Genomic DNA, 56032 nt, shown 5'->3' on the forward strand with positions numbered 1-56032 from the left:
TTTCTCCTCAAGTGGGGTAATAAGTCCCTGGCTGAAGATTCAAAACAAAAAGTCAAAACAGCCCGTGTCCTGGCGAAAGCTGGGCAAAATTTGGGCGGTACTGATATTGATAATTGGTTAGTAGATTACTTTGCCAAAACTCAAGAATTGGCGATAAGTCCGTTGACAACAAGATTGGCAGAACGGGTAAAAATTCAGCTATCAACTCAAAACCAAGCTAGTGAAGTTTATTTTGACGACGAGACATTTGAAAGTTATGAACTGGAACTAAACCGCGACACTTTTGAAAATATCCTCAAAGAACATGCATTTTTTGAGTTACTAGATGAGTCGATGACGACACTGTTGCAGCAAGCAAGACGCCAAGGAATAGAACTTCCAGATATTAATGCAGTTTTGTTAGTTGGTGGGACAGTGCAATTACCAGCAGTGCAGACATGGATAAAACAGTATTTTGAGCCAGGAAAAATCCGTTGCGAACGTCCCTTTGAAGCGATCGCTCAAGGAGCATTACAGTTAGCACAAGGCGTACAAATCAAAGACTTTCTCTACCATAGTTATGGTATCCGCTACTGGGATCGCCGCAATCACCGTCACAAATGGCATTCTCTGATTAAAGCTGGACAGGCATATCCAATGAGTCAACCAGTGGAATTAGTCTTAGGCGCTTCAGTGGAAAATCAGCCCAGCATTGAACTAATTATGGGAGAATTGGGAGCAGATACGGGTAGTACTGAAGTTTATTTTGATGGCGATCGCTTAATTACTCGCCGGATGGATAATAGTGAAACCAGTGTCAAACCCCTCAACGATCAAGAAGGCGCAAGGACAATTGCCCAACTGACACCAGCCGGATATCCTGGAAGCGATCGCATAAAAATTCTCTTTCAAGTTGATGAACAACGCTTTTTGCGAATCACCGTTGAAGACTTGTTGACAAATGATACGCTGTTGGAAAATCAACTTGTGGCACAGTTGAGTTAATTAACTAAAAGGATTCAAAAGTGGGATACCGCAGCCGTCAAAATCCCGGATGTTGCGCGTTACTAAGGTCAATTGATGAATTTGAGCAGTAGCAGCAATCATCATATCTGCTTGGGTGTGTGTTTTCCCACTTAATCTTAGTTGACCTCGCAATTCACCGGAGCGCTTGGCAATTTCAATGGTGATGGGCAATACTTGACAGTTATTTTCCAAAAAGCTCTCAAACCATATTTGAATTCTGGGGTTAGGCTTGGATGTCAGTCCGTAAAATATTTCTTCAACGGTGATTGCACTCAGAACTATTGAGGAAACTTTTTCTGCCCATTTCAGTACACCAGAGTTAGGTTGCAGTCTTACTAATTCGCTGATAATGTTAGTGTCACAGAGAAAAGTCATCGATGGCATCAGCAAAAGGGTTAGGACGGTCTTGGCGGGAGGGTACTTCGAGAATATAATCTTCTTCAGCAGCTATCTGACGTAGTTCTTTGAAGGCATCAGCTAAAGAAAACTTTTCGCGTTGCTTGCGCCATGTCAAGAATTCCTCAAACATTTCAGCTTCAACAACAACAGCCACCAGTTCATTTCGGTTGTAGATGAGTTGCGGTTCTTTAGTTACGGCATGAATTAGTTCGGAGAACCTCTGTTTCGCTTCTGCAATTCTCCAGTGCATTCTCCTACCTCTTTGATTCATAATCATGTCTATTATAGACATGATTTATATCTATAATTTTGTTTTTCCCAGAGAGCGATGTCTACGATGGCCTATGACGCTCGTTCGCCCTTGGCGTCTCCCCGAATCCCAAAGGGAGAGGCTAGCGTCAAGGGAGAAGACTCGCTAATGCTTCTCTAGGGACTTCCAAGAAATAAATTACCCAAATAGGGCTTGCTGAAAAAGTCGAGCCTAGCGAATCTAGAAGCCACACAGCTTGCAAAATGGTAGTTTCGTCCTTTAGTTTCTAAAATTACCCAGCGCTCGCCCACGAAACTGCAAGGTTTTTCAGACTCTAGACGTTATCATCTTGCACTTGTTTAGCAAGCCCCAAATAAACGAACCACAGAGACACAGAGAACACAGAGGAATGAGGAGGATAGAGCTTTTTCGCTAATTTTGGGGTATTTTTTATTTGGAAGTCCCCTACAAGACGCTACGCGTAGCAAGATCCCCGTAGGGGTACGCTATCGGCGTCGCACCTTATCATTCCAGGCTAGTTATTTCTAGCCTCCCATCTTTAACCATCCAAAAACTTGATTGACGGTTAGTGCAAGTTGAATTTCTGGTAATACAGGCAAAAAATCTTCTCCCTGGAGTAGCACTGGCTGTTGCTCTGGTAGAAATACCAAAATACTGAGGTCATCAGGGTCAAGAAACCATCCAAGGCGGCTACTATACTTTAGACAGTGGAGAATGTTCCCAATTACTTTGTTGGGCTTTTGTTCTGGCGAAAGAATCTCAATCGTCCAGTCTGGTGGAAGTTCAAAATTATCAGGTACTTCATTATCAACGGTGAACGGTATGCGTCCCCACTGAAATACAGCTACATCAGGTATAATTGAGCGATCGCCAAAAGTACACCGTAATTCGGGAAATGCATAGGCAATTTTCTGATTCTCCGTGACTTCATTAACAACAGCACCGAGTTTGCCTTGCAAGCGGCTGTGTCTCCCTTTTGGCATTGGCTTAGGAATAATCTCACCGTTAATATATTCACTCGCAGGCTTTGTTTCTGGAAGCTTCAGAAACTCCTCCAGGGTAAGTAGTTGAGTAGTTGAGTAGCTCATAGCTCCTAAATCCCTCGAAGATGTGTTTTTAGTCTAGCAATATGTATAGACAGGTGCTTAACTCCGTGAACGCACCCGTCCATACATTAAAGCCAGAATTGCAACTCTTAATTACGAATTACGAATTATTTCCGCACGACTACTAAAGTTCCATTCCTAGCCCAGTTGTAAAGATTGCGAGCTTGCTTAACAGGTAAATTCACGCAACCGTGGCTGACTGGAGTTCCAAAACGGTTATGCCAGTAAGCACCGTGGATGGCATAGCCTCTGTAGAAATACATTGTGTAGGGAACATCAGGAATATTGTAGCCTCTGCCTCGCATCCGGTGAGTGCGATACTTAGAATTAATCCGAAATCTACCTATGGGTGTGGGGGTCGATCGCTTGCCTCCAGAAATGCGGTATGAATAAACAAGCCTTTTACCTTCCCATGCACGTAAGCGTTGCTCTGACAAGTCAATTTCAATCCAGCGAGGTTGGGATGTTTGCCTGATATTAGATGCAGTGATGCTGTTTTCATCCACTGACGCGGCTGTTGCTGTAGTAAAGTTGGGTGTACCAGCTAAAGGTGATGACCAAGAAAATAGAGTTGCCACCATCAGCGCCATACCTGTACAAAAAGTTCCTGAAGAACGAATCCTACCACTGCGAATCCAAGATTGCATTATGCCTCACCTTCTAAACTACGCAAAAATTATGAAGTGAAGTAATTTTCTAGAGAACTACAAATTTCCAGTTCGACTACTCGCTTCCTGTTGAGGATTTACGCAATTCATCCGCTAATGCTTTTCAAAACAAGTCCTAAGCTAATCTGCATCCAATTTGCACATTTGTCATTTGTCCTTAATTAAATGATGAGTTCTAATTAATGACCGATGACTAATGACTAACCACAAAGGACACCTTAAAAAAAATCTGTCATTTAAATGCCTAAATACAAACTTTCCCCAAATTTATATTTGCATTTTTAATTTCACACAGCAATTGTCAGGATTTACGCTTATTTTCTTGGGCAAATCGTTAAATGCCCTCTTCTATATTTTATTTCAAATTCAGTAATTCCGACTCCGAAGATTCCCAGCATAAAATATTGCTGGGAATCACTCAATTGTCTTGATTTGTTGTTATTAATGATTTTCTCTAAATTGCCTTTTGGTTGCTTCACCTACTATTTCTGGATAACTACTGGTGTCCCTACCGATGCCCACTCAAATAGCCATTTAGCATGTTTAGGTGCGAGATTCACACAGCCGTGGCTGACTGGAGTCCCAAACCTTTTATGCCAGTAAGCTCCGTGAATACCGTAATTACCTTGGTAAAACATCGCATGAGGAACGTTGGGAACATTGTAGTTTTCTCCCCGCATCCGTGTAGTTTTGAACTTGGATTGAATATTAAAAGTACCAATAAGAGTGGGAGTGGATTTTTTGCCAGAGGAAATAGCACTTCCATAAACCACTCTGTCACCTTCCCAAGCTATTAACCGTTGCTTTGAAAGATCAATTTGAATCCAGCGCTTATTCGATTTTTGTAATGTCTGGATTCTTTGTGCAATCACTTTATTTTTGGAATTCGCCCAAACTTCACTCGTTCCAGTAGTAGTAAAAACACTTACGGACAGTGCTGTACCAGTGAGGAGTATTTGTAAGCGACGCACCCAGTCAGGATTAATCAGTTTTTTCATTTTAGATACACTCACACTTAAATCATGGGATCTTGAGAAACTTATCAGTTTTCACCTTTATTTCCCTATCTATTACTTTAATAGACGTGAACTTTTAATGATTTGATTCTAAGTTAACTTAACTGTTCTATCAGCTTTCTTGCCCCAGATGCGATCGCTTCCCAATTCCCCTCTGTGACAAGCTTTTTGGGAAATAATTCACCGCTCAAACCTACAGCGATCGCTCCGGCTTGCAAAAATTCTTTGGCATTTTCTAAAGTGACGCCGCCAGTAGGAATTAAGGGAATCTGACCTAGTGGCCCTTGCAAACTTTTAATATAATCAGCCCCTCCCACTGCTTGCACGGGAAACACTTTTACACAACTAGCACCCTGACTCCAGGCGGTAACAATTTCTGTAGGAGTCATAGCTCCTGGGATGATGGGTACATCTTCTTCTTGTGCTGCTTGAATCATTGCTGGGTCAACGTGGGGTGTGAAGAGGAATTGCGCCCCAGATGCGATCGCTTCTTCTAGCTGTTGCACATTGAATAGCGTACCAGTGCCAATAGTACAGGCTGGTAATTCCGCACGTAGTTGAGTGATTAATTCCCCAGCCTGCGAGCTATTCCAGGTAATCTCAATTAACTGCATTCCCCCAGATGCTACAGCCATTGCCATTTGCTGTCCCACTTCGATTTTAGGAGCGCGGATGACTGCGATCGCACGATGTTTTTGCAATTGTGATAACCAAATTTGATTAGGCATTTTCACTGGGAATTAGGGATGGGGGACTTGTACTGAGCGTATCGCTAACGCGTAGCGTCTCGTAGAGAAGCCGTTGGCGTAGCCTCTCGTAGAGAAGTATTAGGGATTATGGATTGGGCTAATACAAGCAAATTTTCCCACTCACAAGTCCCCATTCCCTAATACAAGCCTGACATAATAACAGCGATCGGCTCTCAAACTTGCTTCTTGTATCAAGTTATGAGATCTTATAAACATCATTAAATCTATAGATTTACAGTAGTTTAAATTAAATACCTCAGCTTTTGGGACTAAAGGAGTAATTAAAATGACAATTGCACGACAAAACACAGCAGGATATTTACCAATTACCATTCATGATTCCAAAAGCATGGATATAGGCAGACTGCGGAAGCTTGTCCGACTAGGTGCAGTACAAATAAACGGATTTTGGTGGCGTACTAAGACATACGGAACGATTTTAGGGGTTATGTTGCTAACCTTGGTGAGTCTGATTTTCCTAAGTATGCATTGGTCTTATCGCAGACTGTTCCCATTTCTCAGCCATCCAGTCATTGACAGTAATTGGGATAAGCAATTAAAAATTAAAAACTAGAAATGTTCGCCTCCTGTCTCGTAGAGAAGAAATGCATCGTGGCAGTTATCCTGGCGATACCCAAGCGTGAAATGTTAGTAATAAAGTTGCAGCAACTACGCCCGTGGTAGATATCGCCTAATTTTGCTTGCTTTACATTACTTTAGAGACAGTCATTAAAAACTCAGCTTAATTCTTCTAGTAGAGGAGAGAGCTACTTAAAAATGCATATACTGCAATTACCAAGCAATAGTTTGATAAGCCCCTAGTTAAAGACCAACTAGGAGCTTTTTTTTAAGTGATTATCTAGCTCAATGGGGCACACATGAAAAAACCTAGTTGCAATTAAACTCTTCCTTATGGTTATTAATGATTAATTCTGATGGTAGATGGAGCAAAAGATTAAGATTGATAATATGTATTTGTGAGTAAAAAACGTTTACCAAATTAATAACAATGAATATTCTTGCTTGGATTGTTTTAGGTCTAATTGCTGGTGCGATCGCTAAGGCTATCTACCCCGGTCATCAAGGTGGCGGAATTCTGGGAACAATCTTACTAGGAATTATCGGTGCTTTTGTAGGCGGTAGCTTAGGCGTATTCTTCAGTACAGGAACGTTGACTTTAGCAGCTCCTACTCTTAGCATCCCTGGTATTGCGCTAGCAGTTCTTGGTGCAATTGTTGCGGTTTTCTTGTGGAACTTAATAACCCGTCGCAGTGCTGTATAAAAGCAAAAATGCAGACAAGGAGTAAGGGGAATTTAGAAAATTCATTTAACTATTGTGAATTAAATCCGAAAAATAGCGCCAGCCTATCATTCAGGTGGCGCTATTTTTTGATTATTAATAAATAAAATAATTGTTTATGGTAATCTAAAGGCGTGCGATCGCTGTTAAGGCAATACGCTTGGGTTAAGCATTTTTTCTCTTCTCTCTGTTTCCTCTGCGCCTCTGCGGTTCGTTAAAAATTTGACTTTGATAAAGATAGGACTTACGCAAAATATCTCTCAAACTCTGATTTATCTGTGCCCTCTGTGCCTCTGCGGTTCGTTATTCCGTAATTCCTGCGTAAGTCCTAAAAGAGTTTTAGCCTTAACCCAAGCGTATTGGCTGTTAAGAAACTTCTTACCATTCTTGCGAATATGAGTTGATGCACATCTTGGACATCGCTATGCAATGTCCAAGATGTGTACACCTAAGCACTAATTTATATTTCTATTCTGGAACGCCTGGCTTTGTGAAAGACCCGAAACGCGGAGATATTCAAGATTACCCCTAGTGTAATCTTGAGTAGCGATGCTGGAAAAATGCCGACAAGCATTCCTCCAATGATGGCTCCAATCACCGAACCAACTCCCATAGGCGCTATGGTATTGCTCAAGGCTGTACGATCTACAAATCCACCTCGACTAGCATATTTGATAACCCCTACAAGTACAGTTGGTAAGCTAACTAGAAGACTCGCTGTACCTGCTGTCTTAATATCTGCACCAAAAGCGAAAACAAGTGTTGGGATAATCACTTCACCTCCAGCAACCCCAAGTAGACTGCTTACCAGCCCGATTGCTAGTCCAAATAAGATACCTGCCGAAATGCGCCAACTTAAAGCAGGGGGTAGAAGGGCTGGTATTTGTTGAGGTAGAAAACCCTCGACTATCAAGGCAATGCCAATGACTACCAATAGTACTAAAATGATTCTCTCAAGCTGTTCGTTTGAGAGCTTTCCCGCCATTGCTGCCCCAAAAAAAGCAGTGATAACCGCTCCGGCAATCAAGGAGAAAATTACAGGCAGCAATGGAATAACGGGGCTGAAGGAAAGCGTACTGCCCCGGATTACTAAGGATGCAGCAATCGTAATCAAGCTGATAGCCAAGTTCAGAGGCACAGCCTGCCGCACTGAATAGCCCAATTTTCCAGCAAGGACTGGCAGCCGAAACTCTGCACCTCCCAAGCCAATCAGCCCTCCTAACAGCCCAATTGGCACGGCATAAACAAAGGATAATCGGAAACGGCGTACTTCCAAGCTTGTAGTTGTAGACTCCGGTGCAGACAAGTTATTCTTCTTCATCAATTTTCTTATGGAGTATCCTTATTCCATTCCCCAAGTTCTTGATGATGAGTTTTTACCGGATGCGATTGATTTGTAATTATACAGGTTTATCCGGTAATTAACTCACCTCGCATAACAGTTACGGCTTGTCCACTGAGAAAGACGCGATCGCCTCCGTCATAATACACCTTCACCACCCCACCACGGCTGGATGCCTGATAAGCCAATAACTCATTTTTGTGCAAGCGATCGCGCCAGAAGGGAGCGAGACAGCAATGAGCCGCCCCAGTTACAGGGTCTTCATCAATCCCTAAACCTGGTGCAAAAAAGCGAGAGACAAAATCATATTTAGAATCAGGGTGGGTGAGGCTGGTGACAATGATCTCAGAAGTAGGCAATGTTTTCAATATTTGGAAATTTGGCTGTATTTGCCGTACCAAATCTTCAGATTCCAATTCCACTAAATAGCCCAAGGAATTTAAGAAAACAGATTTGTACGGTACACCCAAAGCAGCCTTGAGTTCTCGCGGGGCAACTGTTTCTTGTGAGTGATTCACAGGAAAATCTAACTCAATCCACTCACCTTGCAACTTAGCAATCAGCACTCCGCTTTTGGTGTAGAAACGCGCAACTTCATTAGGTGACAAATGCCCCTCTGACCAAAGTACATGGGCACTAGCTAAAGTTGCATGACCACAAAGCGGTACTTCCACCTTGGGCGTAAACCAACGCAGATTGAAGCCATCATCCTGTCTAGCTAGAAAAGCCGTCTCAGATAAATTCATCTCCTGCGCCACATTCTGCATCCAGCGTTCGTCTTGAAGAGTAGGCAGAACACAGACAGCAGCAGGATTACCTGCAAACGCTATATTAGTGAAAGCATCAACCTGAGTAATGGTTTGTCCCATTAGAGTCACCTTGAAAATTAGACAGGATTATATTTATCAGCAGTGCGTTAAGGATTTATGTTGACCATTGCCATTATTCTGAGGCGGGTATCATTTGTAAGGGTAGCACAGCCGTGATACTAAAGCGCGTGTTACATCCAAACTAGAACCGCCATATACAGCAATACAGTTCAGTTAAGCATTTCTTTCTTCTCTTCCTTTGCGTTCTTTGCGTCCTTTGCGGTTCGTTAAATAATTCGTAATTCGTAATTCGTAATGGGCAACTCTTAGAGACGCTAAACGCGAACGCCCCGCAACGCTTTCGTAAATTTTGTTTTGTAATGGGGATTTAACCCCAACACAAAACAAAATTTTTATTGAACCGGGGGACTTAAACCCACGGAATTGAGTTAAAAAAATTGACTTTGACAAAGAATTAAGCCTTAACTGAACCGTATTGCCATATACAGTACCTGATAAATTAGAAATACAATCTTCAAAAAATTGAGTCAATGTCAAAGCGAAACGGAAACATGACGATAAAAATCTTTAGAAGCATCTTTGCTGCTGTCAACTTAGCGCTAATTTCTGGAGGATTAGTTAGTTGTGTTGAAGTACCGCAGCCACTTGCTCCAACTGAGCAACAAAAACCAGTCCTACAACCTAACCAACAGCCTAACCAGACAAACCAGAACGACGAAGATGATGACCACAAAGATGGCGATCGCAAAAATGATAAAGACGATGACGATTAAATAATTCGTAATTCGTAATTCGTAATTCGTAATTCGTAATGGGCTTCGCCCCGCTGCGCTAACGTAAATTTTGTTTTGCATTAGCGAACGCGAGTGCGTCTCCAAGAGTTGCGTTAGCGAGTCCGCGTACTCTTACAGAGAAGCAAGCTACGCGCAGCGTCTCGTAGAGAGCGTCTGGGGATTTGAACCCCACCGCATACTGCCTGTCTTGTTGGGGAATTAAACCCGCAAACTTTGTTAAATAAAGGCAAAACTATAACGTTTATCCTTCTCTTTGAGTTTCCATTTATGCTGATCCAACAAACTTCTACTTCCTTAATCGATACTTTACGCCACCGACGGCAACGACTAGCCAACCTCATTGATTTTCCCGTAATTCTGTGGTCAGGTAGTAACAGTCCGCGCAACTTTCCAGCAAATCCCTTTCCGTTTCGCGCTAGCAGTCATTTCCTCTATTTTGCTGGACTGCCATTATCAAATGCAGCAATTCGTTTAGAAGGCGGCAAACTAGAACTATTTATAGACGATCCATCACCCAGTAGCGCTCTTTGGCATGGAGAAATGCCAATGCGCCAGGAAATAGCTCAGAAGATTGGGGCGGATGTGGCTCGACCAATGGCAGAATTAGAGTCTTGGGTAGAAGATGCTGCCACACTTGCTGTACAAGATGCAGCTACTTGGACGCAACAATCGCAGCTATTAAATAGATGGGTTTTACCACAAAGTCCTCCCCAAGGAATTGACTTGGAGTTAGCTAAGGCGATCGTTTCTCTCCGCCTCACTCATGATGAAGGTGCATTAACCCAGTTGCGAAAAGCTGCGGCACTCACTGTTGAGGCGCACAAAGCTGGTATGGCAGCAACACCTAAAGCCAAGCTGGAAGCAGAAGTTCGTGCAGCGATGGAAGGGGTAATTATTGCCCACAATATGACAACTTCCTACAACAGTATTGTCACCGTTCACGGTGAAGTTTTGCATAACGAACAGTATCACCATCCCCTACAACCAGGTGACTTATTACTTGCCGATGTTGGTGCTGAAACTGAGATGGGTTGGGCAGGTGATGTAACTCGCACATGGCCAGTTTCTGGTAAGTTTTCATCTACCCAGAGAGATATTTATAATGTCGTATTGGCAGCCCATGATGCTTGCATTGCCAAAATAGACCCTGGTACAGAATATGGGGATATTCATCTGTTAGCTGCTACGGTTATAGCTGAAGGTTTAGTAGAGTTAGGCATTTTACAAGGAAACCCTCAAGACTTAGTAGAAATGGATGCCCACGCGCTGTTTTTCCCTCATGGTATCGGTCATCTACTGGGTTTAGATGTTCATGATATGGAAGATTTGGGTGATTTAGCTGGGTATGAAGAGGGACGTTCTAGGAGCGATCGCTTTGGCTTAGGCTACCTCCGTTTAAATCGTCCTTTGCGTCCAGGAATGTTAGTCACAATTGAACCTGGTTTTTATCAAGTACCAGCAATTTTAAATGATGCGAATGTTCGCTCAAAATATCAAAATGTAGTGAATTGGCAGCGTTTATCTGAATTTGCCGATGTGCGCGGAATCCGCATCGAAGATGATGTTTTAGTTACCACAGTAGGTAGCGAAGTTTTAACAGCCGCATTACCAAATGATGCCGATACTATAGAAAATTTAGTAGGTTGTTAATCTGTGCATCATGCCTTGCTAATTGATAGCGTAAAAGCATAGGATGTTAACTTATGATCATAAAACCTATAAAATTACTACTCAACGGAGTTATTGTCAGCTTAGGACTATTACCATTATTAGCTCAAGCACAGCAGCCAGTTTCTGATACCCAAGTTGCGGCGATGGTAGAGGCATTGCGACAAGCTGCACCGCAGACAAAAAATCCCAGCGATGGACTTTACAGCGAATGGCAAGTTAAACCAGAAACCCTCAAAGGCTGGTCAAGAACTTGTCTCAAACGAGAACTAACACCGACGCAGTTTGAAAACAGCCCTGCGATCGCTCGCCAAGTTGTATCCTGTATCACGCGCCGTGAGTTAACCAATCAGTTCCGCACCACCAATAATAATGAAATTGCATCTGTGCGTGGTGCAGCTTGTTGGTGGATGACTGGTAGCTATACAGGTTGTAACAAAGGCTTCACTGCTGAGTATGTGCAAAAAGTTGTGCGCTTTTATCAACAACAGCTCTCAAAACCAGCAGCAAATCAACCATAAAAGGGCAATTACAGCAGTTTTCAAATGAATAAAGCACGTGCAAACCTCTCTCCTTCTGGCTACCGTGTACACACAAGTCGGAAAACCTCATCCACATTGGTTTGAATCTGGTAGGGTACGTTATGAACATTAGTCTTAACACACCAAAAATCTGGGATGGTGCGTAAGAGAGTGGCATAACATTAATTTAAGTAGAGATACTTGAACCTTTTACAGGGTAATGTAAGCTTTTATAACTAAGTATGTAATTCCTGGAGCTAGGACTGAAGATGCTAATACAAGTTCACAAGCTTCAGCTTGGCAATAGAACAAAAGTTCCAGATGCTCCTCCAGGAGTCTACTTATGAACTTGAACCTGAGGCACTAAAAGCTACAGGAGAAAGGCTTTGGAGAGATGTGAGAATCAATCCCGCAGTTCTCTAGGGAAGTCTCAGGAATATTTCTCATGAACTTAACCAAGATACTGAGAATAAATAGTATGAATGGAAAATTCTTTCGTGCGCGTAAACCACTTGTATTTTCGATCTTAGCGATCGCAATGGGTGTTATATCATGTCCGCTTGATTGCTTATTAAACCCGAAGAACCCCACCCCGCCAAAGCGTAGCTTTGTCTCCCCTCCCCGCTCTTCGGGAGGGGCTGGGGGTGGGGTGTAATGGCTATGGTTAGCATAACTATTTATGCGGACATGATATTACTCAATCTGCATGGTCGGCTGACCCAATTAGAACAGCTCCAGGGGCGATAACCACCTTGGAGGCTGGCTGGGGGGCAGATACTCTAGCCGTTAGAACCACAGCATCCGTTATTGTTAATCCGGCGGGCTGCCCAGTTTTGGATGCCGGTTATGTAACGAGTACAACTGACCCAGGACGTACACTGTATCACGATATTTTACGAGATGCTCTCTGGCGCAACTGGCCAGTTCAGCTCTTAATCAGTGGGCAGACAGGTGATTGTCCCTTTGGCAAGCCAAGAATAATTTCGGTTTTGATACTCAAACCGCAGTAGGTATTGCTTGCGGGGTGACAAAATAGGCTATGCAGACAAAATAAGCCTGGGCATTGGGCAAGTGACAAAATAGGCTAGGATGCAGACAAAACAAGCCTCATAGCCCACATATTAACATTGAGTAGGGGTGTACATCTGTGCGCCCCTACCTTATTTAAATGAAAACTGATCCAGTCCCCATGCCCTATGCCCAATAAAGGTAGGTATCTGATTACTACAGTCGGGGTGAAAAATACTAAGCTGGTAGATAGCACGTTTAAAATTTAGCGGAAATTCGGAATCGCATTCATCGGCGGTTCAAAATTCCCCATTGGCGAACTACCTGTAATTACATTATGTTTGATGCTCTATCTGACCGTTTAGAATCCGCCTGGAAAAAACTGCGGGGACAGGACAAAATTTCTCAATCCAACATTCAAGATGCATTGCGCGAAGTGCGTCGCGCCTTGTTGGAAGCAGATGTCAATCTCCAGGTAGTCAAAGATTTTATTAGCGAAGTCGAAGCCAAGGCACAGGGAGCCGAGGTGATTACCGGCGTGCGACCTGATCAACAGTTCATCAAAATTGTTCACGATGAATTGGTGCAGGTGATGGGAGAAGAAAATGTTCCCATCGCAGAAGCCCAGGAACAGCCTACCATTGTTCTAATGGCTGGGTTGCAAGGTACTGGTAAAACCACAGCTACTGCTAAGTTAGCCTTACATCTGAGAAAATTAGATCGTAGCTGTTTGTTGGTGGCGACAGACGTATATCGCCCAGCAGCGATCGACCAGCTGGTGACGTTGGGTAAGCAAATTGACGTACCAGTATTTGAACTAGGAAGCGACGCAGATCCCGTAGAAATTGCTCGACAGGGTGTAGAACGCGCTAGGGCAGAAGGTGTAAACACAGTAATTATTGATACTGCTGGTCGTCTGCAAATTGACGAAGACATGATGGCGGAATTAGCCCGCATCAAAGCAACTGTCCAACCCCATGAAACTCTGTTGGTGGTGGACGCGATGACTGGTCAAGAGGCAGCCAATCTTACCCGCAGCTTCCATGAGCAGATTGGAATTACTGGGGCGATTCTCACCAAGATGGATGGTGATAGCCGTGGTGGTGCAGCGCTGTCAGTGCGAAAGATTTCGGGAGCGCCGATTAAATTTGTGGGCGTGGGTGAGAAAGTCGAGGCACTGCAACCCTTTTATCCCGATCGCATGGCATCGCGGATTTTGGGAATGGGCGATGTGCTAACCCTGGTAGAAAAAGCCCAGGAAGAGTTTGACTTAGCAGATGCTGAGAAAATGCAGGAGAAAATTTTGTCAGCAAAGTTTGACTTTACTGACTTTCTCAAGCAGTTGCGGATGCTGAAGAACATGGGTTCTCTGGGAGGATTCATCAAGATGATTCCAGGGATGAACAAAATATCAGATGATCAACTCAAGCAGGGAGAAACCCAGCTGAAACGCTGTGAAGCAATGATTAACTCCATGACTCGCCAAGAACGCCACGACCCTGATTTATTAGCCAGTTCTCCCAGTCGGCGGCGGCGGATTGCTGCTGGCTCCGGCTATAGAGAGTCAGATGTGACTAAACTGGTAGGTGATTTCCAAAAAATGCGATCGCTCATGCAGCAAATGAGTCAAGGTGGCTTCCCTGGAATGCCCGGAATGTTCGGCGGTGGCGGCATGGGCAACGCCTTCGCAGGCGCAGGCAATCGTCCCCCAGCCCCCGGATGGCGGGGTTATGGTGGTGACGCCACAGGCACGAAAAAGAAAAAAACCAAAGATAAAAAGAAAAAAGGCTTCGGCAATCTTTAGTCATTGGGCATTGGGCATTGGGCATGGGGCATTGATAATTTGCTAATGACAAATGACAAATGACTAATGACTAATGACTAATAGCACCAAATGCTAGACGAGTGCTAAAATTAGCATTTCGGCATACTTACCAATTAGGAGAATGATTCTTCAACCATGATCAAACTGCGCTTGAAGCGATTCGGTAAAAAGCGGGAAGCAAGTTACCGCATTGTCGCCATTAACAACCTCGCTCGCCGCGATGGCCGTCCCCTAGAAGAATTGGGATTCTATAACCCCAGAACCGATGAAGTGCGACTAGACATTCCCGGTATCGTCAAGCGACTACAACAAGGCGCTCAACCCACTGACACCGTCCGTCGCATTTTAGTAAAAGCCAATGTTTTTGAACAGGTCAGTGCCACAGCTACAGCCGCATCATAATTCCGGAACAATATCCCCAACAGCTAGTCCCAACTATGTTGGGCTGGTTCAGTTTTTAGTGCAGCCGTTTTTGGAATCTCCAGAGACTTTAAGCGTCGATTGTGAAATTTCTCAGGCCCTCAACCGGGCTTGGATTCGCATCGCCTTTGAAAGCACGGATAAAGGGAAAGTGTTTGGTCGAGGGGGACGCAATATTCAGGCGATTCGTACAGTAATTGCCGCCGCCGCCGCTGCTGCTGGGCAATCAGTATACCTGGATATCTACGGCAGCACTACGCCGGGCCGCGAGGGTATGTCTTTTGATGAAGAGACAGAAGAGCGATCGCCACCGCCGACTAGAAGAGAACCGCGTGGAAATGATGGGACTAAACCCATTGTTAAACCCCGCCTCCGCTAGGTTGAAACTAGAGAGCAAGTCTGAGCGGTTGTAGTTACCTCCGCTCAGAATTTTTGTAAAGATGGAAAGTAGCAAAAAGATTTTTGAATATTTTTTTGAACTCTTCACCAGTAGGGGCATACAGTTGTACGCCCCTACAGCCAATTCATTTGTTGCAAAGATTTTTCCAAAATGTAAGTAATAAAAGCGTAATTTCGCCAAGAGCGAAAAAACATTAACCTTTGTCAAACACAGATCCTCACCAATTAAGAAATACTATGGCAGGTGCCTTAACAATTCAGCTGCCCAATATTCCCAGTGCGATCGCTCTTGGGGGAGATGGAGAAGAAAATCTCAAAATCCTATCTCGGCAAACAGGAGCCACTTTAGTGCTACGCGGACAGGAATTAGTGATTTCTGGTACCGTTGGGCAAATTGATCTGGCTTCTCGATTAGTGCGATCGCTTGAAGACCTCTGGATTAAAGGCAATACTATTTCCAGTGCCGATATTTTAACAGCTCGTCAAGCCATAGATAGCGATCGGCAAGGGGAACTGCAAGATTTACAGCGAAATGTTCTCGCCAAAAGTCGCCGGGGTGAAGAAGTCCGTGCCAAAACCTTCCGCCAGCGTCAATATATCGACGCACTCCGTAGACGCGATCTTACCTTTGGTATTGGGCCTGCTGGTACTGGTAAGACTTATCTCGCTGTTGTTGTCGCCGTGCAAGCACTCCTTGCTAACCAGTTTGAAAAGCTAATTTTAACTCGCCCTGCCGTCGAAGCTGGTGAAAAACTTGGTTTTTTGCCTGGAGACTTACAGCAGAAAGTTAACCCCTATCTTCGCCCACTTTACGATGCTATTTATGAATTTATCGACCCCGAAAAAGTACCCAGCTTAATGGAACGCGGTGTAATTGAAGTCGCACCACTCGCCTATATGCGGGGACGCACCCTCAATAACGCCTTTGTAATTGTGGATGAAGCGCAAAATACTACACCCGCTCAGATGAAAATGGTTTTGACTCGTTTGGGCTTCCGTTCTCGGATGGTGATTACAGGCGACATGACACAAACTGATTTGCCACTTCACCAACAATCTGGTTTAGGAGTGGCCTTACAAATTTTAAAACACGTTGAAGGTATTGCCTTTTGCGAATTTTCCCAAAAAGATGTTGTGCGCCATCCTCTAGTTCAGCGCATTGTTGCTGCTTATGAACAATACGAAAAATAGTCATTGGTCAAAAAACTGAGAAAGGATAGCAATTTATGAGTACTACTTTGAAAGAATTTTTAGCAGCTTGTGAGACTTTGGGAACTTTGCGTTTAATTGTTACTAGCAGCGCTGCTGTATTAGAAGCACGAGGCAAAATAGAAAAGTTATTTTATGCAGAATTGCCTAAAGGGAAGTACGCAAATATGCATACCGAAGGCTTTGAGTTTCACTTGAATATGGACAAAATTACTCAGGTGAAATTTGAAACAGGTGAAGCGAAGAGGGGTAATTTTACAACCTATGCTATTCGGTTTTTAGATGATAAACAAGAACCTGCCTTAAGCCTGTTTTTGCAATGGGGTAAACCTGGCGAATATGAACCCGGTCAAGTCGAGGCTTGGCAAACTTTAAGGGATCAGTATGGGGATATTTGGCAACCTTTACCAGCAGAAATTTAATACAGCTAAACTGATAGGGGTGGAGGAAATCGGATATCTGCACTGAACTGCTCCACATTAACGCTGCGATGAATCGGTAAAACATATTCTAAATTTTTGTGGGGGCGAGGAATAATATGAGAAGAAAGCACCTCACCACCGTTAACTCGCAGCGCCGCCTTTAGTCCTGCTGCCACCGCCACATTTACCTCGCCCACAACCCCCCGAATTAACACGGTAATTCGTCCCAAATCAGTATTTTCATAACCAACAAGGGTTACACGGGCAGCTTTACACATAGCATCTCCCACTTCCACTGCTGTGGGAACGCCATAAACTTCAATCATGCCTAGTGCCAATGTCATGCTATTGTCGTACCACTTCGTGGATCTTGCTACGCACAGCGTCTCGTAGAGAAGTGCGGGCTATTCGGCGTCGCTATTCTGGATAGTAGGGATTGATAGGTAAATGTATCCTTTATAAACTAGCTTCATCCAGAACTGTGCCTCTAAGATTGGCAAGTTATTCTTACAACTTTTACATTCCCAAAAATGAATAGTCAACAGCCAATATTGATTTTGACTATTGACTTTGACTGTTGCTTTCCCTCTGCTTCAAAATTCAACTTATGCAAAATCTAAAAACAGAAAAGTTTGCAATCCTCTAAAGTTTTGATAGTCAGAAGTCTGACAAGAAACTTCTCTTTAAATTCATTTATGGGAATTTTTTGTTTTGAATTCCCCCGCAGGAGTTTGAATCTATCGACTGTTTGATCTAACAATGGGATTTTCTACAGATTCTCGATATCCTTGGACTTGTTCTGTGTAAGCAATTGGTAGAACAGCTTCAACGTTTTCATGGGGACGAGGAATAATCACCCAGGATTCTAATGTACCGCCATAAACATTTTCTGCGGCTTCAACACCAGCAGCCATAGCGGCTTTTACTTCAGAAACATCGCCACGAATATTAACTGTAAAGCGAGCGCTACCTACTCTGATATAACCAACGAGGGTGACTCGACCAGCTTTTACCATAGCATCTGCTGCTGCTAGCACCGCAGGGAAACCTTTCGTTTCAAGTGCTCCAACTGCCTGTAATGACATTATTAATCTCCTGTATGAATAAACGATATGGGGGCTACAAATTAATTGTACGAAGCTTCGCTACAGATGTTGATAGCAAAATTGCTTAGAACATGCGGAAAGGTTCTGATTTTTCAGTGAAATGGATTGGTAATATGGTTTCCACATTTTCCGGGGGATTGGGAACGATGTAGTGAGTGATTACTGTACCAACCTTTACTTGCTCTCCAGCAGCGATTCCGGCTTCAACAGCTCTATTTACTTCAGAAACGTGTCCCCGGACAGCAACTAGCAAGCGAGCGCTTTCGGCTTGACCATAATACACAAGTGTGACTGCGGCAGCTTTGACCATTGCATCTGCTGCTGCTAAGACACTAGGAAAACCTAAAGTTTCAATTACGCCAACGGCCATTGGCATGGCATTAGCTCCTGGATTAAGGGATAGGCGATATTAATTGTACGTGGCTTTAGTCCCAATTTTGACATTTTGCTAAACTTTCTTTGATGTCATAATTTTTCGGGGAGTGGGGAGAGACGCGATTAATCGCGTCTGTACTAGGGAGTTAGAAGTTGGGAGTTAGAATTTTTTGAGAGTCTCTAGACTATGTTTTATGTATTAAAATTAATATTTCAGCATGTTAGTTTGTGTAATTTTGTTGTTTAACAAAATCAGCGATACGTGGAAGCAAGCTAGTACGATAAACTTAAATTTATGTTTCCGAATTTTCTTCCTAAAGCAGTTGGGCAACTGACAGAATCTGCCTCGATCGCACTAGCTCAAAGTATTCAAAGTTCTGCGATCCCTACTCCTTTAATTAATCAATCAGTTACCACAACATTTGTCAAGCAAGGAAGTGGTAGAACTCCTATTTTATTAATTCATGGCTTTGATAGTTCTGTATTAGAATTTCGGCGGCTTTTGCCACTACTTTCTGGAGATAATGAAACTTGGGCTGTAGATTTGTTGGGTTTTGGGTTTACAGATAGACTCTCAGGAATTGCTTATAGCCCAACTGCGATTAAAACCCATCTTTATTATTTCTGGAAAAGCCTGATTAACCAACCTGTAATTTTGGTAGGCGCTTCGATGGGGGGTGCAACTGCAATTGATTTTACGTTGACTTACCCGGAAGTTGTAAAAAAACTGGTGTTAATTGATAGTGCTGGGCTGGCGAGTGGTTCCCCATTAAGTAAATTAATGTTTCCCCCGTTTGATTATTTAGCAACTCAGTTTTTGAGTAATCTGAAAGTGCGCGATGTCTGACGACAAGCCGCTCCGCGTCTACGCGTTTCCCGCATTGGATATAAAAATCAAAGTCTTGCCTCTATCGATGCACTATCTTGTGGTGCATTACATCTACAAATGCCGAGTTGGCATCAAGTGTTGATCGCTTTCACTAAAAGGTTTATTTTATTTTGAAGCGTGTTGCTTACTAAATTTGAGTATTCCTTATTATTGGCTAATAAATTTTGTTATTTATATTCCCATAGCTTTTTACTTAACTAATTTTCCTGATAAATTATTAAATTTCAAATTTTCTTACCTAATTGCATTTATATTGTTTTCATTCCATGACATTTATTTGCGTACATCTGGCTATGACTTAAGCATTTATGGAAGAATTGCCATTATTTGTGGAGCCATAACTATTTTCTGTTATGTTTATTCCCGAAAATAAATAAAAGAAAATTTCCTAGTACAAAAATTATCTCAATACTCTCTTGGTTTATTTTCATTACATAAATATTGGCAATACTTATTCTTATTGCTCATTAAACCTTATCAAGTCGGTATAAATATAGGAGTTTTTGGAACTCCTTTGAGTAGAATATTTATAATTGAAGGATTTTTTGTTGTAGTTTTTACTATTTTATCAATTTATTTATTGAGGTTAACTTCTTTAAAGCAGTTTATTACTTAGTAAGTAGGCTTTATCTGATTGAATGATTATAGTACACTCTGGCGGAATTTTGCCTACCTCCGACAAGGGGATTTTGCCCCTTGTCTGGTTAATTGTAGCTGGATTTGCGTCAAGCTGTACTAGTCAAGTAACCACATCTCATTAGAACTCTCAGGATACTCATTTGGTTGATTTTGTGGTTGATTTTGAGCTAGTTTTTCTGATGACCGATGTGATTTTTTGTAGTTAAGTGGATTGTAGTGTTCTTTTACGGGTTTTATAGCACTAGTTTCTTTTACAGCTACAGCAAGTTTAGAATTATCTTCTGCTGTTTGTTTTAAAGCATTAATTTCTTCTATAAGCTTGGAATTTGCTTCTGCTAGTTGCAGCGCTGTTTTTTTGGTTTCGTCAAGTTCTTTTGTTACCTGTTCTACTAATGATTTTTGTTCTGATGCTAATGTTTTTTGTTTAGATAATTTTGATTGCAAATCAGCAATTTCTTGCTCTAAAGATACTTCATTTTTATGGCTTTTTTCCAGATTAGCTGTCAACTCTTTGACAGTTGCTTCTAAATCAGCCTTAGTTGGGCTTGTACGCTTAGTAGAATTTGCCTCAGATGTTTGGGCTGAGGATTCTTCATCTGATGAAGCCTGTTCTTCGGCAATTTCTTGTGCTGTAACTTCGATCGCAGATTCGCCTTCTGGGGGTGTAAATTTTTGCGCCTCTTCTTGTAGTAAGTCAGAGAGACTTTGTTTCCTAGCCATTATTATTTTCTCCAATCACGCTGTAATTCATCAGCTGCACGGCGGTAGTCTAACTCCGCCTCCCGTGCATTACTTCCTCGCCATTGACTAATCGCTACACCCTCAAGTGCCGCTCGTTCATGAGCTTTATAAGCACGGATAAAGGTATTACAAGCAGGAATACCTAATCGAGTGAGAGTGTTTTTTGCTTCTAGTGCTTCTCCCATACTGCGCGTATCAACTTTGGTAAGCAGTACCCGATGGGGAGTTCCCACGGGGATGACGGCTTGCTTGACTGTTTCCACTAGGATAGCTAAATCCATTGCGGCTGGGGGTGTAGGCAAAACTAGATAATCTGCGATCGCAACTACCGCCACTAATGCTTCAGAGCGCAGCGCGGGAGGCGTATCCACTACTACTAAATCGTAACCTGTTATCTTTTGTAAATCACCTAAAAGTGTGGGATCTGTTTCTTGAGATAAATCAAATCCCATTCCCTGCTGACTGCGCCCAAACCACCAACTGGCAGAACCTTGAATATCTGCGTCAATCAGCAGTACCTTTTTTTTCTTCGCAAAGTTTGCAGCCAGATTGACTGCGGTGGTCGTTTTACCGACTCCTCCTTTACCGTTGAGAATAGCGATGATTTTTGGCACTGCTTGCTTCCGATGCGGCCTTATACCATTTTAGATTTTGGATTTTGGATTATGAAAGAGCTAGTGGTAATCGGTTTGGGCGCTCCATTTGTCGAAATCATTTTTTAAATTGCTATTACAAGAATATACCGCTTTATGTAGGCCTTAAGAACATGAAAACTCGTAACAATAAAATTCAGAAGCCATCAATTCCACAAACTCCGATGACAGCAACTTACAATTTGCCTGATGGGCCTCAAATGCCGCGCTGGTTGCAGATGATCAAGTTTATTGGTCAGCCTGTAAAATATGTGGATGATTTTGCCAAAATCTATGGTGACACTTTTACCATTAGGAGTAGTCGCTCTGATAACCATCTTGTGTACTTTAGTCAACCCCAAGCTCTTGAGCAGATTTTTACTGCTGATTCCAACCATTTTGAGGTTGGGAGGGGGAACATAGGACTAAGATTTTTACTTGGCGATCGCTCCTTTATGTTAGCGGATGGCGATCGCCACCAGCGCCAACGGCAACTACTAGCTCCTCCTTTTCATGGCGAAAGGATGCGGGGTTATGGTCAGGATATCCAGGAAATAACTCGACAAGTGAGTAATCAATGGCAAATTGGCAAGCCTTTTAATATCCGAGAGTCGATGCAAGAAATCACCTTGCGTGTTATGCTGCGGGTTGTATTTGGTTTAAATGAGGGAGAGCTTTTTGAGTCACTGAGGCGATCGCTAAGTGATTTACTAGACTTCATCAGTTCACCCGTAATGTCTAGCGCCTTCTTTCTCAGGTTCGTGCAAAAAGATTTCGGTGCGTGGAGTCCGTGGGGTTGGATTTTGCAACAACGGCAAAAAATTGATCAACTTATTTATGCTTTGCTTCGAGAACGTCGGGCTGAATCCGATCAAAATCGCCAAGATATCCTGAGTTTGATGATGGCTGCTCGTTATCAGGATGGTCAAAATAATTCGTAATTTATAATTCGTAATACTTCGGCTACGCTCAGTACAAGTTCGTAATTATTACCCCACAACTGAAGTCGTTTGCTCTGAAATAAGGAATAAATTTATTTGTCTCCATAAACTTTAGTTAGTTGCTCTGTACCTTTAATTACGAATTACGAATTACGAATTAGTAATTATTTGGTCAAGGGATGTCAGATGAAGAATTACACGATGAGTTAATGACACTGCTAGTTGCAGGACATGAAACTACCGCTTCTGCATTGACATGGGCTTTTTACTGGATTGACCATTTACCAGAGGTGCGTGAAAAGTTGCTACAGGAACTCAACACCATTGGAGTTAACCCCGATTTGAATACTGTGGCTAAATTCCCTTATTTGACAGCAGTGTGCCAAGAAACATTGCGAATTTACCCAATTGCCATGACTGCTTTCGTGCGGATTGTGAAGACCCCAATTGAAATTATGGGCTACGAACTGCCAGAGGGAACGGCAATCGTCCCCAGCATTTATTTGGCGCATCATCGGGAAGAAGTCTACCCACAATCAAAGCAGTTCAAACCAGAACGCTTTTTAGAAAGACAATATTCACCTTATGAATATTTACCCTTTGGTGGCGGTAATCGTCGCTGTATTGGAATGGCATTTGCCCAGTATGAAATGAAATCGTCTTGGCAACTATTTTGTCAGAATTTCAAGTATCGCTAGAGAACAAACGTCCTGTGCGTCCTGTGCGCCGTGGGTTAACTATAGCCACACCGGCCGGAATGCGGATGGTTGCAACACCTCAAAGTAAGCGTGGAAATACACCAGCGATCGTTTAGGCAAGTAAGGTGGACATTAATGTGCCCACCCTACTTGCCATAGGATAAGAATTATTAATTATTAATTATTAATTATTAATTATTAATTATTAATTATTAATTATGAATTATGAATTATGAATTATCCCGATTTTCTTGCTTGTTCGCAAGTTGTTCATAATGTTCTTTGTCGCGGTATTTAATTGTTCTCATAGGTTGATTTCCAACAATTGCTAAAGGTTCAACATTCGCAGTTACAACTGTACCAGCCGCCACAATTGCACCATCTCCAATGGAAACTCCTGGAATAATTAGGACATTTCCGCCAATCCAAACATTGCGACCGATAACAACAGGTTTATGAATGTAGACATTATGTTGATATGGCAAATCATTACTTTGATAGTCGTGGTTTGCTGAAAGGATAACAACGTTAAATCCAAGTGTGGTGTTGTCGCCAATTGTGATTCCACCACGTCCATCTAATAAGACATCGGGGCCGATGTAGACTTTATTCCCCAGAGATACATTTTGCGGATGGTCAATTCTAATATCTCGCTTAAATCTTAGACCTGATCCACAAAATTTTAATTGACTCTTTAGCTCTTGATGCTTATAGCGCCTGATTTTGGTTTCTAGGTATTCTCCCCACCGTACCAAACGAGGCACTAACCGTTGTTCAAATAGTCGCTCTAATTTATTTGTAATTTTATCTTTGATCTGTTTCATAAAACCTCACGGGACTGGCTTTCAACCGGAGAGGAAAAAGGACGCGGTACTTTAGCACCCTCCACATTTGTTAGGTTTCCCTGACTAGAGTATTTTCTCCCGTATGAATACCGTTTCTCTACTAGTAGGCTGAGAGTCTAAGATTTCGGAATTAGAGATGCACAGAGTTGAGAATCATCAGACTGAGCCATGAAAACTTGTACAAAAAATTAATGAGAGACCGTTCTTGACGGCGACAAGTTTGTACTATACTCAGTAAAGCAGATTCCGGTTGATTACGGTGTCTTTGTAATCAAGGATTCCAAAACAGATCAGCCGTTGTATTTAGTCGAATTTGCTGCGATCGCAAACGCGCTGAAGCTGCACTTTGCAACTCCCAAAAACGCTTATCATTGCTGATCCAACAAACGTCGATAGCGGTAATTCAATGGAGTACTGAGTTTCTGGTTCGAGCTTGGAACCCAGCCGCCGAAAAGATTTTTGGTTACACGGTGGTAAAAGTGATGGGGCGTTCACTCGATTTTCTGATTGCGAGTAGATGAACTCCTCCTGATAAAAATTGTAGAGACGCTTTTACAATTGGCATCTCTACAAAAATTTTTATTGGGGTACTAATCAAAATCTCTGTACGAATAGATGGCAGGCTAATTAATAAGGAATGGCTCTCAGAAAGCCACCAGCTAAGTTGAGCGCGAAGAAAGCTAAGATCGGAGAAAAATCCATACCGCCCAATGGGGGAATAATGGAACGGAATAGATTCAAATAAGGGTCGGTTATCTGGGCTAAAGCAGCAAATGGCTGGTTATACCAGTTGATTGTCGGGAACCAGGTCAACAAAACCCGGATAAGTAGCAAATAGCTATAAAAGGTGACAAAGGTAACTAGTGTCGTAATCAGTAAACTCATGGATAGCTTTGTTTCCTACTAAGTGTCAAACGCGGTCTTATCTTTTAATTTTAATTTAGTCTATGTCATGATGTTTGGGGATTTAGCACTTACCACACTTGACATTTTCACCACGCCTGAACAAACCTCAGGAGTCTTTAGTGAGGGAGCGGTCATTAGTTGCTTGAGGTGAACCGCTATTAACATTTCCCAGTTGCTTCCGCACATCATCAATTGTGGCATTTAGCTGGGCAATTTTATCTTCTAGCGATCGCCTAGCCGTTTCTATACCGATGTTCTCGCTTTCTGAGGCTTTCATCTGACGCCGCTTTGCTGCTATTTTCTTCGCTTCGACTTGGCTATCCGTCAGTTCTGTCTCCTCCTCTGCTAGCAATTCTGGATTGCGTCGAGAAGCAATCAGTGCCCCGATAACACCGCCAAATACGCCACCGACAAACGCCCCTGCTACAAAACCACTGCCAAAACCATCTCGTTGACTCATATCTTTACCGCCTTCAACAAACCTTGCAACTTTTACAGTAGTTATGCTATTTTCCTGCCCTAGCTGCATAGTAGCTTAAGTCCCAAAGATGCGATCGCCTGCATCTCCCAATCCCGGTACAATATACCCCTTGCTGTTAAGTTTTTCGTCAATAGTCGCCGTGTAAATTATTAAACCTGGATAAGCTGCACTCAGTTTTTGCAAAGCTGGTGCAGCCGCCACTACGCAAACAATCCGGGTCAAGGTCGGATCAGCACCCCGTTGTGTCAATTCTGCCATTGCCGCCATCATCGACCCTCCTGTTGCCAACATTGGATCGGTAATTAACACTCGTGTTTGGGGGTCAAATTTTTCTGGTAACTTGTTCAGATAACAATGAGGTTGCAGTGTTTCTTCGTCTCGCGCCAAACCAAGATGGTAAATCGATGCTAAAGGCAGTAAAGTCTGCGCTCCCTCAAGTAATCCTAGTCCAGCCCGCAGAATCGGTACTACTGCTACTGGTATCTGCGGATCAATCACGGTTGCCAAACAGGTATCCAAGGGACTCTGCACCGTCGTTTCTTGGGTTGGCAACCAGTCTCGCGCAGCTTCATAAGTCAGCCATCTTCCCAACTCAGTCATCGCACTGCGAAATAATACTGAAGGTGTGCCTGCATCACGGGCAACTGCCAGCCAGTGTTTTATCAGAGGATGGGGTGGAACATAAACGCGCAATTGTAGCGTCATAGGCAGAAATAGCGGCTTTTTTATTGTATAAGAACTGAAAACACCATAATACTCTTTCCTGCATCCGGCTGACAGCTGATAATTAACAGCCTCAAATTTATTGATAAAATTTTTCATTAGTAGTTGACATTAATTCTCAATCAAGGCTATATTCTTATACAGTGTTCTCCTCTCTTTTAAGGATCGGCAGACGGGATTAGCCAGCAGTAGCAGGCTCGTCCCTCTTTTTTTTGTTGGGCATTGGGCATTGGGCATTGGGCAGAGGGGATGGGGGAGAATAACTAATGACTAATGACTAATGACTAAAATGGAAGATATTGATGCGATCGTGATTGGGTCTGGTATTGGCGGATTAGTAACAGCGACCCAGTTAGCAGCGAAGGGAGCGAAAGTGCTGGTACTGGAACGTTATTTGATTCCAGGAGGTAGCGCTGGTTATTTTGAACGCCAAGGCTATCGATTTGATGTTGGCGCATCGATGATTTTTGGGCTGGGACAGAACGGCACTACTAATTTACTCACTCGCGCCTTGTCAGCCGTGAATGTTAGCCAAGAAGCGATCGCAGATCCGGTGCAGATTCACTATCATCTACCCCAAGGTTTAAACTTGAAGGTTGACCGGGTTTATGAAAAATTTTTGCAAAATCTTATTGCTCATTTTCCCCATGAAGAACAAGGGATTCGTCGCTTTTATGACGAATGCCAAAAAGTATTCAAGTGTCTCAACAGCATGGATTTGCTGTCGCTGGAAGAACCTCGGTATCTACTGCGGGTATTTTTCCAGCATCCTTTGGCGTGTCTCGGTTTAGCTAAGTATCTACCCCAAAATGCCGGGGATGTGGCGCGGCGCTACATTAAAGACCCGCAATTATTGAGATTTATCGATATGGAGTGTTATTGCTGGTCAGTGGTTCCATCAGACATGACACCAATGATTAATGCTGGGATGGTCTTTTCTGACAGGCATTATGGCGGAGTGAACTATCCCAAAGGCGGGGTGGGACAAATTGCCCAAAAACTGGCGGAAGGTCTAGAGAAGGCTGGAGGTAAGATTCAGTATCAAGCTAGAGTCACGCAAATTCTCACAGAACAGGGAAAAGCGGTAGGTGTGCAACTGGCTAATGGTAAAGTATATCGGGGTAAACGCATAGTTTCTAACGCCACACGCTGGGATACATTTGAACAATTATTACCAGCAGGAAAAATGCCATATAATGAGAAAAAGTGGCAACAAAATTATCAAAAGTCTCCAAGCTTCTTGAGTTTGCACATGGGGGTAAAGGAGTCAGTTTTACCTACGGGGACAGAGTGCCACCATATTTTGCTGGAAGATTGGGAAAAGATGACAGCAGTGGAAGGCACAGTTTTTGTTTCGATTCCCACATTGCTTGACCCAGATTTAGCACCAAGTGGATATCACATTATTCATGCCTTTACGCCTCACTGGATTGATGATTGGCAAAAACTTTCTCCGAGTGAGTACGAAGCAAAGAAAGAAGAGGCGGCTTGGCGAATTATTGATCGCCTAGAAAAGATTTTTCCCGGATTAGATGCTGGATTGGATTATCTGGAAGTGGGGACACCCCGCACCCATCGCCGCTTTTTGGGTCGTCAGGATGGTACTTATGGGCCAATTCCCCGGCGCAAGTTGCAGGGGTTATTAAGTATGCCCTTTAATCGCACAGCTATTCCAGGACTTTATTGTGTAGGCGATAGTACCTTTCCGGGTCAAGGGTTGAATGCAGTAGCTTTTTCTGGGTTTGCTTGCGCCCACCGTATTGCCGTAGATTTAGGATTTTAACGTATATCAATCAAACGGTAGATGATCAAGTTGATAGATTTTCTTCACCGATGTAATAGCATCAGCCGCGCGATCGCAAAAATTTTCATAATTGTGCTTTAATGGTGAGCGGTTTTTGTTTTCCAAAAATCTTCCTCTCCCGCCTCGGAATAAATTCCAAGGCTAATAGCTAAAGTCCTCTCAAGAGGACTAAATACAAGATTTTCAGCCATGTAGAAGACTATCTTATGTAAAAGGGAAAATTTCAGTCCACTTGAGTGGACTTTAGCTATCAGCCGAGAACTTAAGTTCTCGGCGGGATATTGGGTAAGCGCGACACTTTGACTATTACAAAAATGTGGGTAACGACAAGCTTTTTAAGGGGGGTTTATCAAGTTCGGGTGATTACTTGTAATAAAATCTATGAATTAATTGTGATTTTACTTGCAGCTCTAGTAGCCTTTTCCCTAGCCTCTTGGACATTTACACCCTTCGCCAAAGCTACGCCCATTCGCCGATATGGATGAGCATTAGGTTTACCAAATAATCTAATATCTACATCTTTTTCTGACAAAGCATCGGCTACACCACCAAAACTAATAGAATCAGATTTTTCTGAAGCTAAAATTACCGCACTGGCTGATGCTCCTAGCTGTTCTATATGAGGAATTGGCAAGTCTAAAATTGCTCTTAGATGTAATTCAAATTCATTGAGATTTTGTGAGATTAATGTCACCATTCCCGTATCGTGAGGTCTGGGAGAAAGTTCAGAAAAAATAACTTCGTCTTTGGTAATGAAAAACTCAACACCAAAAATTCCGGCTCCTCCTAACGCATCAGTGACTTTTATGGCCATTTCTTGAGCTTTTAATATCTTGTCTTCAGAAATTAGTGCGGGTTGCCACGATTCTTGATAATCTCCTCGTTCTTGGCGATGGCCAATAGGAAAACAGAAAATAGTGGGTGCATTCCACTGTTTAATTGTCAGTAAAGTTATCTCAATTTCAAAGTTAATAAATTCTTCTACGATGACCTTTTGACTGTCTCCTCTAGAATTAGCGATGGCTACGCCCGCCGCAGGCATCGCATAATTCCAAGCTTTCTCAACCTCAGTCTTATCCTGCACTACAGACTGACCTTTACCAGAGGATGACATCACAGGTTTAACAACATTACTAAACCCAATTTCATTAGAAACTGTAATCAATTCTTCTAGAGTTGTTGCATATCCATATTTAGCCGTTCTGATGCCTAATTGTTGATGTGCCAGTTCCCGAATTCTATCGCGGTTCATTGTATAGTTAGTAGCAGTCGCAGTCGGTATAACTGTAATTCCTCGCTGTTCAAATTCGATCAGTTTTTCTGTTCTGATTGCTTCAATTTCTGGTATAATAATATTTGGCTGATGTTTTGTCACTACAGCTTCTAAATCATCAGCACTGAGCATAGAAATAACTTCATAAGCATCAGCAACTTGCATAGCTGGAGCATTAGCGTAGCGGTCAACGGCGATCACATAATTACCAAGACGTTGAGCAGCGATCGCAAATTCTTTGCCTAGTTCTCCTGAACCCAGCAACATCAATTTTTGGGGCAATTTAATACTCATTAACTTATCCAGGTCAATCTCAATTTAATAATCTTATAATTTTGTGTGTTTTAATTACCATTTTTTCAAGAATTGAATCTAGCACCGCGTAATTGTAAATCTTGACGTTGCAGATGATTTAAACCAGTACCTACGCCAAGCTGACACTTATCTACTAGAGCTTCTAACCAAATAGTCTCATTAAGAGTTGCACCTTGTAAATTTGCATTTCTCAAATCAGCTTTCGTAAAATTAGCAAATAATAGGTCTGCATTTACTAAACTGGTATTTTGCAGATTCGCTCCAGATAAATTTCCTCGGATGAAGTTTACTCTATCTAAAATTAAACCAGATAAATCTGCTCCTATTAGATTCGGAAATTTTAGCTGACTTGGATATTTAAAAAAGCCCATCATACAGATTATATTTGCTTCATTTAGACGTATCTTAGTTAAAAAATCATAACGAGCTATGCCCAGTTGCTTAAGAGTTTGTAGACGCTGTGGGGGACTTTGTTCTAAAAACTGGATAGCTGTATGGCGTAGGTCTTGAGTCGGCAGATTTAGCATTATTGTTAGATTGTCATGATACTTAGTGCTAATTAAAAGTTTAACCTTAATGCAAGAACCCCGACTTCTCAAAAAAATCGGGGTTTTAATGGATAACTACTTTGTCACGGAGTAAGCGATCGCCATTAATATAAATCTCACCCGTAGTTGGTTCTTCAGCAGTCGCGAACATGCGGATGAGAGTTGTTTTACCCGCGCCATTCGGCCCAATCAATCCATATACTTCACCCGCCTGGATTTCTAAATCAATGCGGATATTCAGTGATTGCCTTCATCAAGGTTTGGAACAGGTCATAAAGCAAGGCGGCATTTGTAGCGATTGTCTAAATTATCAAGTTTAGGCGATCGCTACCACATAAAACTTTTCTACTTTTCGCCCTTCTCCTGCTGTTTTCGTCGCTCCTCAATGCGAGCAAAGATTTCATCGATAGTGGGATTTCCTAAGATTTGATCCCTGTCTCGTGTGTAATCTCCACTACCTATTTCAAATTGCTGCATAAATCTTGCCATTCCAGCAGGGCCCAGAGCCTTTGTTAAGGCTTCTACTCCCAGTTGTCTAATCTCACGTTGAGTAAGTTTAGTTACATCTAGCATTTTCATATTTGTAACTTTGGGCAGAACATCTGAACTTTCAACCTGTGAGATTCGCCTTTCTTTGATTCGGGCAACTATTTCCTCAATAGTAGGGTTTCCCAATATTTCATCCCTATCTCGCGTGTAATCACCACTGCCTAGATCAAATTGATGCATAAATAGCCCCATTCCTGCTGGGCCAAGAGCTAAACTCAGCGTATCTATTCCTAATTGCTGAATTTGAGTTTGAGTTAACTTACTAACATCTATCATTTGCAATTTCTCTGAGCCACTGAAGCGGGTTCTCTACTCTCACTTGTAGCAAGTCTTTGTGCCTTGCAGCCAAACGTAACATTCTGTCATCAGTTGTGAGCAAAACATCGGCATTGCTAACTTCTGCACAAGCAATATGCAACGCATCGTAGTCTTTAAAGCCCATTTGGGCAAGTTCCCCACCACGAAATGCGATTTGTTGAGTTATATTCACTTTACTAATTGCTAAAGCAGCCCAAATCTGCATCTGCCGTTTTCTTGCTCCTTCAGGAGTGTTCCGAAGCTCATCATCAAAGGTTTCGCTTCCTTGCAGCCGCCAATCACCCATTTGAATAATAGCTAAAATGCGAAGCACTGCCTCGGCTTCTAAAAAAATCCGTTCTTGTGTCTGGTCATCAAAAGGGCGATTCAGACAACAAACATCGAAATAAATTAAAAACTCCATCGGTACATTTTGCTAGGTATGATATTTGATCTGCAAGCATTTACCTAGTAATAACCAGCTATGACCCAGAACTACCGCATTACTCTACTCCCCGGCGATGGCATTGGCCCTGAAATTATGGCAGTGGCGGTAGACGTGCTGAAAGTCGTAGGGAAGCAATTTGATCTGAAGTTTCAATTCCAAGAAGCCCTCATCGGTGGTGCAGCAATTGATGCCACAGGCGAACCCCTACCATCTGCCACTCTAGATACCTGCCGTAACAGTGATGCTGTGTTACTCGCAGCCATTGGAGGCTATAAGTGGGATTCTCTGCCATCCAATTTACGCCCAGAAGCAGGTTTGTTAGGATTACGTGCAGGTTTGGGATTATTTGCCAATTTGCGCCCAGCGAAAATCTTGCCCCAGCTAATCGACGCCTCGACTTTAAAACGCGAAATTGTGGAAGGCGTGGATATTATGGTAGTGCGTGAACTCACTGGTGGGATTTACTTCGGTAAACCCAAAGGGATTTTTGCCACAGAAACTGGTGAGAAACGCGGTGTAAATACAATGGTTTACACCGAATCGGAAATTGAACGCATTGGACGGGTAGCTTTTGAGGCGGCGCAAAAACGTGGCGGAAAACTTTGTTCAGTGGATAAGGCGAACGTATTAGAAGTATCTCAGTTGTGGCGCGATCGCATCACCCAACTTTCTAAAGAATATCCAGATATCGAACTCTCTCATTTATATGTAGATAATGCTGCTATGCAGTTAGTACGCTCTCCCAAGCAGTTCGATACTATTGTCACAGGTAATTTGTTTGGTGATATTCTCTCTGATGCTGCTGCCATGCTCACAGGTAGTATTGGGATGTTACCCTCAGCTAGTTTGGGTGCTTCTGGGCCTGGTGTTTTTGAACCAGTCCACGGTTCCGCCCCAGATATTGCCGGACTTGATAAAGCTAACCCTCTGGCACAGGTTTTGAGTGCGGCGATGATGTTACGCTACGGTTTAGACCAACCAAAAGCGGCAGATCACATCGAACAAGCCGTATTGCAAGTTTTAGAACAAGGCGATCGCACCGGGGATATAATTTCTCCAGGAAAAAACCTTTTAGGTTGCCGCGCTATGGGCGATGCACTGATTTTAGCTCTTGAAGGAAAATAATAAATAATGCCACTTGGGCAATTTGGCAACCTTTGCTATAAGTTTCGGGTAGACTAAAGGGAAATCTAGCAATCAAATAACAGTCGATAGTGTACGCATTACGACAAGGTCAAGTAAATTTTACCGCCCCAAAGAACCAATCGCCTTTGATTGATCCCGCCCTAATCAGAGCCGCCGGGCAGATATACTATACTCACTGTGAAGTACATCCCGAAATAGCTGGGCAACCTTCCGGTGTAGCAATTAATCGTGTGACTCATCGAGGTAAGGTTATTTTCACTAACCAACCAGTTCTTTTACCTCAAGAATGTTTTGTGCCCTTGAGTCAAATAGAATCGCACATGTATTAGTCATTAGTCATTAGTCATTGGTCATTGGTCATTGGTCATTAGTCATTGGTCACTTGTACTGAGCGAACGCGAGTGCGTCTGGTAGAGTTGCCGAAGTATTAGTTCTCGACAAAGGACAAAAGATAAACGACAAATGACACAGGACAAATGACAAAGGACAAATGATTGTATGGACATTTTGTTCGCCATTCCGGCGAGTGTAATGGTCTTTGCTTTGGGTGCATCTATTGGCAGTTTTATCAACGTTATTGTTTATCGGCTACCTGCTGGGTTGTCAATTCTTTGGCCGCCCTCTCGTTGTCCCCACTGCTTAAACCAGCTAAAAGCTTACGACAATGTACCAGTATTTGGTTGGATTTCGTTAAAAGGGCGGTGCCGATATTGCAAAAGCAAAATTTCTGTCCGTTATCCTGTGGTAGAAGGGGTAACGGGCATAATTTTTTTACTAGTTTTTTTGGTATTCCAAGTTTCGACTTTAACAATAGGCTATTGGGCTTTTTGTAGTTGGTTATTGGCGCTATCACTTATCGACCTAGATACAATGACTTTACCCAATCCACTTACTCAGTCGGGTTTGGTGGTGGGGATTTTGTTTCAAATGGTGGTTGGTTTTTTACCAGAGGCTAGTTCCGTGGCATTGGTAAATCACCTGATGATGGCGATAGTCGGTGCAGTATTGGGCTTATGGTTATTTGATGCGATCGCCCTATTGGGTTCAATTGCCTTTGGTAAAGCTGCAATGGGTGCAGGTGACGCCAAGTTAGCAGCCATGATGGGAGCCTGGTTAGGCTGGAAATATTTGCTCTTAGCTAGTTTTATTGCTTGTGTGCTAGGAGCGTTAATTGGTAGCGCTGTCATTATGCGTAGAGGCAAAGCCGCGAGTCAAAAGACATCACTACCAAGGTTAGGACAAAAGATGCCTTTTGGCCCTTTTCTGGCTTTAGGATCTGTGATTACTCTATTTAGCGGCGAAGCCATTTTATCTAGCTACCTGCGGTTATTTTTTCCAGCGTCTTGAACTGGAGTGGAGAGTGGGGAATAAGGGAGCAGGAGAAGCAGGGGGAGCAGGGGAAGCAGGGGAAGCAGGGGAAGCAGGGGAAGAAAGAATAACTAAATGCCCCATGCCCCATGCCCCATGCCCAATGCCCAATGCCCAATGCCCATTCATAATAAATATTTATAATTTGTGACTGTAACCAGCATTACCCCATCTACCCTTGATATTTTGATAATATTCAGCTTGTGACTTGTATTACCCTTATGAACTACGCCGCCGTCTAGACGGATGTAGCTCTCCCAATTCATCGGGAATATCCAAGAGAACTCCGTAGTTCTATTGGTCTGACATCCCTCCAAGGGCAGAAGTCCTGGTTCCCAAGACCCAAATCTTTTACCCATAGCTCTGCCCTACTCCTTCGGAGAAGCAAGCTACGCGTAGCGTCCCGTAGGGAAGGGTTTTCTTGCAACATATACCTATAAGCTTGGTTTTCGCTTGTGGCATTGATGGTGAAAAACGTGGTCTTGAGGGTTTCCCTCAAAAAGCGATTTTGAACCCGGAGGGTCAAGACACTAACTATAATATCCGAGAAATCGGTGATTCCTTATATATTCTGGATGCAATCGTCATCAGCCGCTCACAATCCCCACCTTATGAATACATTGAAGGTGGGAACTTCCGTAATCCGTTAACGACGATTAACCGTTGGCAAGCACAACTAGTGCAACAGATGCTGATTGCTCATAACCTAGCAATACAAATCATTGATTTGGGTAGGAGGGAGAAAGCATCTTATTTGGAGGTTGGTATTCTCATGGCTTTGTCAGTATGTCCATATAATTAAGTCTGCTGAAAAAAGAGCAAGAGACTTGTATTGGCATAAGTATTTTCGTTAAGCTGGCAACCAAAGATGAAAATTAAGGTCTGAATTGCTTAAAAGCGTAGTTTGACGATGTAGCTATTAGTCATTAATAAAGACAAATGACCAAAGGCTAAAGACAACCCGATACGGCTTGACATGTTTTCGACCTCATACCCACTTAAAATAAAATAAAAAATGGCTAACAACGAAGAATCACGCGGTTTAAAGTCTCTATTTGATTGGTTTGCAAATCGACGGAAGTCAGGATCTACCAGCCTCGAACGCCAAGAACGTGAAATTGCTGATGGGCTGTGGCATAAATGTTCTAAGTGCAGTGTTTTGGCATATACAAAAGACCTGAAAGCCAACCAGATGGTTTGTACCGAATGTGGTCATCACAATCGGGTAGACAGCGATGAGCGCATCCGTCAACTGATAGATCACAATACCTGGAAACCGCTAGACGAGCATTTGCGTCCAAGCGATCCGTTGGAATTTCGCGATCGCAAACCCTACAGCGATCGCTTGCGGGAGATGCAGGAGAAAATTGGCTTAATAGACGCAGTTAAAACTGGTTTAGGTCAAATCAATGGTTTGCCCATTGCCCTTGGGGTTATGGACTTCCGCTTCATGGGTGGTAGCATGGGTTCAGTCGTGGGAGAAAGACTCACCCGCATGATTGAGCAAGCCACTCAACGGCGGTATCCTGTAGTTATCGTCTGCACCTCCGGTGGCGCGAGAATGCAAGAAGGAATGCTCTCCCTGATGCAGATGGCGAAAATCTCCGCAGCCCTACAGCGCCATAAAGACGCCCGATTATTATATATTCCTGTTTTAACCAATCCCACAACGGGCGGCGTTACCGCTAGCTTTGCGATGTTGGGCGATATCATTTTGGCAGAACCCAAGGCAACCATTGGTTTTGCCGGTCGGCGAGTGATTGAGCAAACCCTGCGGGAAAAACTACCCGAGAATTTCCAGACTGCTGAAGATTTACTCCTGCACGGTTTTGTTGATGATATCGTACCCCGTACCCAATTAAAGAACACCCTAGCCCAGTTGATTGCCCTACATCAGCCTGTACTAACAACACCTCAGATGGTGTTGTGGGAAACAATGTCCTTGACTTCTACCGCCGCAGAATAGTCAAAAGTCAAAAGTGATGAGTTAGGAGTGAAAAGTTATGAGTGTAAAATTCATAACTCCTCACTCCTAACTTCTAACTCCTCACTTTTGGCTCCCTTATGCTCTCTCCGGCTCTTTGACAAAAAGTAGTGGGATAAGCGCTGCTAGTCGAAATAGACTAGAGACGGCGAACAACCCCAGTAAGCCTCCAAACTGAGCAAATTGGACGATGAAGCTGCCTATAGTTGTGCCTAAAGCACCACTCGCTCCAGCAACGGCAGCTGCGATCGCAAAATAGATAGACTGATTTTTAGTTGGTGCGATCGCCAATTGTATATTGTTGTTACACAAGTCAATCGCCGCCCAAGTACCTCCAGCCAAGATGTGTAACAGGGGTAACCACAACCAGATGTCAAGGCGATTAACACCAATCCCCAGCCAAAGCAGTGGTGTGGCTGCAACCAAAATCCCAATACAGATCAGGATAGGACGATTGCCTATCTTGTCTGCTAATTTGCCCCACACGATGAGCATCAGCAAAGTCGCTCCCGCCTGAAGGCTGTTGTAGATAGTCACGTAGCTCACCTCTAAATCGAGCGTGTCCAGCATGTAGAGGTTAAAAAAAGGACTGCTGAGGTTAACAGCAAGCGCCCAGAAGCTGAAATACAGCAAAAATCTCAAAAAGTTAGAGTTTTTCCAGATGCTGGAAGCTGGCGCAACAGGTGGCGTTGAATCCCCATTTGAACTATCCCCCTTGCTCCCAGCTAAGAGCTCCCTTGCCTCTTGTTGAATCTCATTTGTTTGAGGTAACTTGCCATAATAAGTGTTTTGCGATTGCGGATTCATATCCACCTGGAAATATTGACATCCCAATCCCACAATCCCAAACACTATACCTACCAGCAGAACCACCCCATAGCCTTGGATACTTCCACCATACCAATGTGATACAACTAGACCGGCTATTGGTACGCAAACCAAATTGGTAAGGCTAGCAGCACTATTGCGTATCCCAAAATACCTGCCTCGCAATTGGGGGGGAACTATCATTGCTACCCAACTTAGCCACGATGCCGCTCCTAGTCCTCCCAAAAGATTGCTGAATAGAACAATCAAGAGTGTCAATATCACTAACTGGTGATTATTAATCACCCCCAAGCTTACGCCTACAATACCGATTACTAGAACTAGCCATAGCAGCCGACCAATTCCGTGTGTCCGAAGAGAATATTGAAAGCGGCTGGTGCTACGTTCAGACAAGTAAGCGCCCAATGGCTGAATAAGATTGACCAACATGGGGATAGAGCACAGCATCCCAAATACCACTGGACTAGCACCCAATTCCACCAAAAAATTGCTGAGTAAAATCCCGCCAGTTCCAAGGGAGTAAACCGCTGTTAAGACAGAATCTGTAGTGGAGGCTTTTAAACTAGTGCGAATCGCATCCTTGGGAATTCGAGAGGTTAGAGAAAGTGCTGTGGGCGGTAAGGCAATCTGGGGAATTTCTAGAGTCCGTGGTGCAGTTGTTTCAACCTGAACAAAATCCATAATGTATGTTTATGAGTAAAACATCCTGACATAAATCCGGTTGTTGAGAAACTCAGTATGCTTCCATCAGCATTCTTGATAAGTTTTCGTTATTTTAGCTTGCAATTTTTAACCAAAATTTCAAATAAGTAAAATATCACTCCTTAATAACACAAGGTATAAGTAAGAAGAAAGACTTTTATTTGTCTGTGAGCAAGAAAAGATTACTTAATTTTTTGGGATTGACGATGGCGATCGCCATCGTCATTATTGGCGGTAGTTAACTACGCTACACCGTGGCAGGTAGCTGAATATCCAGCTGCGATCGCATTTTTGTTAGCACCAGCGATCGTTGCTATCAGTTTAATTCAGCGGCAACTTTTCGGAGGCGAACCGATTTTACCAAGGGATGATTGTCCCTAGCATGGTTAATGCCACTTTCATCTTCATGATGCGGCAGTTTTTCGTTAATTTTCCTAAATGTAATTAGTCAAGAGTTAAAAATTCTCCCCCTGCTCCCCCTGCCCCCCTGCCCTCTTTCCCCCTCCCGATTCCCAAACAGTATTTTGGGCAACAAATTGCACTCCTAACGTGATATTGGTATTACAGCGACTCAATCTCTATATATCAGTTAACAAGCATTATGGGTTTTGCAGACCTATCAATCGCAGAGATAGCAGCCGACTACAGCATTCCTGTAGAAAAAGTGTTTTCTCTGTGCAACCAACTGGGAATTGCTTACAAACACCAAAAGACTCGTTTGGCGTTAGAAGATGCAAAGGCAATTATTTCCCAAATCTCGTCTGAAATACGCCCAAAAGGTACTAGCGACTCGGTGGGTGATCACGAGGTCACCTGAAGGGTTATCTCGGGCTTTGGCTAATCACTGATAGCTAATGATAAAAACAATGAGTCGTTAGCAATTAGCAGCTTGGAGATTGAGAATCGCTTTCTTAGCTGTGTTGAGCGTCAAAATCTTTAAGGGGAAACATGTTTAGAAGACTAATTGGCGTTGTTGTGGTTACTGTTTTACTCTCGTTTCAGTTGCTTGTTGGTAGCGCGACAGCAGTGGAACTCGACAAAGCTACCCGGACAGTGCCATTAAATACTCAGGGTGAGGTCACCGTACTCAGCCTTAAACAAGTCAAAGAAGGCAAACGCTTATTTAATTACGCTTGCGCCCAATGTCATGCTGGGGGAGTTACCAAGACAAACCAGAACGTTGGACTCACTCCAGAAGACCTGGCACTGGCAACACCTAACCGTAATAACATTGAAGGCTTGGTGGATTATCTGAAAAATCCCACTACTTACGACGGGGAAGAAGAGATTTCCGAAATACACCCCAGTATCAAAAGTGCAGATATTTTCACAGCAATGCGAAATCTGACAGATGAAGACTTGGAGGCGATCGCCGGTCATATTCTCTTACAACCCAAAATCGTTGGCACTAAGTGGGGAGGCGGAAAAATCTATTACTAAATCCTGGAATTAGTACTGAGTCATTGGGGCATTGGGCATTGGGCATTGGGCGGAATCCATTCCCCATTCCCCATTTCCCATTCCCCATTCCCCAGTTTTCACCAAAGTTTAGCTGCTTTCGTTCTCACAGCAGCAGAAAATATTCCTGGGTTGGGCGCAAAAAATTTTTCAAAAGTCAAGATATTCCTGAAGAAAAAATAAAAATCTCTTATTTTACCCTTTACCTTTATTCACAGGATTTTTGGGCAATAGCAGTCTAGTATTTCTTAGTGATTGCAGAGCTTTTTGCAATAAATTGCTCCTCATTCTTAAAAAAAAAATTGTATCTATGACAGATTGTCATATTTGGCGTTGATTTTATTTAAAATGAGAAAGGAAAAAAAATTGTTTGTTAGGAGAGAGCCATGAAATTGATTTCGGCAAGCTGGCGACGTCTTAGTTTAGCTGTGTTGACAATCCTTTTAGTTGTTAGCAGCTTCGCTGTTTTTACTCCCAGTGCTTCGGCTGAAACCTACAAGGTGAAATTGGGTAGCGATAAAGGAATGCTGGCATTTGAACCGAAAAAGTTGACAATTAAACCAGGTGATACAATTGAATGGGTGAACAATAAAGTTCCTCCCCATAATGTTGTGTTTGATGCTGCCAAAAATCCAGCTAAGGACGCCACTTTAGCTAAATCTCTGTCTCATAAGAATTTGCTGATGAGTGCTGGTCAAAAGGAAACAACCACCTTCCCCAAAGACGCACCTTCTGGTGATTACACCTTCTACTGCGAACCCCACCGTGGTGCTGGCATGGTTGGTACAATCACTGTCCAAGGCTAGAAAGATCCTCATTGACACAAGATGATTTTCTGGGCTTCCTTCTCTGAAATTAGCCCATAGCAACACACCACACTCCTAGAGAGAGTGACGCATACAATGAATAAATGGCGGTAACGAGTCCTATCTTCCCCTAAGACGCTAAGTAACCTGTGACGATAGAGGGATAAACTCGTTACCGCCAATTTTGATCAAACTTGACTTAATTAGGCATTAATCGCGTTTATACTCTTGCTGGAGGCTTGTTGCGAGGAAATTCTATTGAGAATACTTTTATTAATCCTACTGTGGGCGATCGCTCTATTCAATTTGACATTCATTAGTCCAGCACTAGCTGCCGAAATATCCAACGGTGCTAAAATTTTCGAGGCTAACTGCGCTTCTTGCCATATAGGTGGCGGTAACATCCTTATTAGCCAGAAAACCTTGAAAAAGGAAGCATTGTCAAAGTACTTAGAAAATTATAATAGCGACTCAATCGAAGCGATTATCCACCAAGTACAAAATGGTAAAAATGCCATGCCTGCCTTTAAAGGCAAGTTAAGTTCTGAGGAGATTCTGGAGGTAGCTGCTTACGTTTTTCAGAATGCAGAACAAGGCTGGTAAAGTAGCTGAAAGATTTATCTGGATAAAACAACAGCCCTTTGGTGTGCCAAAGGGTTTTTTCAGTTCAGGAAACACACCAAGGTATTTTAGAACTAACTACTTTTGGTTTGAGCAACCCCAACTTTTGGCATAGACACCCTTGAATGATGAAGTTAGGGACTTCCAGTTAAAAAAACATCTTATCTTAGGGGCGCAAGGACTTGCGCCCCTAAAAATGTACAAATAATTTTGGATAATTTATTTTTTGGAAGTCCTTATTCGCTTGTTATACGTAATTAAATGTAAATCAGGGCTATTTCATTCTAAAATGTCACGTTTTATGCTTACGGGTTAATTCTCACAAAATGGGCATTTTTGAGGGGTAGGTTCGTTGCTAAATTATTGTTTTTCCTAAAAAATTTGTAAAAAATGCCCTAAAAATAGAATGAAATAGCCCTGAATGTAAATAAATAGACATTACAATTTTGACTAAATATAATTACTGATGTCTGAATTAAAATTAAGCAATTAGCTTCATACTTGCTTAATACGTATCCCAAAAACTTTGCTTTAAGTATTTTTTATGTAAAGAAGATCGTCAATTATTGTAAATTTTCGTCCACGTAGTGTATGCTACATCAAGCAAAAAATATTCTAAATATTCACTCGATAACTTAAAATCACGGGATTATGATGATTAATTCAGTTTTTGTGAAAAAGTTCTCCGTGGCTACATTAGGTGCGACAGCTATTGCCATAGGAATGGGCACAACTGCACAGGCATTAACAGTCATTGATTTTGAAAGTTTAGCCCAGCCTGGTGACGGCATCTCTAATCAGGGTTTTTCTTACACTGAAGATGGCTACACTCTTACGAACATCAGTAATCTTTTTGAGTTTTCAACATTTAACACAGGAGAATCTCGCTATTTAGGTTCTACTGCCTTATTTAACGATACAGTTGACGGCACAACAGTTCTAACTAAAAACGATGGCGGGATTTTTGATCTGATTTCGATTGATTTAGGAGAACTTAATCAGCCTTTTGAATCACCTACAGTGAAATTTGTTGGTACGAAGGCTGATAATTCAATTATCTCTAATACCTTTAATCTAAATGGTGTTAAAGGATTCCAAACTTTTGCTTTAAAAGATTTTACAAACCTTGTTTCAACAACCTGGGAGCAAGTTAGTCCATTTCACCAATTTGATAACATTGTAGTTTCTGATATTACTACAAAGAGTGTTCCCGAACCCGCTTCAGTTTTAAGTTTACTATCCTTTGCTGCTTTAGGTGTTGGTTCAACACTAACACGTAAAAAAGCAACAGTTTAGGCACTTGCCAATAAAACATTAGCCCATCCCGCACTTTCTCACCTGGGCTGGGCTGAATAAAAGGCAACTATACCAATGGTCAGAAAGCCAGGCTTTCGCAATCAAGTTGGAAAGCACTAGCTTTCAAAAGGACTGATATCACTTGGCTGTGCCATTGAGCTTCTATCTTAATCCAAAATCACCTGCTGGTGATTATTTTTCTAAATTAGATTTTTGTCTGTTTTCCTTCACTTCGCGCAACCGTTCTACTAATTTTCCATCCGATTCAGCAGAGGCTGTAGGCTGACTCTTATTGACTCTTGGTAGCACTAACGGTTCGGAAGTAGTAGCCGACGGTGAAGGCGTAAGCTGGTTATTTCTGATTTGCAGTTCAGAGAATGGTTTAGAATTAACTGCTGCTGAGGGCGTAGGTTGATTGCTATTGACTGCCGGTGCAGATAATGGTTTAAGAGTACCTGTCGGTAAGGACGCAGGCTGGTTATTTCTGATTCGCAGTTCAGATAATGGTTTGGGAGCAGCTGTCGGTGAGAACTCAGGCTGATTGCCATTGACTCCTGGTGCAGCTAATGGTTTAAGAGTACCTGTCGATGAAGGCGTGGGCTGATTATTTCTGATTCGCAGTTCAGGAAATGGTTTGGGGGTAAGCTGATTGTTATTGATTCCCGGTGCAGATAATTGAGTAGTCCCAGTGGTGTTGCTAGTATTGTTTTGAAAACTTAGGTTAAATGGATAGGAACTGATCCGTTTATCTCCCTTGGGAGATTGCTTGTTGAAGTATTCCCTTGCTTCTGATTTCAATTCCGGGGAAACTAACTTGTCTTGAAACTTGATATCTAAGACCTTACCATCAGGATCTACCACTAATACACCCAAAACAGCACCTTCGAGATTTGGCTTCTTCGTGGGTAATGTTTGACGGATGACTGGTTTTTGTTGAGCGTTGGGGTATTGTTGCTGGACTTCTTTTCTCAGGTTTGCGTAAGAGTCTAGCTGTGCTATAGCCAGTTGAGTTCCTTTGGCAGATAAATCGGGTGTCTGTGACGTAGTTCCCCTAATTAGGGTTAAGCTATCCCCAGCCCTTGAAGCTTGTTTTAGAGAATTTATCAGCGGGTTTTGATCAATTCTAGACGCATCATTACCCGATTGCGTCATTTGTGAAGCCGTATTTCCCTGTCCTGTTGCAATGGGGCTAGTGTCAGATAAGTTTGGAGATTGGGCATTTTGCAGAATATCATCAGGTATTTGCTGCGACTGCAATTGTGGCAATCTATTTACAGCCAACGGTTTTTGCAGAATATCATCAGGTATTTTCTGCGATTGCAATTCTGGTAATCTATTTACAGCCAACGGCTGAGGTGCCTCGTATTTGGTGTCACTGACATTTACACGAGGAGCCGATCGAGAGAATTTAGGGCTGGTATTGAATTTAGAACTATCAAATTTAGAGGCGTCAAATCCCAAATTACCACTAGGAATCATCCGCAAAGACTGCCTTGTAGGCAAGGAGGAAACCCGATAGTTATTCGATGATGCGGGTAGCGGAGGCAGTACTAGCTGACTGGATGGCGCTGGTGCCACTGGGGGCAATAGAGTTTGGGCGCTAAAGTTCGGAGGAGAAAGTGGCGCTATTGGAGGAAGTTGTTGTAAACCAATTTGGGGCGTGCTTTGCGGCAAACGGCTTTGGTCGGCTTGGCTCAATTCTAAAAGTCCGACGGTTTTTGATGATGCTGTATCTTTGGGTTTGCTAGAATCCATAGGCATCAATGGCACAATCATCGCGATCGCACCGTGGATGCCAAGAGAAGCTATAGCTGCTATCCCAATTGGCTGGCTTAAGAGTTCTGGTATATTTTTAAACAGGGAGACGTAAGACATAGCTGTTATCGTTCACTCGGCTCAGTTGCAGTTGACTAGCGATTTTCTCTTTGTGACTATCTTGCAAAAAATGCGTTCCTCTAAGGAAATAATAACTTCCTATCCTGGCAATGAAAACGCCAAAATTGCCATTTATTCAAGTTTTTAATTGATTAATGACGCTGTATCATGTGTTCCAGTTTGAGCTTGCTAAAGAGATATTTTAAAAATTACTACTTTTGATTTCTTAATTCTTATGACGCACGCAATTAAAATTAATATCTGGGATATTTATAAAGTTTAAGTGAACGTACAAGTCTTAGCACATTACAACATCTGCTGAAGTTGCCTTGTTTTTTATACCGTTTTCCAGTCAACTAAGCTTCTGTAACAGATGGCACACTTACTTATCCGAGACTAGTCCCTATGTGAAAATACTACCACATCAGCAGTCCCTAAATCTGTTGCAAATTGTACAATTCTATTGACATTCTAGCCCTAAACCCCACCAAAGCTATTTGGGTTTTTATAAAAGGAGTCAGTCATGCGATCGCAATTCTAACTTTTGACTTCTTCTTCGTCAAAAAACTTCAAACCCTTATCAATCATTGCATCCAAAATTTAAAATGCCGTTACCGACAGTTATTGTACCTGGATATCTAGAAAGTGCGATCGCTTACCGCCAACTAGAACAATCCCTACAACAGTTAAATTTTCCCGCTGTTACAGTACCACTGCGACGGCGTGACTGGCTACCCACTATTGGAGGAAGACCTGTAACGCCAATTCTGCAACAACTCGATCTTACAATCAAGCATACATTGCAGCAACATAATGCTACTCAAATTAACTTGATTGGTCACTCAGCGGGAGGTTGGATATCCCGCATCTACATGGGAGAAAAGCCTTATTTGGCAAGAGGTAACGTTAAACCATCTCTTTGGGAAGCGCATCCCCTGATTGCTACTCTCATCACCTTGGGTACACCTCATATTAGCCAAGAACGCTGGACGCGCTCCAATCTAGATTTTGTCACCAATAACTACCCAGGAGCTTTTTACAAAAACGTTCATTACGTTTGTGTGGCTGGCAAAACTATCTTTGGCCAAAGGCGGCGCGGTAGCTGGTTAGCTTACAGTAGTTACCAATTAACCTGTGGTAAGGGCAACACTTGGGGAGATGGAATCACACCCATTGAAGCTGCTCACCTAGAAGGGGCAGAAAATCTGGTGATTGAAGGTGTGAGGCATTCCCCGAGAAGTCCTGGAATTTGGTATGGTTCAGCAGAACCCTTAAAAGCTTGGGTGCAATATTTGATTTAACTGATATCTGGCGCTAGTCCCAACAATCACCTAGCAATGAATTACTAGGCTATCGTCTAAAAACGACTAGTAAACGCTTCCAGTCCACTTGAGTGGACTTGGGCTATTAGCCTCAGACTTAAGTCTGAGGCGGGCCAGTACCGCAAGGCGAAAGTCAAAAGTATTGTATTCCAAGCTCTTACGCCATTTGAAATCGTATGTTTATTTTCGCGCCGTTAGCTCATTGAGAATTGTGTTATGTATCCGATTTAAAAAACTATATTTTTATTTGGGTAATGCAACATTTATTAAAATTTCTTAGCTAAAATTGTAATAGTAATAAATACCTAGTTAAGAACAGGAGGGGTGAGCTATGCAAAGCACCCAGTTCGATAGGATTTTGCGACGAGTAGCGACGATAATATCGGTCGTGATTCTGACTTTGTGCTTAATTTATATCTCTACCGGAGTAATGCTTTCTTTTTACTATGAACCGACAGCAGGCGGAGCTTATAACTCATTGAAGATGATTAATACACAACTGCCATACGGGTGGTTGTTTTGGAGAGCGCATGATATTGCTGGTAACGCAGTAATTGCGATCGCTCTGATTCAAATTGTGGTGATGTTTTTAGGTCGGCAATTTCGCAAGAGTTGGCTTGCCGCTTGGATTAGCGGGATTTTGTTAACCTTAAGTGCGATCGGGCTGAATTGGACAGCGATGATCCTAGATTGGACTCAGGAAGGATACTGGCGTTTTAGCATTGAGCTAGGAACCATCGAAGCTATTCCTTTTATTGGTGGGCAACTGCGCGACATCCTGACTGGTGGTGGAGCCATTAACACAGTTACCGTCGAACACCTTTACACAATCAACAGTTATCTGATTTCCGTGGCGACCCTAATTCTTGCCATAGTGCATTTATCTGCTTTACTCTGGCAGGAATGGGAAATATATCAAGAAACGCCAAGACCAGAAATTAGTAATTTACAACAACCGCCAGAAAGCGAATTTATTCCTTCCCAAAGCTAATAAAGAGTCAAAAGTTAGGAATTCTTTCTTCCCTCCCCTGCTCCCCTGCTCCCCTGCCCCTCTGCCCCTCTGCCTCACCCCCCAGGAACCTCACTAGCGGAAAATTGAGACAACTGGGCCAGCGATAGGTCTTCAACCTCTGGTAACTTTTCTAGAGAGAGGGGAGTGGATTGGGTAGCACCAGATAAACGTTTTAAAAGGCTAGGTCTGGGGTCATGCAACAGGTAAATAATGCGATCGCCAATTTCCCACTCTTGGTTAGCTGGCATTACCTGTAAGCGTTCTTCTCGTTCTATCAATAGCGGTATCAACACCCCAGTCCGAATCTTTTCTTGGATGCGATCGCATTGAGTAGAAAACTCCAACTCATCTAACGTAGTTGTCCCTAGCTTGACGCGCCCATCATTCAAATATTCATTCCAAGTTTTAATCGCTAAGTCTGGGATAAAAGCTTGATTAACTTTATTACTAACCGAAATATTCGCTTGCGGATCGCGGGGGAAAACAGCTAAGACGCGCGGCGGCTTAAATTCCTCAGCTGCTCGTTGAGCCAAAACAAAATTCACCTCGCCATTACTAGTCATAGCCAAAAAAGTACCCATAGAGCCAAGTCCTGCCTCTTCCAAAACAGCAGCATCTAGCCCACTGCTAGCAATCACCCGCAGATTTTGCGCCTCGGCTTGCACAAGACATTCGGGGTCAGTATCAATCATGACTACGTTTTCTCCCCGTTCTTGAAAGAAGCGGGCAATCAAAAGACTTAACGGATTACAACCTACAATCACTGCCCCAGTTACGTCTTTGGAAGTGATTTGCAGCCATTTAGCAATCCAGCCAGCTGTTAGCCCTTGGCAGACAACAGTCATGATAATTGTGAGGAAAACTAAAGCTTTGATAGAATCACCGCCGTTAATGCCACGCTGTGTCAGCGAAATCGCAAAAAAAGAAGCGACAGAGGCAGCAACAATTCCTCTAGGAGCAACCCAGCTTAAAAACAGTTTTTGTCGCCAGTTTAAGTCACTGTTCCAGGTACACAAGAGGATATTAATTGGGCGAACGACAAACATTAATACCAAAACAGTGAATAAACTACCCCAACCTAAAGCAAACACACTGGCAATGGATAAATCAGCAGCTAATAAGATGAACAGCACCGAGACGCTGAGAATTGTCAGCTGACCCTTAAAGCTCCTTAATAGGCGTTCTTCTGGGACTGAGGAGTTAGCAAAAACTGCTCCTGCAACTACTGTTGTCATTACTCCCGATTCACTGCGGATCATTTGCGATAAGGTAAACAGGCTCCAAAGTATCGCCAATACCACTAAGTTTTTTAACTCGAATGACAGAAAACTGGCGCGTTTGAAAATCAAACTCATCAGATAACCGCCAGCACCACCAATTGCCGCACCAACACCCAGGCGCATCAGCAAACCGACGATCGCATTAATGGGGTCAGCATCGCCATTTAAAATCGTATCGAGGACGACGAAGGCGAGTATAGCCCCTACAGGGTCAATTAAAACCCCTTCTCCTTCCAAGAGTGTTGCTACTTGCCGATCTACATTAATTTGTTTGAGCAAAGGGCCAACGACGGTTGGGCCTGTCACCACAACGATAGAAGCATAGAGAAAAGCTATGTTCCAGGGGAATTCACCTAGCCAGTGAGCAGCCATACTCCCACCAAGCAATGTGATCAGCGTTCCTAGAGTGACGAGCAATTGTAAGCTGACTGAAACTTTACCTAACTCTCGCAGATCCAAGTTAAGTCCGCCTTCAAACAAAATGATTGCCGTTGCTAGAGCGACAATAACTTCCAATCCAGTGCCGAGTAAATGGGGATGCAACAGCCCGATGCCATCAGAGCCAAAGAGGATGCCCAACAGCAATAACAAGACGATGCTGGGTATCCGAAAGTATGCAGCCAGCACTTGGGCGCTAATGCCTGCAAGGACGGCGATCGCCATCTGTAGGGTAATTTCAAAAGATGCTTCCATGTTGTAGATTTTGAGCGATTTATTTCAAAATCTCTTGTAAAAAACCGTAGATATTAACTTTACAGGGTACAACATCATACTCTTTGTCCATTGCTGAATTTAGCGTTTTTCTATCTGGGCGTCTCTTTAACGTTGACGCACCCGGGGGCTTCCTGCATAAGCTTCTACGGAATTCTTTTGGTGTCTCCATATGCTTTGTATCCTCTTCAACTTTTGCCTCCACCCAGTTTAGCCGCCACAAACTTTTTTTGGCAAAAGCTGTTGACAAAGGCTAGGAAATTGGTTACCTTATAAAAGGTCTGAGTCCGACGCCCCCATCGTCTAGAGGCCTAGGACACCTCCCTTTCACGGAGGTAACGGGGATTCGAATTCCCCTGGGGGTACTTAAAAACAATAGAAAAGCAAAAGTATTTTTTGCTGAAATCTACGAAATTAAACTATCATTCAGGGTTTTTCCTGAATGATAGTTTAACTATACATAAGGTTCTTTACTGGCTAAATTTTCTACACGTTGGTGAATAGCCAGGAGATTTAACCGCAAATCTTTACTAAGGCGGTTTTCAATGATTCCCACTGGCATAGTCAGTTTAGGCCAGACTTGAATTGTGTAGCAAAGATTTGTTCCTACATACTCTCCAAGAAAATAAGGCTCTAAGCACCAGCTACCAGAAAAGCCTTTAAAATCTCCCTCTACCATGCGGAAGTTAATTTCTTTAGGGAAGTATTCTTCCAAATCCAAAACTACTCGCGCACTAAAGTTGAAATTCAGTAAGCGCTGGGAGCCTACTTGCTCCAGTCGAATACCACCATTGGGATGCTCGATTAGACGACTCTTGGCGAGGTTGGGGAGAAAGTCAGGTAAGGATTCATAATCTGTCAGAACCTTCCAGATTTGTTCCACTGGTTGGGGAATTTGAACTTTAGCGCTGATTTGTCGCTGTCGCTCTGCTATTTTCTCAATTTGAACTTCTACCTTAGCTGCCATTACTGCATCAGCAGTAAAATCCTCTTCGAGGTTGATGTCATCATTAAGAGACTGGAGATCAAGGCTCTCTGTTGCGTTCTGTTTTTTAGTCACTTTCAGAATTATGGTTTGCTTTCGTCAGAAAATTGGGGCAGAGTCAGGGTGAAGCAAATTTCGCTCTGTTCAGAATCCGAAATTGGGAGACTTTCAACTGCGATCGCTCCATTCAGATGCTGCACTAAAGACTTGACTAAAGCAAGTCCCAAGCCAGTCCCCGGAGTCCAGCGCCCTTTTCCGCGACGGAACTTGTCAAAGATATAAGTCGCTTCTTCTTGAGAGATGGCATGTCCTGTATTCGTCACCTTCATGATAACTTGATCAATTTGTTGATCAACTTGGTGAGAGGCTTTAAGGTGGACAATAGTATCATGCTCTGAGTATTTACAGGCATTTGTTAACAACTCTTGCAGGATGCGGTCAAAACTCTCCAGTTCAGTTTGCAGTTTTAGCGATTCCTCTGGTAAATCTACAGAAATCTTTAATCCCTTCTCTGCGAGTTTTTTCTCGAAAGATGCTGCTATATCCTGAATTTTAGTATTTAAATCTATAGATTCTAATTGCGGGGCTTCGTGAGGCGACTCTAGTTTCTGGAGTGTCAACAAGTCATTAATCAAGTTGATTTCTTTTGTACATTCCTGCTCTAGGATATCCATGTATCGAACCTGACGCTCTGGCGCGATTCCTGGCAAACGTAAGTTCCGAATTGACATCAGCATATTTGTCAAAGGATAGCGCAAGCGATCGCTCATGTTGCTCAAAAATTCATCTTTGAGTTCATTGAGTTTCTGCAACTGCTCAACATACTGCCGGGTTCTTTCATGCAATTTTGCCTGGAGTTCCAGACTACTCTGTAGTTTCGCCGTTCGCTCATCTACCAAAGTTTGTACTTGGCGCAATGTCTGTGCCTGAATTATGGCGTTACTTAGTTGAGCACAAACCATTTCCACAAGATTTAATTCTGCTGCTTGCCAACTGCGAGTCACAGCTTGCTGTAGCACCAAGAATCCTAAGATTTTACCTTGACTTTCTAATGGCACTAATAACACCGCAGGCAATTGTTCTATTGCAAATAATGGAGCAGCTGACGAAGTATCTTTTTGCTCTGTGTAATTATCGAAGATTACTGATTTTGCAGAATCTATGAAGGCACGCTGGCATAAACCACACTCCGAAAGCAAGAAAGACTGATCTAAGGTATCTGGTTTAGTAGTCCGATAAATTTGGGTTTCCTTAGCCCATTCACCAACCACTCTAGCTTTCGCTTTAGGAACTTGTTTTTTAGCTTGAGTCCTAAATAATGGGTCTGTATATTTTAGTAGTATAAGCAAACCCCGATCTGCCTGTAGAGATTCGGCAGTAGAGGCGATAACTAACTGGAGCATTTGATTAAGCTCCAAGTTGCTACGGCTCAGTAGTGTTAGTTGCTTGATCAAGCTTTGATACTGATTGCTCTTTTGCAGATACTGTTGTTGATGAGCAATTAGCTGGGCTTGGGCTACGCGAGAAAAAGCGATAGCGCAAGCCGATTCCACCTCTTTTAGCAGTTGTTTTTCTGATTCACTCCAGTCATAGGGTTGGAATTTAATCAGACTAATCACCCCATTATTATTGCCACCAAACCGGGTGGGAATTGCCAAAACTGCTTTTATCGGTAGTGGCAAATATTGACACCCAATTACCAGACTGTTCTGAATAATGGAAATATCTTCAATAGTCAATGGTTCCGCAGCACATTGCAGCACTGGCGAGTGCATAAGCAACTGTTCTATCGAAAACATCTCTTCTGGGTGTGGTAACGCTAGATACTCATCAGCACACCAATTAGTAGTAATTGCTTCCTCGGATGTCTCACCAGTTACTGAAACCAAGCAGCAACAATCTACTTGAAAGACAACTCCTAGCAATTGGGCAATATCTTGCAGCATCAATGCTGTAGCGGAGCTATTGGCAATGATTTGGTTAATCTTTTGTACCAACTTGCGGGCAGGTTCTTCCTGATGCTGCATCAGCTTGACTTGGTAAGGTTGTAGTCGATCTATGTCATCTACATAATGTGGCGGCGACGATAAAGGCTTTTTCATTTTTGGCATGCCCTTGGATAATAACTCCATTGTTTTTGCACCCAACCTCTTGGCATATTGTTCACCGTTAGTTGTGTTGCTACACCTTGATAATTGACAAATCTTGTATGAATACTTTCTCTCACCTGTTATAGCCCTTTTCTATGGCAGATGGCCAAGTTCCCGCTATTTTAAGAAAATTGCTACATAGGTAGTAAGACACTTAGGATATTCTAAAATGACCCAGCCTGATTATTTCTGGCTGCTTTATCTTCTTTATATTGAGATAATTAACTAACTTTGACCTAGAATATCCTGTCTGTAAGTATACATAAACCGTAATTTCTCTGGAATCTCAAGAAAATTCCCCAGAAATACCCGTAAAAACACTGCATCTATTTTAAAGATTTTGTAAAATTTTGTTTTTATTTTATTCCATTTAACAAGCCATTCTTTGATCTATATTGCTCTCAATCAAATATAACTAAGCCAGAGCATCAAACAGAGTTACCTTGTAGCAGCAATGGAGTACAGAAGTTAAAATTCTTAATAATCAGTTTTACTCATTGGAGAAAATAAAGCTAAGGTCTCAATGCAGCCCAATTACTTAGTAAAAATAACTGAGCTGCATTGCCTGAATATAAGACTATCCAGCCAAACTCTCGACACTTAGAGGAACCATATCCCCATTCCTGGTCAGCCCTAACAACATTGGTTCTTGGGGTTGAATTAGTTGACCTGTGAGTACACAGCGTTCTTCTTGCTGAGCTGTGGCAGCGATGCTAGCTCGAATGTCGGTTCGCGAAAATCGAGGCTTCCATTCACCTGATTTTTGCTGGACATAATTCCAAAGGATATCTCGGATCAAAGCTTGATATCCCTGATTGCCAGCTATTTCTTTGAGCTTATCTTTCAGTTCCCGCTCTAGGCGGATGCTGGTAACTTCCATATCGGTGGTTGGGGTGCGAGCGATCGTATGCATCACTATTTCTCCTTAAAGGTATAGACAAGATAGTAATACAAGTGTAGTATGTTTAAAGCGATATTCAATAGGTGAAATTTTCTGTGAAATCCATTTACCCCATCTCTACTTCAATTTTGTGCGCCACCAATTGCCGAACTGGTTGGGAATCAGCTGCTATGGAAGTGGAGTATTTATTTATGGGCGATGGTAGCCGAAATCATGGGCAAATCACAGAGGGTAATTATGATTTTAGACATCTCAGCATTAGTGCGCTGATTGCAAAACCAGAACTAGATGAAGAAACGGGGGGGTACAGACAAAGGAATACTGTACCGATATAAGACCAGAAAATTTTCCGGTCAATTCTAACCCCCGCTTCACCGAAAACTTGAAGCGGGGGTTTTTTTATAAGGAGTTAAGCTGTGACGATATCTTCTCTGCGAGACGCTGCGCGAACAATGCGCGGCGCGAACGCAATGCAAGTGTTAGAGCAATCTGTGGTGGTGTTTTCTCAAAATTACTTGCCACTGTGTCGGATCAATATCAAGCGGGCAATTGTGCTGTTACTAACAGACAAAGCTCAACCGCTAGGTTTTACCACAGAAGGCGGATGGCGAGTTCACTCACCCAGTTTGGTAATTGATGTCCCAAAACACATTCGCTTAACAATTACTTCTAATGAGCGGATGTGGAAAGTTCCGCCAGTGAATCGGCGGGAAGTGTTGCGACGAGATCATCACACTTGCCAATACTGCGGTAGTGGCAAACATCTAACGCTAGATCATGTGATGCCGCGATCAAGAGGCGGTTCTCACACTTGGGATAACGTAGTCACAGCTTGTGAGAAATGTAACTCCCGTAAAGGCGATCGCACCCTGTTTGAGGCTGGTATGCAACTGCGTACCAAACCAAAAGCACCAATCCACCCCGCGATTTCTTTTGCCGAACAGTTTTGGATAGATATGCAAGGAAGCCTGGAATAACAGGAGAGCATAAGGAATGCTGAAATTAACTTACACTGAAAGCAGCTTTTATTTGGAATGTCTCACTCTGTCGCTAGAAGAATGGGTAGCGCAGCGAGTGATTTTAGCCCTGCGAGTTGGGCAAAGTTTATGTATTGAACCGAGTACCGCTTCCTTTTTGCTTCCTGTTGATTTGCCAGGAGTAGAAGTGCTTAAGGCTGAGGTAAAAAGAGATGACAGAGAAATCATTGCCCTCTGTGCCTGCGATGCCGAATATATGGAAGTCACCCTGCGGGGTTCTTGGCTATTAGATAGTTCTAAGGATGCTGTAGGTGTGTTTTTCACCACTATGAGCGATCGCGCTGAGTTCTTTTTGCACAAACTCTGGCAAGAATCTCAAGCTTGTGCTTCTGTCATGAGCGAATAAACGAAATAGTAGGGTGACTCAATTTTGGATTTTGGATTATTCAATCTAAAATCCAAAATTTAAAATCTAAAATTCAGGGAGTAATATTTCTCCCTATTTATTGCGCCATTTTTAACAATTCGGGAATTGTCACAAATCGGTAGCCTTGCTGTTTGAGTCCACTGATGATTTGTGGCAATGCTTGTGTAGTTCTTTGGCGTAGACGCATTAGCGAAGCGGTAGCGACGAAGGAGCGTCAGCGGCTTGTCCTAGACATCGCCACCACCGTCATGCATCAAAACAATAGAACCTGGTTTCGCGGCTTTCAATACATTACTTACAAATGCTTGCGGTTTGGCGTGAGGATCAGTATCGGCTGAAGTTAGCGACACATAATTACAGCGTCTTTCTGGCTTTTGGCGTAAGCGGCTAGTCCGTTGTTTAAAAAGCCTCCAGGAGGACGAAACAGAGCAGTTTTAACTCTTGTAGTTTTGTATATCAAATCAGCTATGTGATCAATTTCACTCTTGGCTGTAGCTTCATCCATTCGTCGATACCAATGATGCCAAGTATGGTTGCCAATGGCGTGTCTCTCGGCTACCTCACACTTGGCTAGGTCAGGATTTGCTTGCAAAGCTTGTCCTACCCAAAAGAATGTCACCTTAACATCATTTTGCTTCAGGATATCCAACATTTCTAGGGTTGTCTTCGGCCAGGACCCATCATCAATGCCTAGAGCAATAACCTTCTCGTTATTTCTGGGATGTACCTGATAAACTGTTTTTCCCTGAAATTTAGCTGGGACTGTAAAGGTAGGGTTTTCTACTTTGGCTGGCGGTAGTTGGGCATTAATTTGGCCCTTTGCTGGATGAGCTTGAACTTGTGCAATATGGATTTTGCTTAAAGGCTTGTTCAACCCCAATTGTAGGGAGATACTACAAGCTGTAATCGTAGAGGCGATCGCTACAAAACTAATTATCTGTTGTCGCTTGCAGGAGTTCTCTGTCACCTCAGGCTTTTAAAGATTCACCCAAGCATAACTGTAGTTTGACATTTCAGAAGCGCTAATTAAGTTCAAACCTAAGTACAGAAGCTTTTCTAGACAATTTAAAAAAAATTTTCTGAAACCCCTTGACACCTCTTGTAGTGTTTTGTAGTATAAATGTAGTGAGGTGAAAGACAAAGCTTCTCAAGGGTCAAAGTTATGTTCTACATACAACTAAAGGACAGACGTTGGAATAAACCAAAGTCCCCAGTCACCAAAGCTGTTCCTACTTGCAAACCATCGGAAGTAGAAGCAATCAACCAAAAAAGTTTTAAGTTTGCACTTAGCAAAACCACAGAATACATCCGTAATACACAACAGGCTTGCTACCTAGAGTTTCGGTTGTTTTCCTAACAGTTTCTAACAGTTAAAAGTAATTTTTCTGAACCTTGAAAACTAGTGCGATTCGTTGTAGCGGAAATCGCGTACATTGCGTACATAACGCTACCAACCTTGTAAAGGTTGAACTCTCGGTCTGATGTGGGTGAAAGTTCCACCTACCAGACTCAGGTATGACTCCCTATCTGTCCACGCCGACTAGACTCGGTAATCTAGAGAGCGAAGCTGGAACCAGGGCGCAATCAGACATCCGTTGTGGGGTGACACTGGCGCTAACGGGGAGTTCCCAAGGTAAAACAGAGCCTAGAAAAGCAACCTACAAGGAGATGAGGCACAACGAAAAACCCTCAATCTTGCTAGAGCTAACACCCGCCACACATCTAGTTTAGTAGTGGCAAGAGTCTTGGGGATCTAGCGGTTGAATTGGCTATACCTAAAGGAACTAACAATCTAACCGAGGGAACGAAGAAAAACGAATTGAGGGTCAAGGGACAGGTCGAACTCCTTTGTAGGCTAGACGAGAAGATGAAACCCCTCAGTTCGGGTAGGACAGACCGTAACTGGTCTGAGGTGTTCAGAGAACATTCATTAGAGTCAGAGCATGATTAGACACAGTAGCAATACTAGTGAATCCTGGAAAACTCTACCTTGGAAGCAATTCCGACGTAATTTATTCCGCCTACAAAAACGGGTGTTTAAAGCAGTTCAAGCTGGAGACAAGCGGAAAGCGAGGTCACTGCAAAAACTGATTCTGAAATCCACCTCAGCGAGATTATTGGCTATCCGGCAAGTAACTCAGCTAAATGCGGGGAAAAAGACTGCGGGTGTTGATGGCAAAGCGTCCCTCAAGCTTGAAGAACGCATAGCGCTTGAGGAAACCCTCAAGTCCAGCAGCAATAACTGGCATCATAACAAACTAAGGGAAATCCCAATACCCAAGAAGGATGGGAAAACCCGGATACTCAAAGTCCGAACTATGGCAGACAGAGCGTGGCAATGCCTTGCAAAATATGCCCTAGAACCAGCTTGCGCGTTGCAACCTTCCACGAAAGGAGTTACGGGTTCAGAACAGGACGATCAGCACACGATGCCCAAAAAATCCTCTTTCTAAACCTGCAATCTACCAAAAATGGAATAGGAAAACGAGTGATAGAACTCGATATCGAAAAATGCTTCGATAGGATAAGCCACACCACAATAATGGATAACCTCATTGCCCCAGCAGGTTTGAAGAAAGGTATCTTTCGCTGCCTCAAGGCAGGTACTAGTCCAGAGTTTCCTGAACAAGGAACGCCTCAAGGCGGAGTGGTAAGCCCCCTATTAGCAAATATTGCGCTCAATGGAATAGAAGAAATACATCCATCCATCCGCTACGCGGATGACATGGTAATTATCCTCAAACCCAAAGATAATGCGGAAAAGATACTTGAAAGAATCAGCCAGTTTCTCGCTGACAGAGGAATGAACGTCAGTAAAAGCAAGACCAAAATAACTGCTACGACAGATGGCTTTAATTTCCTCGGCTGGCACTTCAGGGTGCAAAGCAACGGAAAATTTCGGAGTGTCCCTTCAGTGGATAACTTCAAAGCATTTCGTCAGAAAGTAAAAGCCATAGTCAACAACTCGAACTATGGTTCCAAGGTAAAAGCTGAAAAATTAGCTCTCTTGGTCAGAGGATG

General features: G+C 42.9%; 61 protein-coding genes, 1 tRNA gene and 5 pseudogenes (2 of these 67 cut by a window edge). 38 read left to right on the forward strand and 29 right to left on the reverse strand.

The window, feature by feature from the left end:
• Window positions 1–984, forward strand: the 3' portion of a protein-coding gene (locus LC586_RS03465) for an Hsp70 family protein (protein ID WP_229483046.1). It extends 615 nt beyond the left edge of the window; the window shows 984 of its 1599 coding nt (coding positions 616–1599); the start codon falls outside the window, past its left edge; its stop codon occupies window positions 982–984.
• Here the strand turns inward: LC586_RS03465 and LC586_RS03470 are convergent, their stop codons facing one another.
• From LC586_RS03470 to LC586_RS03495, 6 genes are all read right to left on the reverse strand, one after another.
• On the reverse strand, window positions 985–1380 hold the full coding sequence (locus tag LC586_RS03470) for a type II toxin-antitoxin system VapC family toxin (RefSeq protein WP_229483048.1): 396 nt from the start codon (window positions 1378–1380) through the stop codon (window positions 985–987). It abuts the gene before it with no gap.
• Window positions 1364–1654: a type II toxin-antitoxin system prevent-host-death family antitoxin gene (locus LC586_RS03475; protein WP_229483049.1), complete on the reverse strand. Its 291-nt coding sequence runs from the start codon at window positions 1652–1654 to the stop codon at window positions 1364–1366. The genes LC586_RS03470 and LC586_RS03475 overlap by 17 nt, the downstream gene beginning before the upstream one ends.
• Before the next feature lie 545 nt (window positions 1655–2199).
• Complete coding sequence (locus LC586_RS03480; RefSeq protein ID WP_229483051.1) at window positions 2200–2763, reverse strand: Uma2 family endonuclease; 564 nt, start codon at window positions 2761–2763, stop codon at window positions 2200–2202.
• Window positions 2764–2888: 125 nt separating this feature from the next.
• Window positions 2889–3428 carry a L,D-transpeptidase gene (locus LC586_RS03485; protein ID WP_229483053.1) on the reverse strand — a complete coding sequence of 180 codons (540 nt, stop codon included), beginning with the start codon at window positions 3426–3428 and terminating at the stop codon, window positions 2889–2891.
• A gap of 503 nt (window positions 3429–3931) precedes the next feature.
• A complete protein-coding gene (locus tag LC586_RS03490) occupies window positions 3932–4447 on the reverse strand; it encodes a L,D-transpeptidase (RefSeq protein WP_229483055.1) in 516 nt (171 codons plus the stop codon).
• 113 nt (window positions 4448–4560) lie between these two features.
• Window positions 4561–5193: a bifunctional 4-hydroxy-2-oxoglutarate aldolase/2-dehydro-3-deoxy-phosphogluconate aldolase gene (locus tag LC586_RS03495; protein ID WP_229483057.1), complete on the reverse strand. Its 633-nt coding sequence runs from the start codon at window positions 5191–5193 to the stop codon at window positions 4561–4563.
• A 307-nt stretch (window positions 5194–5500) separates the two neighbouring features.
• Between LC586_RS03495 and LC586_RS03500 the strand changes: the two genes are divergently transcribed.
• Window positions 5501–5788 (forward strand): hypothetical protein, encoded by a 288-nt coding sequence (locus tag LC586_RS03500; RefSeq protein ID WP_229483059.1) that lies wholly within the window; start codon window positions 5501–5503, stop codon window positions 5786–5788.
• Between the two features lie 435 nt (window positions 5789–6223).
• A complete protein-coding gene (locus LC586_RS03505) occupies window positions 6224–6496 on the forward strand; it encodes a GlsB/YeaQ/YmgE family stress response membrane protein (protein WP_100900051.1) in 273 nt (90 codons plus the stop codon).
• A gap of 478 nt (window positions 6497–6974) precedes the next feature.
• Here LC586_RS03505 and LC586_RS03510 read toward each other — a convergent pair whose 3' ends face one another.
• Together LC586_RS03510 and LC586_RS03515 are read right to left on the reverse strand one after the other, a co-directional pair.
• Window positions 6975–7835, reverse strand: a complete 861-nt coding sequence (locus LC586_RS03510; RefSeq protein ID WP_229483060.1) for a sulfite exporter TauE/SafE family protein — start codon at window positions 7833–7835, stop codon at window positions 6975–6977.
• 89 nt (window positions 7836–7924) lie between these two features.
• Window positions 7925–8725: a PhzF family phenazine biosynthesis protein gene (locus LC586_RS03515; RefSeq protein WP_229483062.1), complete on the reverse strand. Its 801-nt coding sequence runs from the start codon at window positions 8723–8725 to the stop codon at window positions 7925–7927.
• 512 nt (window positions 8726–9237) lie between these two features.
• Between LC586_RS03515 and LC586_RS03520 the strand changes: the two genes are divergently transcribed.
• The 9 genes from LC586_RS03520 (at window position 9238) to LC586_RS03560 (ending at window position 16952) form a co-directional block, all read left to right on the forward strand.
• Complete coding sequence (locus LC586_RS03520; protein WP_229483064.1) at window positions 9238–9459, forward strand: hypothetical protein; 222 nt, start codon at window positions 9238–9240, stop codon at window positions 9457–9459.
• Window positions 9460–9747: 288 nt separating this feature from the next.
• Window positions 9748–11130, forward strand: coding sequence for an aminopeptidase P family protein (locus LC586_RS03525; RefSeq protein ID WP_229483065.1), 1383 nt, complete (start codon window positions 9748–9750; stop codon window positions 11128–11130).
• A gap of 53 nt (window positions 11131–11183) precedes the next feature.
• A complete protein-coding gene (locus LC586_RS03530) occupies window positions 11184–11669 on the forward strand; it encodes a hypothetical protein (protein ID WP_229483067.1) in 486 nt (161 codons plus the stop codon).
• Window positions 11670–12421: 752 nt separating this feature from the next.
• On the forward strand, window positions 12422–12679 hold the full coding sequence (locus tag LC586_RS03535; RefSeq protein WP_229483068.1) for a hypothetical protein: 258 nt from the start codon (window positions 12422–12424) through the stop codon (window positions 12677–12679).
• Between the two features lie 335 nt (window positions 12680–13014).
• Window positions 13015–14481: a signal recognition particle protein gene (gene ffh, locus LC586_RS03540; RefSeq protein WP_229483070.1), complete on the forward strand. Its 1467-nt coding sequence runs from the start codon at window positions 13015–13017 to the stop codon at window positions 14479–14481.
• Between the two features lie 156 nt (window positions 14482–14637).
• The gene (gene rpsP / locus LC586_RS03545) at window positions 14638–14904 is read left to right on the forward strand and encodes a 30S ribosomal protein S16 (RefSeq protein WP_196527449.1); all 267 of its coding nucleotides are present in this window, start codon (window positions 14638–14640) and stop codon (window positions 14902–14904) included.
• Window positions 14861–15301, forward strand: coding sequence for a KH domain-containing protein (locus LC586_RS03550; protein WP_229483071.1), 441 nt, complete (start codon window positions 14861–14863; stop codon window positions 15299–15301). Before rpsP ends, LC586_RS03550 begins: the two co-directional genes overlap by 44 nt.
• Window positions 15302–15558: 257 nt before the next feature.
• On the forward strand, window positions 15559–16512 hold the full coding sequence (locus tag LC586_RS03555; RefSeq protein ID WP_229483074.1) for a PhoH family protein: 954 nt from the start codon (window positions 15559–15561) through the stop codon (window positions 16510–16512).
• 35 nt (window positions 16513–16547) lie between these two features.
• The gene (locus tag LC586_RS03560) at window positions 16548–16952 is read left to right on the forward strand and encodes a ChuX/HutX family heme-like substrate-binding protein (protein ID WP_229483075.1); all 405 of its coding nucleotides are present in this window, start codon (window positions 16548–16550) and stop codon (window positions 16950–16952) included.
• Between the two features lie 5 nt (window positions 16953–16957).
• Here LC586_RS03560 and LC586_RS03565 read toward each other — a convergent pair whose 3' ends face one another.
• The 3 genes from LC586_RS03565 to LC586_RS03575 form a co-directional block, all read right to left on the reverse strand.
• A complete protein-coding gene (locus LC586_RS03565) occupies window positions 16958–17296 on the reverse strand; it encodes a carbon dioxide-concentrating mechanism protein CcmK (protein ID WP_229483077.1) in 339 nt (112 codons plus the stop codon).
• A gap of 393 nt (window positions 17297–17689) precedes the next feature.
• Complete coding sequence (locus tag LC586_RS03570) at window positions 17690–18037, reverse strand: carbon dioxide-concentrating mechanism protein CcmK (RefSeq protein ID WP_109011757.1); 348 nt, start codon at window positions 18035–18037, stop codon at window positions 17690–17692.
• Window positions 18038–18122: 85 nt separating this feature from the next.
• Window positions 18123–18434 (reverse strand): BMC domain-containing protein, encoded by a 312-nt coding sequence (locus tag LC586_RS03575; protein WP_229483079.1) that lies wholly within the window; start codon window positions 18432–18434, stop codon window positions 18123–18125.
• Between the two features lie 294 nt (window positions 18435–18728).
• Between LC586_RS03575 and LC586_RS03580 the strand changes: the two are divergent.
• Window positions 18729–19418 (forward strand): annotated as a pseudogene (locus LC586_RS03580) (alpha/beta fold hydrolase); the annotation flags it as partial.
• A 639-nt stretch (window positions 19419–20057) separates the two neighbouring features.
• On the opposite strand, the gene LC586_RS03585 reads toward LC586_RS03580, so the two are convergent.
• Together LC586_RS03585 and LC586_RS03590 are read right to left on the reverse strand one after the other, a co-directional pair.
• Complete coding sequence (locus tag LC586_RS03585) at window positions 20058–20681, reverse strand: hypothetical protein (RefSeq protein ID WP_229483080.1); 624 nt, start codon at window positions 20679–20681, stop codon at window positions 20058–20060.
• A gap of 2 nt (window positions 20682–20683) precedes the next feature.
• Entirely contained in the window at window positions 20684–21316 is a 633-nt protein-coding gene (locus tag LC586_RS03590; RefSeq protein ID WP_229483082.1) for an AAA family ATPase, read from the reverse strand.
• A 152-nt stretch (window positions 21317–21468) separates the two neighbouring features.
• Here LC586_RS03590 and LC586_RS03595 point away from each other — a divergent pair, with 152 nt between their 5' ends.
• The gene (locus tag LC586_RS03595; RefSeq protein ID WP_438822870.1) at window positions 21469–22275 is read left to right on the forward strand and encodes a cytochrome P450; all 807 of its coding nucleotides are present in this window, start codon (window positions 21469–21471) and stop codon (window positions 22273–22275) included.
• Between the two features lie 179 nt (window positions 22276–22454).
• Window positions 22455–23089 (forward strand): annotated as a pseudogene (locus LC586_RS03600) (cytochrome P450); the annotation flags it as partial.
• A gap of 114 nt (window positions 23090–23203) precedes the next feature.
• On the opposite strand, the gene LC586_RS03605 reads toward LC586_RS03600, so the two are convergent.
• Entirely contained in the window at window positions 23204–23797 is a 594-nt protein-coding gene (locus tag LC586_RS03605) for an acyltransferase (protein ID WP_229483083.1), read from the reverse strand.
• 332 nt (window positions 23798–24129) lie between these two features.
• Between LC586_RS03605 and LC586_RS41820 the strand changes: the two genes are divergently transcribed.
• Window positions 24130–24339 (forward strand): PAS domain S-box protein, encoded by a 210-nt coding sequence (locus LC586_RS41820; protein WP_369010515.1) that lies wholly within the window; start codon window positions 24130–24132, stop codon window positions 24337–24339.
• A 106-nt stretch (window positions 24340–24445) separates the two neighbouring features.
• Here the strand turns inward: LC586_RS41820 and LC586_RS03610 are convergent, their stop codons facing one another.
• The 3 genes from LC586_RS03610 to upp form a co-directional block, all read right to left on the reverse strand.
• Window positions 24446–24703 carry a YggT family protein gene (locus LC586_RS03610; protein ID WP_229483084.1) on the reverse strand — a complete coding sequence of 86 codons (258 nt, stop codon included), beginning with the start codon at window positions 24701–24703 and terminating at the stop codon, window positions 24446–24448.
• Window positions 24704–24830: 127 nt separating this feature from the next.
• Window positions 24831–25184 (reverse strand): ssl2009 family thylakoid membrane protein, encoded by a 354-nt coding sequence (locus LC586_RS03615; protein WP_229483230.1) that lies wholly within the window; start codon window positions 25182–25184, stop codon window positions 24831–24833.
• Between the two features lie 75 nt (window positions 25185–25259).
• A complete protein-coding gene (upp, locus tag LC586_RS03620; protein WP_229483232.1) occupies window positions 25260–25910 on the reverse strand; it encodes a uracil phosphoribosyltransferase in 651 nt (216 codons plus the stop codon).
• 298 nt (window positions 25911–26208) lie between these two features.
• On the opposite strand from upp, the gene crtH reads away from it, so the two are divergent.
• Complete coding sequence (gene crtH, locus LC586_RS03625) at window positions 26209–27711, forward strand: carotenoid isomerase (protein WP_229483086.1); 1503 nt, start codon at window positions 26209–26211, stop codon at window positions 27709–27711.
• A gap of 400 nt (window positions 27712–28111) precedes the next feature.
• On the opposite strand, the gene purT is transcribed toward crtH, so the two are convergent.
• The 5 genes and pseudogenes from purT to LC586_RS03650 form a co-directional block, all read right to left on the reverse strand.
• Complete coding sequence (gene purT, locus LC586_RS03630) at window positions 28112–29299, reverse strand: formate-dependent phosphoribosylglycinamide formyltransferase (protein WP_229483088.1); 1188 nt, start codon at window positions 29297–29299, stop codon at window positions 28112–28114.
• Window positions 29300–29364: 65 nt separating this feature from the next.
• Complete coding sequence (locus tag LC586_RS03635) at window positions 29365–29847, reverse strand: pentapeptide repeat-containing protein (protein ID WP_229483090.1); 483 nt, start codon at window positions 29845–29847, stop codon at window positions 29365–29367.
• Window positions 29848–29947: 100 nt separating this feature from the next.
• A pseudogene (locus tag LC586_RS03640) lies at window positions 29948–30097 on the reverse strand (ATP-binding cassette domain-containing protein); the annotation flags it as partial.
• Window positions 30098–30213: 116 nt separating this feature from the next.
• On the reverse strand, window positions 30214–30693 hold the full coding sequence (locus LC586_RS03645; RefSeq protein WP_229483092.1) for a hypothetical protein: 480 nt from the start codon (window positions 30691–30693) through the stop codon (window positions 30214–30216).
• Entirely contained in the window at window positions 30680–31138 is a 459-nt protein-coding gene (locus tag LC586_RS03650; protein WP_229483093.1) for a PIN domain-containing protein, read from the reverse strand. The genes LC586_RS03645 and LC586_RS03650 overlap by 14 nt, the downstream gene beginning before the upstream one ends.
• 60 nt (window positions 31139–31198) lie before the next feature.
• Here LC586_RS03650 and leuB point away from each other — a divergent pair, with 60 nt between their 5' ends.
• The 6 genes from leuB (at window position 31199) to accD (ending at window position 35642) form a co-directional block, all read left to right on the forward strand.
• Window positions 31199–32287 carry a 3-isopropylmalate dehydrogenase gene (gene leuB, locus LC586_RS03655; protein WP_229483095.1) on the forward strand — a complete coding sequence of 363 codons (1089 nt, stop codon included), beginning with the start codon at window positions 31199–31201 and terminating at the stop codon, window positions 32285–32287.
• An 89-nt stretch (window positions 32288–32376) separates the two neighbouring features.
• On the forward strand, window positions 32377–32637 hold the full coding sequence (locus tag LC586_RS03660; protein WP_229453967.1) for a hypothetical protein: 261 nt from the start codon (window positions 32377–32379) through the stop codon (window positions 32635–32637).
• Between the two features lie 169 nt (window positions 32638–32806).
• Window positions 32807–33655 carry a prepilin peptidase gene (locus LC586_RS03665; RefSeq protein WP_229483097.1) on the forward strand — a complete coding sequence of 283 codons (849 nt, stop codon included), beginning with the start codon at window positions 32807–32809 and terminating at the stop codon, window positions 33653–33655.
• A gap of 13 nt (window positions 33656–33668) precedes the next feature.
• Window positions 33669–33827 carry a histidine kinase gene (locus LC586_RS03670; protein WP_229483099.1) on the forward strand — a complete coding sequence of 53 codons (159 nt, stop codon included), beginning with the start codon at window positions 33669–33671 and terminating at the stop codon, window positions 33825–33827.
• 270 nt (window positions 33828–34097) lie between these two features.
• The gene (locus LC586_RS03675) at window positions 34098–34478 is read left to right on the forward strand and encodes a hypothetical protein (RefSeq protein WP_229483101.1); all 381 of its coding nucleotides are present in this window, start codon (window positions 34098–34100) and stop codon (window positions 34476–34478) included.
• 213 nt (window positions 34479–34691) lie between these two features.
• A complete protein-coding gene (accD, locus tag LC586_RS03680) occupies window positions 34692–35642 on the forward strand; it encodes an acetyl-CoA carboxylase, carboxyltransferase subunit beta (protein ID WP_100899962.1) in 951 nt (316 codons plus the stop codon).
• A gap of 96 nt (window positions 35643–35738) precedes the next feature.
• Here the strand turns inward: accD and LC586_RS03685 are convergent, their stop codons facing one another.
• Window positions 35739–37169 (reverse strand): MFS transporter, encoded by a 1431-nt coding sequence (locus LC586_RS03685; RefSeq protein ID WP_229483103.1) that lies wholly within the window; start codon window positions 37167–37169, stop codon window positions 35739–35741.
• A gap of 249 nt (window positions 37170–37418) precedes the next feature.
• Here LC586_RS03685 and LC586_RS03690 point away from each other — a divergent pair, with 249 nt between their 5' ends.
• The 6 genes from LC586_RS03690 (at window position 37419) to LC586_RS03715 (ending at window position 41371) form a co-directional block, all read left to right on the forward strand.
• Window positions 37419–37571 (forward strand): hypothetical protein, encoded by a 153-nt coding sequence (locus tag LC586_RS03690; RefSeq protein WP_229483104.1) that lies wholly within the window; start codon window positions 37419–37421, stop codon window positions 37569–37571.
• A gap of 220 nt (window positions 37572–37791) precedes the next feature.
• Window positions 37792–38007 carry a hypothetical protein gene (locus tag LC586_RS03695; protein ID WP_229483105.1) on the forward strand — a complete coding sequence of 72 codons (216 nt, stop codon included), beginning with the start codon at window positions 37792–37794 and terminating at the stop codon, window positions 38005–38007.
• 131 nt (window positions 38008–38138) lie between these two features.
• Window positions 38139–38630, forward strand: a complete 492-nt coding sequence (gene psbV, locus LC586_RS03700) for a photosystem II cytochrome c-550 (RefSeq protein ID WP_229483107.1) — start codon at window positions 38139–38141, stop codon at window positions 38628–38630.
• Between the two features lie 404 nt (window positions 38631–39034).
• Window positions 39035–39454, forward strand: coding sequence for a plastocyanin (gene petE / locus LC586_RS03705; protein WP_229483108.1), 420 nt, complete (start codon window positions 39035–39037; stop codon window positions 39452–39454).
• A 258-nt stretch (window positions 39455–39712) separates the two neighbouring features.
• Window positions 39713–40057 carry a cytochrome c6 PetJ gene (gene petJ / locus LC586_RS03710; RefSeq protein WP_229483110.1) on the forward strand — a complete coding sequence of 115 codons (345 nt, stop codon included), beginning with the start codon at window positions 39713–39715 and terminating at the stop codon, window positions 40055–40057.
• Window positions 40058–40726: 669 nt separating this feature from the next.
• Window positions 40727–41371: a hypothetical protein gene (locus tag LC586_RS03715; protein ID WP_229483112.1), complete on the forward strand. Its 645-nt coding sequence runs from the start codon at window positions 40727–40729 to the stop codon at window positions 41369–41371.
• 192 nt (window positions 41372–41563) lie between these two features.
• Here LC586_RS03715 and LC586_RS03720 read toward each other — a convergent pair whose 3' ends face one another.
• Entirely contained in the window at window positions 41564–43246 is a 1683-nt protein-coding gene (locus LC586_RS03720) for a hypothetical protein (protein WP_229483114.1), read from the reverse strand.
• Window positions 43247–43851: 605 nt separating this feature from the next.
• On the opposite strand from LC586_RS03720, the gene LC586_RS03725 reads away from it, so the two are divergent.
• Together LC586_RS03725 and LC586_RS03730 are read left to right on the forward strand one after the other, a co-directional pair.
• The gene (locus LC586_RS03725) at window positions 43852–44547 is read left to right on the forward strand and encodes an esterase/lipase family protein (protein WP_229483116.1); all 696 of its coding nucleotides are present in this window, start codon (window positions 43852–43854) and stop codon (window positions 44545–44547) included.
• A gap of 352 nt (window positions 44548–44899) precedes the next feature.
• Window positions 44900–45559 (forward strand): cytochrome b N-terminal domain-containing protein, encoded by a 660-nt coding sequence (locus LC586_RS03730; protein WP_229483117.1) that lies wholly within the window; start codon window positions 44900–44902, stop codon window positions 45557–45559.
• 74 nt (window positions 45560–45633) lie between these two features.
• On the opposite strand, the gene LC586_RS03735 is transcribed toward LC586_RS03730, so the two are convergent.
• Window positions 45634–47553, reverse strand: coding sequence for a cation:proton antiporter (locus LC586_RS03735; RefSeq protein WP_229483118.1), 1920 nt, complete (start codon window positions 47551–47553; stop codon window positions 45634–45636).
• Window positions 47554–47863: 310 nt separating this feature from the next.
• Here LC586_RS03735 and LC586_RS03740 point away from each other — a divergent pair.
• Window positions 47864–47936, forward strand: a tRNA-Glu gene (locus tag LC586_RS03740).
• A gap of 89 nt (window positions 47937–48025) precedes the next feature.
• Here the strand turns inward: LC586_RS03740 and LC586_RS03745 are convergent.
• The 3 genes from LC586_RS03745 to LC586_RS03755 form a co-directional block, all read right to left on the reverse strand.
• The gene (locus LC586_RS03745; protein ID WP_229483120.1) at window positions 48026–48631 is read right to left on the reverse strand and encodes an SRPBCC family protein; all 606 of its coding nucleotides are present in this window, start codon (window positions 48629–48631) and stop codon (window positions 48026–48028) included.
• Between the two features lie 8 nt (window positions 48632–48639).
• A complete protein-coding gene (locus LC586_RS03750; RefSeq protein WP_229483121.1) occupies window positions 48640–50658 on the reverse strand; it encodes a GAF domain-containing sensor histidine kinase in 2019 nt (672 codons plus the stop codon).
• 625 nt (window positions 50659–51283) lie between these two features.
• Window positions 51284–51619: a ribbon-helix-helix domain-containing protein gene (locus LC586_RS03755; protein WP_109011785.1), complete on the reverse strand. Its 336-nt coding sequence runs from the start codon at window positions 51617–51619 to the stop codon at window positions 51284–51286.
• Between the two features lie 71 nt (window positions 51620–51690).
• Here LC586_RS03755 and LC586_RS03760 point away from each other — a divergent pair, with 71 nt between their 5' ends.
• The 3 genes from LC586_RS03760 (at window position 51691) to LC586_RS03770 (ending at window position 52990) form a co-directional block, all read left to right on the forward strand.
• Window positions 51691–51942: a hypothetical protein gene (locus LC586_RS03760; protein ID WP_100899950.1), complete on the forward strand. Its 252-nt coding sequence runs from the start codon at window positions 51691–51693 to the stop codon at window positions 51940–51942.
• Window positions 51943–52077: 135 nt separating this feature from the next.
• Window positions 52078–52584: an HNH endonuclease gene (locus LC586_RS03765; RefSeq protein WP_229483234.1), complete on the forward strand. Its 507-nt coding sequence runs from the start codon at window positions 52078–52080 to the stop codon at window positions 52582–52584.
• A 16-nt stretch (window positions 52585–52600) separates the two neighbouring features.
• A complete protein-coding gene (locus tag LC586_RS03770; protein ID WP_229483123.1) occupies window positions 52601–52990 on the forward strand; it encodes an alr0857 family protein in 390 nt (129 codons plus the stop codon).
• A gap of 97 nt (window positions 52991–53087) precedes the next feature.
• Here LC586_RS03770 and LC586_RS03775 read toward each other — a convergent pair.
• A pseudogene (locus LC586_RS03775) lies at window positions 53088–53978 on the reverse strand (polysaccharide deacetylase family protein).
• Between the two features lie 195 nt (window positions 53979–54173).
• Here LC586_RS03775 and LC586_RS03780 point away from each other — a divergent pair.
• The 3 genes and pseudogenes from LC586_RS03780 to LC586_RS03790 all read left to right on the forward strand — a co-directional run.
• Window positions 54174–54368, forward strand: coding sequence for a hypothetical protein (locus LC586_RS03780; protein WP_229483125.1), 195 nt, complete (start codon window positions 54174–54176; stop codon window positions 54366–54368).
• A 158-nt stretch (window positions 54369–54526) separates the two neighbouring features.
• Entirely contained in the window at window positions 54527–54742 is a 216-nt protein-coding gene (locus tag LC586_RS03785; RefSeq protein WP_229483127.1) for a hypothetical protein, read from the forward strand.
• 212 nt (window positions 54743–54954) lie between these two features.
• Window positions 54955–56032: pseudogene (locus LC586_RS03790) on the forward strand (group II intron reverse transcriptase/maturase) (it continues 436 nt past the right edge of the window).

Origin of the sequence: Nostoc favosum CHAB5714, assembly GCF_020829495.1 — a bacterium.
Lineage (GTDB): Bacteria > Cyanobacteriota > Cyanobacteriia > Cyanobacteriales > Nostocaceae > Nostoc > Nostoc favosum.

What these genes read in the sequence shown, in the direction of transcription:
- accD (WP_100899962.1), top strand. Translation starts at nt 34,692, where the DNA reads ATGGCTAACAACGAAGAATCACGCGGTTTAAAGTCTCTATTTGATTGG.
- LC586_RS03665 (WP_229483097.1), top strand. Translation starts at nt 32,807, where the DNA reads ATGGACATTTTGTTCGCCATTCCGGCGAGTGTAATGGTCTTTGCTTTG.
- LC586_RS03480 (WP_229483051.1), bottom strand. Translation starts at nt 2,763, where the DNA reads ATGAGCTACTCAACTACTCAACTACTTACCCTGGAGGAGTTTCTGAAG.
- LC586_RS03515 (WP_229483062.1), bottom strand. Translation starts at nt 8,725, where the DNA reads ATGGGACAAACCATTACTCAGGTTGATGCTTTCACTAATATAGCGTTT.
- LC586_RS03585 (WP_229483080.1), bottom strand. Translation starts at nt 20,681, where the DNA reads ATGGCTAGGAAACAAAGTCTCTCTGACTTACTACAAGAAGAGGCGCAA.
- LC586_RS03730 (WP_229483117.1), top strand. Translation starts at nt 44,900, where the DNA reads ATGCAAAGCACCCAGTTCGATAGGATTTTGCGACGAGTAGCGACGATA.
- upp (WP_229483232.1), bottom strand. Translation starts at nt 25,910, where the DNA reads ATGACGCTACAATTGCGCGTTTATGTTCCACCCCATCCTCTGATAAAA.
- LC586_RS03485 (WP_229483053.1), bottom strand. Translation starts at nt 3,428, where the DNA reads ATGCAATCTTGGATTCGCAGTGGTAGGATTCGTTCTTCAGGAACTTTT.
- LC586_RS03520 (WP_229483064.1), top strand. Translation starts at nt 9,238, where the DNA reads ATGACGATAAAAATCTTTAGAAGCATCTTTGCTGCTGTCAACTTAGCG.
- LC586_RS03615 (WP_229483230.1), bottom strand. Translation starts at nt 25,184, where the DNA reads ATGAGTCAACGAGATGGTTTTGGCAGTGGTTTTGTAGCAGGGGCGTTT.
- petE (WP_229483108.1), top strand. Translation starts at nt 39,035, where the DNA reads ATGAAATTGATTTCGGCAAGCTGGCGACGTCTTAGTTTAGCTGTGTTG.
- LC586_RS03500 (WP_229483059.1), top strand. Translation starts at nt 5,501, where the DNA reads ATGACAATTGCACGACAAAACACAGCAGGATATTTACCAATTACCATT.
- LC586_RS03735 (WP_229483118.1), bottom strand. Translation starts at nt 47,553, where the DNA reads ATGGAAGCATCTTTTGAAATTACCCTACAGATGGCGATCGCCGTCCTT.
- LC586_RS03695 (WP_229483105.1), top strand. Translation starts at nt 37,792, where the DNA reads ATGGGTTTTGCAGACCTATCAATCGCAGAGATAGCAGCCGACTACAGC.
- LC586_RS03560 (WP_229483075.1), top strand. Translation starts at nt 16,548, where the DNA reads ATGAGTACTACTTTGAAAGAATTTTTAGCAGCTTGTGAGACTTTGGGA.
- LC586_RS03490 (WP_229483055.1), bottom strand. Translation starts at nt 4,447, where the DNA reads ATGAAAAAACTGATTAATCCTGACTGGGTGCGTCGCTTACAAATACTC.
- LC586_RS03770 (WP_229483123.1), top strand. Translation starts at nt 52,601, where the DNA reads ATGCTGAAATTAACTTACACTGAAAGCAGCTTTTATTTGGAATGTCTC.
- LC586_RS03555 (WP_229483074.1), top strand. Translation starts at nt 15,559, where the DNA reads ATGGCAGGTGCCTTAACAATTCAGCTGCCCAATATTCCCAGTGCGATC.
- LC586_RS03785 (WP_229483127.1), top strand. Translation starts at nt 54,527, where the DNA reads ATGACTCCCTATCTGTCCACGCCGACTAGACTCGGTAATCTAGAGAGC.
- LC586_RS03470 (WP_229483048.1), bottom strand. Translation starts at nt 1,380, where the DNA reads ATGACTTTTCTCTGTGACACTAACATTATCAGCGAATTAGTAAGACTG.
- LC586_RS03550 (WP_229483071.1), top strand. Translation starts at nt 14,861, where the DNA reads ATGTTTTTGAACAGGTCAGTGCCACAGCTACAGCCGCATCATAATTCC.
- LC586_RS03475 (WP_229483049.1), bottom strand. Translation starts at nt 1,654, where the DNA reads ATGCACTGGAGAATTGCAGAAGCGAAACAGAGGTTCTCCGAACTAATT.
- psbV (WP_229483107.1), top strand. Translation starts at nt 38,139, where the DNA reads ATGTTTAGAAGACTAATTGGCGTTGTTGTGGTTACTGTTTTACTCTCG.
- LC586_RS03525 (WP_229483065.1), top strand. Translation starts at nt 9,748, where the DNA reads ATGCTGATCCAACAAACTTCTACTTCCTTAATCGATACTTTACGCCAC.
- LC586_RS03755 (WP_109011785.1), bottom strand. Translation starts at nt 51,619, where the DNA reads ATGCATACGATCGCTCGCACCCCAACCACCGATATGGAAGTTACCAGC.
- LC586_RS03510 (WP_229483060.1), bottom strand. Translation starts at nt 7,835, where the DNA reads ATGAAGAAGAATAACTTGTCTGCACCGGAGTCTACAACTACAAGCTTG.
- ffh (WP_229483070.1), top strand. Translation starts at nt 13,015, where the DNA reads ATGTTTGATGCTCTATCTGACCGTTTAGAATCCGCCTGGAAAAAACTG.
- LC586_RS03720 (WP_229483114.1), bottom strand. Translation starts at nt 43,246, where the DNA reads ATGTCTTACGTCTCCCTGTTTAAAAATATACCAGAACTCTTAAGCCAG.
- LC586_RS03750 (WP_229483121.1), bottom strand. Translation starts at nt 50,658, where the DNA reads ATGAAAAAGCCTTTATCGTCGCCGCCACATTATGTAGATGACATAGAT.
- LC586_RS03610 (WP_229483084.1), bottom strand. Translation starts at nt 24,703, where the DNA reads ATGAGTTTACTGATTACGACACTAGTTACCTTTGTCACCTTTTATAGC.
- LC586_RS03570 (WP_109011757.1), bottom strand. Translation starts at nt 18,037, where the DNA reads ATGTCATTACAGGCAGTTGGAGCACTTGAAACGAAAGGTTTCCCTGCG.
- LC586_RS03635 (WP_229483090.1), bottom strand. Translation starts at nt 29,847, where the DNA reads ATGCTAAATCTGCCGACTCAAGACCTACGCCATACAGCTATCCAGTTT.
- LC586_RS03565 (WP_229483077.1), bottom strand. Translation starts at nt 17,296, where the DNA reads ATGACATTGGCACTAGGCATGATTGAAGTTTATGGCGTTCCCACAGCA.
- purT (WP_229483088.1), bottom strand. Translation starts at nt 29,299, where the DNA reads ATGAGTATTAAATTGCCCCAAAAATTGATGTTGCTGGGTTCAGGAGAA.
- LC586_RS03595 (WP_438822870.1), top strand. Translation starts at nt 21,469, where the DNA reads ATGAAAACTCGTAACAATAAAATTCAGAAGCCATCAATTCCACAAACT.
- LC586_RS03765 (WP_229483234.1), top strand. Translation starts at nt 52,078, where the DNA reads ATGCAAGTGTTAGAGCAATCTGTGGTGGTGTTTTCTCAAAATTACTTG.
- LC586_RS03505 (WP_100900051.1), top strand. Translation starts at nt 6,224, where the DNA reads ATGAATATTCTTGCTTGGATTGTTTTAGGTCTAATTGCTGGTGCGATC.
- rpsP (WP_196527449.1), top strand. Translation starts at nt 14,638, where the DNA reads ATGATCAAACTGCGCTTGAAGCGATTCGGTAAAAAGCGGGAAGCAAGT.
- LC586_RS03725 (WP_229483116.1), top strand. Translation starts at nt 43,852, where the DNA reads ATGCCGTTACCGACAGTTATTGTACCTGGATATCTAGAAAGTGCGATC.
- LC586_RS03645 (WP_229483092.1), bottom strand. Translation starts at nt 30,693, where the DNA reads ATGATAGATGTTAGTAAGTTAACTCAAACTCAAATTCAGCAATTAGGA.
- crtH (WP_229483086.1), top strand. Translation starts at nt 26,209, where the DNA reads ATGACTAAAATGGAAGATATTGATGCGATCGTGATTGGGTCTGGTATT.
- LC586_RS03650 (WP_229483093.1), bottom strand. Translation starts at nt 31,138, where the DNA reads ATGGAGTTTTTAATTTATTTCGATGTTTGTTGTCTGAATCGCCCTTTT.
- LC586_RS03495 (WP_229483057.1), bottom strand. Translation starts at nt 5,193, where the DNA reads ATGCCTAATCAAATTTGGTTATCACAATTGCAAAAACATCGTGCGATC.
- leuB (WP_229483095.1), top strand. Translation starts at nt 31,199, where the DNA reads ATGACCCAGAACTACCGCATTACTCTACTCCCCGGCGATGGCATTGGC.
- LC586_RS03715 (WP_229483112.1), top strand. Translation starts at nt 40,727, where the DNA reads ATGATGATTAATTCAGTTTTTGTGAAAAAGTTCTCCGTGGCTACATTA.
- LC586_RS03575 (WP_229483079.1), bottom strand. Translation starts at nt 18,434, where the DNA reads ATGCCAATGGCCGTTGGCGTAATTGAAACTTTAGGTTTTCCTAGTGTC.
- LC586_RS03685 (WP_229483103.1), bottom strand. Translation starts at nt 37,169, where the DNA reads ATGGATTTTGTTCAGGTTGAAACAACTGCACCACGGACTCTAGAAATT.
- LC586_RS03530 (WP_229483067.1), top strand. Translation starts at nt 11,184, where the DNA reads ATGATCATAAAACCTATAAAATTACTACTCAACGGAGTTATTGTCAGC.
- LC586_RS03605 (WP_229483083.1), bottom strand. Translation starts at nt 23,797, where the DNA reads ATGAAACAGATCAAAGATAAAATTACAAATAAATTAGAGCGACTATTT.
- LC586_RS03780 (WP_229483125.1), top strand. Translation starts at nt 54,174, where the DNA reads ATGTTCTACATACAACTAAAGGACAGACGTTGGAATAAACCAAAGTCC.